49 protein-coding genes, 3 tRNA genes and 1 pseudogene (1 of these 53 cut by a window edge) are annotated in these 55,539 nt (G+C 70.8%); 25 read left to right on the forward strand and 28 right to left on the reverse strand.

The genetic code is table 11. The annotated features are described in order from the left end of the window. Nucleotides 1-1,073 carry the 5' portion of an MFS transporter gene (locus G6038_RS07915; protein ID WP_165037154.1) on the reverse strand. 259 nt of this gene lie to the left of the window's left edge, so the window shows 1,073 of its 1,332 coding nt (coding positions 1-1,073); the start codon lies at nt 1,071-1,073; its stop codon lies off the left edge, out of view. A gap of 166 nt (nt 1,074-1,239) precedes the next feature. Here G6038_RS07915 and G6038_RS07920 point away from each other — a divergent pair, with 166 nt between their 5' ends. Genes G6038_RS07920 through cmrA form a run of 3 tightly spaced genes read left to right on the forward strand, consistent with a single transcriptional unit; the run spans nt 1,240 to nt 4,639 of the window. Continuing rightward, complete coding sequence (locus G6038_RS07920; protein ID WP_165037155.1) at nt 1,240-1,785, forward strand: PadR family transcriptional regulator; 546 nt, start codon at nt 1,240-1,242, stop codon at nt 1,783-1,785. Continuing rightward, nucleotides 1,782-3,809: an NADPH-dependent 2,4-dienoyl-CoA reductase gene (locus G6038_RS07925; RefSeq protein ID WP_165037156.1), complete on the forward strand. Its 2,028-nt coding sequence runs from the start codon at nt 1,782-1,784 to the stop codon at nt 3,807-3,809. Before G6038_RS07920 ends, G6038_RS07925 begins: the two co-directional genes overlap by 4 nt. A 26-nt stretch (nt 3,810-3,835) precedes the next feature. Continuing rightward, nucleotides 3,836-4,639: a mycolate reductase gene (cmrA, locus tag G6038_RS07930; protein ID WP_165037157.1), complete on the forward strand. Its 804-nt coding sequence runs from the start codon at nt 3,836-3,838 to the stop codon at nt 4,637-4,639. 6 nt (nt 4,640-4,645) lie between these two features. On the opposite strand, the gene G6038_RS07935 is transcribed toward cmrA, so the two are convergent. Then, nucleotides 4,646-6,385, reverse strand: a complete 1,740-nt coding sequence (locus G6038_RS07935) for a helicase HerA-like domain-containing protein (protein WP_165037158.1) — start codon at nt 6,383-6,385, stop codon at nt 4,646-4,648. Nucleotides 6,386-6,468: 83 nt separating this feature from the next. Here G6038_RS07935 and orn point away from each other — a divergent pair, with 83 nt between their 5' ends. Together orn and G6038_RS07945 are read left to right on the forward strand one after the other, a co-directional pair. Then, a complete protein-coding gene (orn, locus tag G6038_RS07940; protein WP_165037159.1) occupies nt 6,469-7,068 on the forward strand; it encodes an oligoribonuclease in 600 nt (199 codons plus the stop codon). 83 nt (nt 7,069-7,151) lie between these two features. Beyond that, nucleotides 7,152-7,229, forward strand: a tRNA-His gene (locus G6038_RS07945). Between the two features lie 156 nt (nt 7,230-7,385). On the opposite strand, the gene G6038_RS07950 is transcribed toward G6038_RS07945, so the two are convergent. Both G6038_RS07950 and G6038_RS07955 read right to left on the reverse strand, forming a co-directional pair. Then, nucleotides 7,386-8,816 (reverse strand): selenium-binding protein SBP56-related protein, encoded by a 1,431-nt coding sequence (locus G6038_RS07950; protein WP_165037160.1) that lies wholly within the window; start codon nt 8,814-8,816, stop codon nt 7,386-7,388. Between the two features lie 270 nt (nt 8,817-9,086). After that, nucleotides 9,087-10,229, reverse strand: coding sequence for an Ig-like domain-containing protein (locus G6038_RS07955; RefSeq protein ID WP_206024429.1), 1,143 nt, complete (start codon nt 10,227-10,229; stop codon nt 9,087-9,089). 350 nt (nt 10,230-10,579) lie between these two features. Here G6038_RS07955 and G6038_RS07960 point away from each other — a divergent pair. Next, nucleotides 10,580-10,652, forward strand: a tRNA-Lys gene (locus G6038_RS07960). A gap of 70 nt (nt 10,653-10,722) precedes the next feature. On the opposite strand, the gene G6038_RS07965 is transcribed toward G6038_RS07960, so the two are convergent. The 3 genes from G6038_RS07965 to G6038_RS07975 are packed head-to-tail and all read right to left on the reverse strand — an operon-like array spanning nt 10,723 to nt 12,623. After that, nucleotides 10,723-11,253, reverse strand: a complete 531-nt coding sequence (locus G6038_RS07965) for an SRPBCC family protein (RefSeq protein WP_165037162.1) — start codon at nt 11,251-11,253, stop codon at nt 10,723-10,725. Next, nucleotides 11,253-11,960, reverse strand: a complete 708-nt coding sequence (locus tag G6038_RS07970) for a hemerythrin domain-containing protein (RefSeq protein ID WP_165037163.1) — start codon at nt 11,958-11,960, stop codon at nt 11,253-11,255. The genes G6038_RS07965 and G6038_RS07970 overlap by 1 nt, the downstream gene beginning before the upstream one ends. A 6-nt stretch (nt 11,961-11,966) precedes the next feature. Next, nucleotides 11,967-12,623, reverse strand: a complete 657-nt coding sequence (locus G6038_RS07975; protein ID WP_206024430.1) for a TetR/AcrR family transcriptional regulator — start codon at nt 12,621-12,623, stop codon at nt 11,967-11,969. 248 nt (nt 12,624-12,871) lie between these two features. Between G6038_RS07975 and G6038_RS07980 the strand changes: the two genes are divergently transcribed. After that, entirely contained in the window at nt 12,872-13,708 is an 837-nt protein-coding gene (locus G6038_RS07980; RefSeq protein WP_165037164.1) for a mycofactocin-coupled SDR family oxidoreductase, read from the forward strand. Here G6038_RS07980 and G6038_RS07985 read toward each other — a convergent pair. From G6038_RS07985 to G6038_RS07995, 3 genes are all read right to left on the reverse strand, one after another. Continuing rightward, the gene (locus G6038_RS07985; protein WP_346772773.1) at nt 13,701-14,435 is read right to left on the reverse strand and encodes a dienelactone hydrolase family protein; all 735 of its coding nucleotides are present in this window, start codon (nt 14,433-14,435) and stop codon (nt 13,701-13,703) included. The two genes, G6038_RS07980 and G6038_RS07985, sit on opposite strands and share 8 nt — an antisense overlap. Nucleotides 14,436-14,463: 28 nt before the next feature. After that, a complete protein-coding gene (locus tag G6038_RS07990; RefSeq protein ID WP_165037166.1) occupies nt 14,464-15,231 on the reverse strand; it encodes a L,D-transpeptidase in 768 nt (255 codons plus the stop codon). Between the two features lie 173 nt (nt 15,232-15,404). Continuing rightward, nucleotides 15,405-15,626: a DUF3618 domain-containing protein gene (locus G6038_RS07995; RefSeq protein WP_165037167.1), complete on the reverse strand. Its 222-nt coding sequence runs from the start codon at nt 15,624-15,626 to the stop codon at nt 15,405-15,407. Nucleotides 15,627-15,700: 74 nt separating this feature from the next. Between G6038_RS07995 and bcp the strand changes: the two genes are divergently transcribed. Beyond that, nucleotides 15,701-16,177 carry a thioredoxin-dependent thiol peroxidase gene (gene bcp, locus G6038_RS08000; RefSeq protein WP_165037168.1) on the forward strand — a complete coding sequence of 159 codons (477 nt, stop codon included), beginning with the start codon at nt 15,701-15,703 and terminating at the stop codon, nt 16,175-16,177. Nucleotides 16,178-16,185: 8 nt separating this feature from the next. On the opposite strand, the gene G6038_RS08005 is transcribed toward bcp, so the two are convergent. After that, on the reverse strand, nt 16,186-17,520 hold the full coding sequence (locus tag G6038_RS08005) for a dipeptidase (protein WP_165037196.1): 1,335 nt from the start codon (nt 17,518-17,520) through the stop codon (nt 16,186-16,188). 184 nt (nt 17,521-17,704) lie between these two features. On the opposite strand from G6038_RS08005, the gene G6038_RS08010 reads away from it, so the two are divergent. Together G6038_RS08010 and G6038_RS08015 are read left to right on the forward strand one after the other, a co-directional pair. After that, nucleotides 17,705-18,580: a cyclopropane mycolic acid synthase family methyltransferase gene (locus G6038_RS08010; protein ID WP_165037169.1), complete on the forward strand. Its 876-nt coding sequence runs from the start codon at nt 17,705-17,707 to the stop codon at nt 18,578-18,580. 97 nt (nt 18,581-18,677) lie between these two features. Beyond that, nucleotides 18,678-19,490 (forward strand): TetR family transcriptional regulator, encoded by an 813-nt coding sequence (locus G6038_RS08015; RefSeq protein ID WP_165037170.1) that lies wholly within the window; start codon nt 18,678-18,680, stop codon nt 19,488-19,490. Between the two features lie 22 nt (nt 19,491-19,512). On the opposite strand, the gene G6038_RS08020 is transcribed toward G6038_RS08015, so the two are convergent. Further along, entirely contained in the window at nt 19,513-19,914 is a 402-nt protein-coding gene (locus G6038_RS08020; protein ID WP_006937559.1) for a holo-ACP synthase, read from the reverse strand. Nucleotides 19,915-19,954: 40 nt separating this feature from the next. Further along, nucleotides 19,955-29,209, reverse strand: coding sequence for a type I polyketide synthase (locus tag G6038_RS08025; RefSeq protein WP_165037171.1), 9,255 nt, complete (start codon nt 29,207-29,209; stop codon nt 19,955-19,957). 406 nt (nt 29,210-29,615) lie between these two features. On the opposite strand from G6038_RS08025, the gene G6038_RS31215 reads away from it, so the two are divergent. The 4 genes from G6038_RS31215 to G6038_RS08040 all read left to right on the forward strand — a co-directional run bounded on the left by G6038_RS31215 (nt 29,616) and on the right by G6038_RS08040 (nt 31,093). Further along, complete coding sequence (locus tag G6038_RS31215) at nt 29,616-30,101, forward strand: HNH endonuclease (protein ID WP_240918355.1); 486 nt, start codon at nt 29,616-29,618, stop codon at nt 30,099-30,101. A gap of 34 nt (nt 30,102-30,135) precedes the next feature. Then, nucleotides 30,136-30,222 (forward strand) — tRNA-Leu (locus G6038_RS08030). Nucleotides 30,223-30,290: 68 nt separating this feature from the next. After that, nucleotides 30,291-30,710, forward strand: coding sequence for a transcriptional regulator (locus G6038_RS08035; protein WP_165037172.1), 420 nt, complete (start codon nt 30,291-30,293; stop codon nt 30,708-30,710). A gap of 80 nt (nt 30,711-30,790) precedes the next feature. Beyond that, nucleotides 30,791-31,093 carry a DUF3817 domain-containing protein gene (locus G6038_RS08040; protein WP_238586420.1) on the forward strand — a complete coding sequence of 101 codons (303 nt, stop codon included), beginning with the start codon at nt 30,791-30,793 and terminating at the stop codon, nt 31,091-31,093. Between the two features lie 105 nt (nt 31,094-31,198). On the opposite strand, the gene rdgB is transcribed toward G6038_RS08040, so the two are convergent. The 4 genes from rdgB to G6038_RS08060 all read right to left on the reverse strand — a co-directional run bounded on the left by rdgB (nt 31,199) and on the right by G6038_RS08060 (nt 34,132). Beyond that, on the reverse strand, nt 31,199-31,807 hold the full coding sequence (rdgB, locus tag G6038_RS08045) for an RdgB/HAM1 family non-canonical purine NTP pyrophosphatase (protein WP_165037197.1): 609 nt from the start codon (nt 31,805-31,807) through the stop codon (nt 31,199-31,201). Nucleotides 31,808-31,817: 10 nt separating this feature from the next. Beyond that, entirely contained in the window at nt 31,818-32,606 is a 789-nt protein-coding gene (gene rph, locus G6038_RS08050; protein ID WP_006937538.1) for a ribonuclease PH, read from the reverse strand. A 13-nt stretch (nt 32,607-32,619) separates the two neighbouring features. After that, nucleotides 32,620-33,381 (reverse strand): cyclic nucleotide-degrading phosphodiesterase, encoded by a 762-nt coding sequence (locus tag G6038_RS08055; protein ID WP_165037198.1) that lies wholly within the window; start codon nt 33,379-33,381, stop codon nt 32,620-32,622. A gap of 124 nt (nt 33,382-33,505) precedes the next feature. After that, nucleotides 33,506-34,132, reverse strand: coding sequence for a rhomboid family intramembrane serine protease (locus G6038_RS08060; RefSeq protein WP_165037173.1), 627 nt, complete (start codon nt 34,130-34,132; stop codon nt 33,506-33,508). Nucleotides 34,133-34,299: 167 nt separating this feature from the next. Here G6038_RS08060 and G6038_RS08065 point away from each other — a divergent pair, with 167 nt between their 5' ends. Then, on the forward strand, nt 34,300-34,452 hold the full coding sequence (locus G6038_RS08065) for a hypothetical protein (protein WP_165037174.1): 153 nt from the start codon (nt 34,300-34,302) through the stop codon (nt 34,450-34,452). A 45-nt stretch (nt 34,453-34,497) separates the two neighbouring features. On the opposite strand, the gene G6038_RS08070 is transcribed toward G6038_RS08065, so the two are convergent. Genes G6038_RS08070 through clpS form a run of 3 tightly spaced genes read right to left on the reverse strand, consistent with a single transcriptional unit; the run spans nt 34,498 to nt 36,528 of the window. Further along, nucleotides 34,498-35,604 carry a P1 family peptidase gene (locus tag G6038_RS08070; RefSeq protein ID WP_165037175.1) on the reverse strand — a complete coding sequence of 369 codons (1,107 nt, stop codon included), beginning with the start codon at nt 35,602-35,604 and terminating at the stop codon, nt 34,498-34,500. After that, complete coding sequence (locus G6038_RS08075; protein WP_165037176.1) at nt 35,601-36,179, reverse strand: DUF2017 domain-containing protein; 579 nt, start codon at nt 36,177-36,179, stop codon at nt 35,601-35,603. Before G6038_RS08075 ends, G6038_RS08070 begins: the two co-directional genes overlap by 4 nt. 55 nt (nt 36,180-36,234) lie before the next feature. Continuing rightward, a complete protein-coding gene (clpS, locus tag G6038_RS08080) occupies nt 36,235-36,528 on the reverse strand; it encodes an ATP-dependent Clp protease adapter ClpS (protein ID WP_050036334.1) in 294 nt (97 codons plus the stop codon). A 158-nt stretch (nt 36,529-36,686) separates the two neighbouring features. Here clpS and G6038_RS08085 point away from each other — a divergent pair, with 158 nt between their 5' ends. The 4 genes from G6038_RS08085 (at nt 36,687) to G6038_RS08100 (ending at nt 40,984) form a co-directional block, all read left to right on the forward strand. Then, the gene (locus tag G6038_RS08085) at nt 36,687-38,012 is read left to right on the forward strand and encodes a nicotinate phosphoribosyltransferase (protein ID WP_165037178.1); all 1,326 of its coding nucleotides are present in this window, start codon (nt 36,687-36,689) and stop codon (nt 38,010-38,012) included. 5 nt (nt 38,013-38,017) lie between these two features. Then, on the forward strand, nt 38,018-38,596 hold the full coding sequence (locus G6038_RS08090; RefSeq protein WP_165037199.1) for an isochorismatase family protein: 579 nt from the start codon (nt 38,018-38,020) through the stop codon (nt 38,594-38,596). 25 nt (nt 38,597-38,621) lie between these two features. Next, nucleotides 38,622-40,652, forward strand: coding sequence for an ATP-dependent DNA helicase (locus tag G6038_RS08095; protein ID WP_165037179.1), 2,031 nt, complete (start codon nt 38,622-38,624; stop codon nt 40,650-40,652). Between the two features lie 128 nt (nt 40,653-40,780). Continuing rightward, nucleotides 40,781-40,984 carry a cold-shock protein gene (locus tag G6038_RS08100; RefSeq protein ID WP_165037180.1) on the forward strand — a complete coding sequence of 68 codons (204 nt, stop codon included), beginning with the start codon at nt 40,781-40,783 and terminating at the stop codon, nt 40,982-40,984. A gap of 19 nt (nt 40,985-41,003) precedes the next feature. On the opposite strand, the gene G6038_RS08105 is transcribed toward G6038_RS08100, so the two are convergent. Further along, complete coding sequence (locus G6038_RS08105; protein WP_165037200.1) at nt 41,004-41,705, reverse strand: GAF and ANTAR domain-containing protein; 702 nt, start codon at nt 41,703-41,705, stop codon at nt 41,004-41,006. A 278-nt stretch (nt 41,706-41,983) separates the two neighbouring features. Here G6038_RS08105 and G6038_RS31220 point away from each other — a divergent pair, with 278 nt between their 5' ends. Further along, a complete protein-coding gene (locus G6038_RS31220) occupies nt 41,984-42,178 on the forward strand; it encodes a hypothetical protein (protein ID WP_240918353.1) in 195 nt (64 codons plus the stop codon). Between the two features lie 55 nt (nt 42,179-42,233). Continuing rightward, complete coding sequence (locus G6038_RS08115; protein WP_165037182.1) at nt 42,234-42,431, forward strand: AMP-binding protein; 198 nt, start codon at nt 42,234-42,236, stop codon at nt 42,429-42,431. 104 nt (nt 42,432-42,535) lie between these two features. Here G6038_RS08115 and G6038_RS08120 read toward each other — a convergent pair whose 3' ends face one another. From G6038_RS08120 to G6038_RS08130, 3 genes are all read right to left on the reverse strand, one after another. Beyond that, nucleotides 42,536-43,000: an ATP-binding protein gene (locus G6038_RS08120; RefSeq protein WP_165037183.1), complete on the reverse strand. Its 465-nt coding sequence runs from the start codon at nt 42,998-43,000 to the stop codon at nt 42,536-42,538. 117 nt (nt 43,001-43,117) lie between these two features. Further along, nucleotides 43,118-43,624 (reverse strand): HPP family protein, encoded by a 507-nt coding sequence (locus tag G6038_RS08125; protein WP_165037184.1) that lies wholly within the window; start codon nt 43,622-43,624, stop codon nt 43,118-43,120. Nucleotides 43,625-43,644: 20 nt separating this feature from the next. Then, on the reverse strand, nt 43,645-44,529 hold the full coding sequence (locus G6038_RS08130) for an alpha/beta hydrolase (protein WP_165037185.1): 885 nt from the start codon (nt 44,527-44,529) through the stop codon (nt 43,645-43,647). Nucleotides 44,530-44,622: 93 nt separating this feature from the next. Here G6038_RS08130 and G6038_RS08135 point away from each other — a divergent pair, with 93 nt between their 5' ends. Then, a complete protein-coding gene (locus G6038_RS08135) occupies nt 44,623-45,198 on the forward strand; it encodes a TetR/AcrR family transcriptional regulator (protein WP_165037186.1) in 576 nt (191 codons plus the stop codon). On the opposite strand, the gene glgP is transcribed toward G6038_RS08135, so the two are convergent. Then, a complete protein-coding gene (gene glgP, locus G6038_RS08140; RefSeq protein WP_165037187.1) occupies nt 45,199-47,778 on the reverse strand; it encodes an alpha-glucan family phosphorylase in 2,580 nt (859 codons plus the stop codon). Between the two features lie 349 nt (nt 47,779-48,127). Here glgP and G6038_RS08145 point away from each other — a divergent pair, with 349 nt between their 5' ends. Genes G6038_RS08145 through G6038_RS08155 form a run of 3 tightly spaced genes read left to right on the forward strand, consistent with a single transcriptional unit; the run spans nt 48,128 to nt 53,836 of the window. Continuing rightward, the gene (locus tag G6038_RS08145; protein ID WP_165037188.1) at nt 48,128-50,170 is read left to right on the forward strand and encodes an alpha-1,4-glucan--maltose-1-phosphate maltosyltransferase; all 2,043 of its coding nucleotides are present in this window, start codon (nt 48,128-48,130) and stop codon (nt 50,168-50,170) included. Then, the gene (gene glgB / locus G6038_RS08150; protein ID WP_165037189.1) at nt 50,167-52,365 is read left to right on the forward strand and encodes a 1,4-alpha-glucan branching protein GlgB; all 2,199 of its coding nucleotides are present in this window, start codon (nt 50,167-50,169) and stop codon (nt 52,363-52,365) included. Before G6038_RS08145 ends, glgB begins: the two co-directional genes overlap by 4 nt. 31 nt (nt 52,366-52,396) lie before the next feature. After that, entirely contained in the window at nt 52,397-53,836 is a 1,440-nt protein-coding gene (locus tag G6038_RS08155) for a metallopeptidase (protein WP_346772774.1), read from the forward strand. A gap of 55 nt (nt 53,837-53,891) precedes the next feature. On the opposite strand, the gene G6038_RS08160 is transcribed toward G6038_RS08155, so the two are convergent. The 3 genes and pseudogenes from G6038_RS08160 to G6038_RS08170 form a co-directional block, all read right to left on the reverse strand. Beyond that, nucleotides 53,892-54,782, reverse strand: a complete 891-nt coding sequence (locus tag G6038_RS08160) for a tetratricopeptide repeat protein (protein WP_165037202.1) — start codon at nt 54,780-54,782, stop codon at nt 53,892-53,894. A 96-nt stretch (nt 54,783-54,878) separates the two neighbouring features. After that, nucleotides 54,879-55,250 (reverse strand): DUF3817 domain-containing protein, encoded by a 372-nt coding sequence (locus G6038_RS08165; RefSeq protein WP_165037190.1) that lies wholly within the window; start codon nt 55,248-55,250, stop codon nt 54,879-54,881. A 95-nt stretch (nt 55,251-55,345) separates the two neighbouring features. Beyond that, nucleotides 55,346-55,539: pseudogene (locus G6038_RS08170) on the reverse strand (acetyl-CoA C-acyltransferase); the annotation flags it as partial.

Consider the following 55,539-nt stretch of genomic DNA (forward strand, 5'->3'; position numbering starts at 1 on the left):
CACAGCAGCAGACCGAAGATCCAGAACATCAGCGGCCCCGACACCACGAGCAGCACGACCCCGACGGCCATCATCGCGGCGAGCGAGGCGACGATCACCGCCTTGGGGCCGACCCGGTCGTCGAAGCGGCCCGCGACCAGCGCACCGAGGGCCGAGACCACGTTCGCGGCCACGCCGAACAGCAGCACGTCGGCGGCATCGATGCCGTACACGTTCACCGCGAGCACCGCGCCGAACGTGAACACCCCGGCCAGGCCGTCGCGGAACAGGGCCGAGGCCCCGAGGTAGCCGACGGTGCGCCGGTCCATCGCCCACAGCTCGCGCAGGTCGCGCAGCAGCACGCGGTAGGACTGCACGATCCCGGCTCGCTCCGCGCCGGGATCGGCACCGGTGGGCGGAACCTCCGGCACCGCCAGCAGCACCGGGACGGCAAAGACCGCGAACCACACCGCCGCGGCCACCACGACCAGGCGGATGTTGAGGCCCCCCTCGGTGCTCACGCCGAGGAAGCCGCGGGTGTCGCCGTCGCCGGCGATGAAACCGAAGTACCCGAGCAGCAACAACAGCAGCCCACCGACATACCCCATGGCCCAACCCAAACCGGAGACCCGGCCCATGTTCTCCTCGGTGGAGACCTGACGCAGCATCGCGTTGTAGGGCACCTGCGCGAGTTCGACGACGACCGACGAGACACCCAGCAGCACGAGGCCGAGCCACAGGTAGCGGTAGTCGTCGCGCACGAACACCATCGCCGCCATCAGCGCGACACCGGTGTAGGACAGCACCGCGAGGGACCGCTTGCGCCGTCCGGCCGCGTCGTAGCGCTGGCCCGAAACGGGGGCGGTGACCGCGATGAAGAACCCCGATATGCCCAGCGCCCACCCGAGCCACGTGCTCGCCGACATCGACCCCGGCAGGTCGTCGCCGACGGCGTCGGTGAGATACACGGAGAAGACGAAGGTCAGCACCACCGCGTGGTAGGCCGACGACCCGAAGTCCCACATTCCCCAGGCGAAGACCTGCCGTCGCGAGGTGGCCTCCCCGATCCCGGCGCCGTCCGTGTGCGCGCTCATGCCCGCAGCCTAGGAGATCGTCGCGTCGAGAACCGGCCTCTGGTAGTCCGCGCGAACTTTCCGGTCAGCTGCGAACGCAATCGCGTTCGCGGCTGACCGGGAAGTTCGCGGCCGTCACCCTCGGTGTGCACTTGATTGCATATGCACCTCGGTGCATACTCTCGGCATGGCCCTGGAACACGCGCTGCTCGCCGCACTCGACGAGCGGTCCGGCTCCGGCTACGAACTCGCCCGCCGGTTCGACAAGTCGATCGGCTTCTTCCACAGTGCGACGCACCAGCAGATCTACCGCGTGCTGCGGCGCATGGAGGACCACGGCTGGATCACCGGCCGCACCGTGCCGCAGGACGGGCGACCCGACAAGAAGGTCTACCGCGTCAGTGCCGCCGGACGCACCGAGCTGGACCGCTGGATCGCCCACCCCTCCGACCCCGAGCAGCTGCGCAGCGACCTGGCCGTGAAGATCCGCGCCGCCGGGCCCGGCACCCTGCCCGCCCTCCTCGCGGAGCTCACCCGCCACCGCGACGCCCACGCCGCCCGCCTCGAGGTGTACCGCACCATCGAAAAACGCGACTTCCCCGCACCCCACCGGCTCACCGGGCCCTCACTGCACCAGTACCTCGTCCTGCGCGGCGGCATCCGCGTCGAACAGGGCTTCACCGACTGGTGCCAGGAAGTGCTCGACGCCCTCACCACCGAGGACCACTCGTGACGAACCCCTACCCCCACCTGCTCTCTCCGCTCGACCTCGGACCGTTCACGGTGCCCAACCGCGTCGTCATGGGCTCGATGCACACCGGACTGGAGGACCGCGCCAAGAACACCGGCCGCCTCGCCGCGTACTTCGCCGAGCGTGCCCGCGGCGGGGTCGGCCTCATCGTCACCGGCGGCTACGCGCCCAACCGGACCGGGTGGCTGCTGCCGTTCGGAGCCAAGCTCACCAACCGGCTCGAGGCCCGCCGGCACCGGACGATCACCGATGCCGTCCACGCCGAGGGCGGTCGCATCCTGCTGCAGATCCTGCACGCCGGGCGCTACAGCTACTGGCCGCTGAGCGTGTCCGCCTCGTCGATCAAGGCGCCGATCAACCCGTTCCGGCCGCGCAGGCTCACCTCCTGGGGCGTGCGCCGGCAGATCCGCGCCTACGTCCGCTGTGCCCGGCTCGCCCAGCGGGCCGGCTACGACGGCGTCGAAATCATGGGCGGCGAGGGCTACTTCATCAACCAGTTCCTCGCCGAGCGCACCAACCGGCGCACCGACGAGTGGGGCGGCAGCCCCGAGAACCGGCGCCGGCTGCCCGTCGAGATCGTCCGCCGCACCCGCGAGGCCGTCGGCCCGGACTTCGCGATCTGCTTCCGGCTGTCCATGGCCGACCTCGTCGAAGGCGGCCAGCGCTGGGACGAGATCGTCGCCCTCGCCCAGGAGGTCGAGCGGGCGGGCGCAACGCTGCTCAACACCGACATCGGCTGGCACGAGTCGCGGGTGCCCACCATCGTCACGTCCGTCCCGCGCGCCGCGTTCGCGGACGTCACGGCCGAACTGGCGAAGCACGTCGCAATCCCCGTCGCCGCATCCAACCGGATCAACATGCCCGAGACCGCCGAGGAGATCCTGGCCCGCGGCGACACCCAGCTGATCTCGATGGCCCGGCCGATGCTGGCCGACCCGGAGTGGGTCCGCAAGGCCACCGCCGACGCCGCCGACGAGATCAACACCTGCATCGCCTGCAATCAGGCCTGCCTCGACCACGCCTTCGTCAACAAGCACGTCTCGTGCCTGCTCAACCCCCGCGCCGGGCGGGAGACCGAGCTGCTGCTCGCCCCCACCCGCCGCCGCAAGGCGGTCGCGGTCGTCGGCGCCGGGCCCGCCGGGCTCGCCGCGGCGGTGAACCTGGCCCGTCGCGGGCACGCCGTCACCCTGTTCGAAGCCGACGACGAGATCGGCGGCCAGTTCGGCATCGCCCGCCGCATCCCCGGCAAGGAGGAGTTCGCCGAGACCCTGCGGTACTACCGCCGCCAGCTGGAGCTGACGAAGGTGCAGGTCGAGCTCGGCACCCGGGCGACGGCCGACGACCTCATCGGCGCCTACGACGAGGTGATCGTCGCGACCGGCGTCATCCCCCGCGTGCCCGCGATCCCCGGCATCGACCACCCGAGTGTGCTGTCGTACCCGCAGGTCGTCCGCGAGGGGGCGCCCGTCGGCGCTCGAGTCGCCGTGATCGGGGCGGGCGGCATCGGCGTCGACGTCTCCGAGTTCCTCACCCACGACCACTCCCCCACCCTCGACCTGGCCGAATGGAAGCGCGAGTGGGGCGTCACCGACCCGAAGGCCGCCCCGGGAGCGCTCACCGAGCCCCGTCCGTCGCCGTCGCCGCGCGAGGTGTTCCTGCTGCAGCGCAAGCCCGGCCGGATCGGCGCGCGGCTCGGCAAGACGAGCGGATGGGTGCACCGGGCGTCGCTGCAGCACAAGAAGGTGCACGAGATCTCGGGCGTGAACTACGAGCGGATCGACGACGCCGGCCTGCACATCAGCTTCGGCGAGGACCGCCGCGACCCGAAGGTGCTCGACGTCGACAACGTGGTGATCTGCGCCGGGCAGGAACCGGTCCGTGACCTCGTCGAGCGGCTCACCGCCGCGGGCGTGACCACGCACGTCATCGGCGGAGCCGACGTCGCCGCGGAACTCGACGCCAAGCGCGCGATCGAGCAGGGCACGCGCCTCGCGGACCGCATCTGAACCGGCCGCCGCTACGCTGACCGACCATGACCCTGCCGAATCCCACCCCCGAGGCCCGCGCCGTCGTGACCGGCGCCTCCTCCGGCATCGGCGAGGCCCTCGCCGCCGAGCTCGCCGCGCGCGGGCACTCGCTGATCCTGGTCGCCCGGCGCGGCGACGTGATGGAGGAGCTCGCCGCGACGCTGCGTGCGAAGCACGGCGTCGCCGTCGAGGTCCGCGCCTGTGACCTGTCCGACCGCGACGCGCGGGCGAAGCTTGTCGACGAACTCGGCGAGCGCCCGATCAGCATCCTGTGCAACAACGCCGGCATCGCGACCTTCGGCCCGGTGGCCCAGCTGGATCCGGGCTACGAACGGGCCCAGGTCGAGCTGAACGCCGTCGCGGTGCACGACCTGACCCTCGCGGTGCTGCCGCAGATGGTCGAGCGCCGCTCCGGGGCGATCCTGATGGTCGGTTCCGCGGCGGGCAACATGCCGATCCCCCACAACGCGACCTATGCGGCGACGAAGGCGTTCGTCAACACCTTCTCCGAGTCGCTGCGCGGGGAGCTGAAGGACAGCGGCGTGCACGTGACGCTGTTGGCGCCGGGCCCGGTGCGCACGGAGACCCCGGATCCGGCGGAGGCGTCGATCGTCGACAAGCTCGTGCCGGACTTCCTGTGGATCTCGAGCGAGCACACCGCGAAGGTGTCGCTCGACGCGCTCGCCGAGAACAAGATGCGCATCGTGCCGGGTCTGATCAGCAAGGCGATGTCCGTCGCCGGCAACTACACCCCGCGCGGCGTCGTCGCGCCCATCGTCGGCGCCTTCTACCGGAAGCTGGGCGCGTAGCCTCCGTCAGCGCCTGCGGCGGCGGCCGGTGCCGAAGATGCTCCGGCTGATCTCGCGCCCCGCGGCCGATGCCGCGGACCGCAGGAAACCCTTGACGGCCGCGTTGCCGAGGACCTGCTCGACCATGCTCTGCCCCGCGTCCCGGGGCGGCGGCGTGTCGGGCAGGTCCGGCACCGGCGGGACCCCCGACCGCGGGTCCACGTCGGGGGCGCCGGCCACCTTCGCGGTGAGCCTCTCGTAGGCGGACTCGCGGTCGACCGTCTGCCCGTACTTGCCGTAGAGCTCACTCGCGCGTGCCGCGGACCGGATCGCCTCCTCACCGACGGTGTCCAGCAACGAGCGCGGCGGACGGATCCGCGTCCACGCGACAGGCGTCGGCGCGCCCTTCTCGGACAGCACGGTGACGACGGCCTCGCCGATCCCGAGGGTGGTCAGCGCCTCCTCGAGGTCGTAGAACTCCGTCTCCGGATACGTGCGGACGGTCTTGGCCAGCGCCTTCTGATCGTCCGGCGTGAACGCGCGCAGCGCGTGCTGCACCCGCGCGCCGAGCTGGGACAGCACCGCATTGGGCACGTCCGTGGGCAGCTGGGTGCAGAAGAACACTCCCACGCCTTTCGAACGGATGAGCTTGACCGTCTGCTCGATCTGCTGCAGGAACGCCTTCGAGGCGTCGGCGAAGAGCAGGTGTGCCTCGTCGAAGACGAAAACGAGCTTCGGCTTGTCGAGGTCACCTTCCTCCGGCAGCGTCTGGAACAGATCCGCGAGCACCCACATCAGGAACGTCGAGAACAGCACCGGCCGCGCCGCGTGGGCGCCGAGCTCGAACAGGCTGATCACGCCGTTGCCGCCGACGACGCGCAGCAGGTCCTCGGTCTCGAACTCCGGTTCCCCGAAGAAGGTGTCCCCGCCGCTTGCCTCGAGGTTGAGGAGCGCCCGCAGGATCACGCCGGCGGTCGCCGGGGAGACCCCGCCGATACCCTTCAGCTCTGCCTTTCCCTCGTCGCTGGTCAGGTGCGCGACGACCTGGCGCAAGTCCTTCAGGTCGAGCAGCGGCAGTCCCTGGCGATCGGCCCAGTGGAAGATCAGCCCCAACGTCGATTCCTGGGTGGGGTTGAGACCGAGGACCTTGCTCAGCAGGATCGGACCGAACGCGGTGACCGTCGCGCGGACGGGCACGCCCGGGCCTTCGGTGCCGAGCGAGAAGAACTGCACCGGGTAGGCAGTCGGTCCCCATCCGGAATCCCCGGTCTCCGCGGCGCGGGTCCGGAGCCTGTCGTTGTCCTCGCCGGGCGCCGACAGTCCCGACAGGTCGCCCTTCATGTCGGCCATCACGACCGGGACTCCGGCGGCCGAAAGTTGCTCGGCGATGCCCTGCACGGTCTTGGTCTTGCCGGTGCCGGTGGCACCGGCGACCAGCCCGTGCCGGTTCATCGTGGCAAGCGGGATCCGTACCCGGGCCGACGAATCGACCACCCCGTCGTGGACGACCGCGCCGAGTTCGAGCGCGACCCCGCCGGCGGCGTATCCGGCGGCGATCTGCCGGGCCGGCCCGGCGGCGGCGATCTGCCGGGCCGGCCCGGCGGGTGCGCCGTCCGCCGCCTCGGCGGCCCGCGCGGCCGCCTCCGCCTCGCGTTGTGCCTGCTCGGCCGCCTTCAGGGCCGCCGCGGCGACGCGTGCCGCTTCCTCCGCGGCCGCGCGGGCCGCCGCCGCCTTCTCGGCCGGCGACGGTGTCGGATCGACCGTCATGCGGTGTCCTCCTCGCCCAGGTGCGGCCGCGGAATGGTCACCGTGACCTTATCGCCACGACCGGCCTGACTACTCTGTGTTTCGTGCAGGACAAACTTGTGTGGATCGATTGCGAAATGACCGGATTGCGAATCGACAGCGACAAGCTGATCGAGATCGCCGCCCTCGTCACCGACAGTGATCTCAATGTGCTCGGCGACGGGGTGGACATCGTCATCCACGCCGACGACGACGCGCTCGCCGGGATGCCGGACGTCGTCACCCAGATGCACGAGCGCTCCGGGCTCACCGAGGAGGTGCGCCGGTCCACGGTGAGCGTCGCCGAGGCGGAGAAGACGGTGCTCGACTACATCCGGGCCCACGTCCCGGAGGCCGGCACCGCGCCGCTGGCCGGCAACTCGATCGCGACGGATCGCGGATTCATCGCCCGCGACATGCCCGAGCTCGACGCCTACCTCCACTACCGCATGGTGGACGTCAGCTCCGTCAAGGAGCTGTGCCGGCGCTGGTACCCGCGGATCTACTTCGGGCAGCCGGCGAAGGGCCTGTCGCATCGGGCGCTCGCCGACATAAAGGAGTCGATCCGGGAGCTGCGGTACTACCGGCGGACCGCGTTCGTCGCCCCGCCGGGTCCGCCGTCGGCCGAGATCGCCGCTGTCACGAAGGAGTTGGGTCCGGCCTGACCTGCGGATTCGCCGTTTTCGGCAAAGTCAGGCTAGTATCTGTACCGCAGGCGCAACCGGCCCAGGCCGATCGCGAATGCGATGGTGAGTGTAGTTCAGTTGGTAGAGCACCAGGTTGTGATCCTGGCTGTCGCGGGTTCGAGTCCCGTCACTCACCCCCACAGGGCGAGTCCCTGACCGGCAGAAATGCCGGTCAGGGACTCGCCTGTTTCGGCGCCGTGCAGCGGGCTCTGCACCAGCGCCCCGTCCCGGGAAGCGACGCTTGCCGCTCCCCACCGCACGCCCCGGACCCGCAACCCGCAAGAGCGACGGGCCGATCATCCGGTGAAGCAGTACGAGTCGCTGGACGCATCCCCGCCCTGCAGACGCGTCTGGTGCACCCTGCGTCCGCGGAAGTCGTCGCCGTGCGGGAAGAACCCGCGGTCGAGGACCAGACCGCCGTCGGAGACATCGGCATCGAACTTCGCCATCCACGCCCCCACACCGTCCGGGTAGAAGACCTCGTCCCAGGCCGCATAGAGCGAGTTGGTGGCGTAGACCCGGCGCCCGTCGCGACTGATCTCCACCATCTGCGGCGCTCCCGCGATCCGGAGGTCCGGAACCGCCGGGTGCGGCTCGCGCCGCACGATCCCGCCGAGGCGTACCGAGGCCGTCTCCCGCGGGTGGAACGGGTCACCGACGTCGTACTGCTTGAGTTCTCCTGTGCCCCAACATGAGACGTACAGCCAGCGGTCGTCGACCGACAGGTCGATGTCGGAGACGAGCGGCGGTACCGCGCCGAAGGGTTTCAGCGCCAGCGGCAGATCGTCGGCGTCGGCCGGCTCCGCCGGAATGGTGATAACCTTCTCGACCGCCCACCGGTCGTCGGTCTTGTGCCACATCCACACGGAGGCCGACAAATCCTCCACGCTGATGACGACGCCCACGAACCCGAACGCCTCGGAGGGATTGTGAGCCGGGCGGAGTTCGAGAACCATCTGGTGCTCGTCGCCGAGATCGACGCGCTGGGTCAGCCTGCGCTCGGACATGCTCCAGAAGTCCAGGTGGTGCCCGAACCTGCGGCCGAGGAGGTCCTCGGCATTCAGTCCGTTCTCGATCATCGACGGCGTGGCCCACTCAGAGGTGATCACCGTGTCGTGTTTCAGGTGCCACCACACGTCGTACGCCATGAACTGCTCGCCGTGCTCCGCCTCCCACGGTCCGACGACCTCGAACGTGTCGTGGTCGAGCAGCGCGACGCCGCCCGGACCCTCGGCGCCGTCCGCGCCTCCCAGGGCGGACATGAAGATTCCGCCCGGTCCGCAATGCACCGTGTGGGGCCGGGAGTATCCGGCCTTCGTGGCGAGCTCGGCGGCCTCGATCGTGCGGGTCACCACCGGGTGCCGAGCATCGGGTTTGGTGTCGAGGATGTACGTTCTCGACGAGCGGATACCCGGCACCACCAGATATCGTCGCTCGAGCGGCTGCCCGTGATGCCCGGCGTGGTGATCGCCGTGCCCCTCATGGCACAGCGCGCTCGAGCAGGCGTTCCACCCGAAGTGGTGCAACTCGTTGCCCGCCGTCGGCAACTCGGTCCAGCCGACCACACCACCGTATGTCGGCGAACCCGGCTCGCAATCGACCACTGCGATCGCGTCCTTCGCCCGGCCTGCCGGATCGAAGGCAGCCACATAGGCGAGTTGCTCGGGCGCGGCCGCTACGGCGTCACCCGGGCTGCGGTAGAACGTGGGATCTGTCATTGCAGGCATGACTCCTCCTCGACTCGGACCTGTCCGCCGGGCCACCATCGATGGTCCACGGTCGGTCGATGTCACAGGTAGGCATGCCTTTCCCTGATTCTCCGCCGTGCAGGACCGCATGTCGACCTTCTACGGGGCACGATGTCCGGAAGGCGGCGTCCGACATGGGAAGACCCCCGGGATCGTCGATCCCGGGGGTCTCGTGCCAACCCCTACCAAAGGAGGCGGATCCAGCCTGCCACACGCCGGGCCGCCGCAGCGGGTCGGCCCGGCGGCGGATCAGGTGCGCGCGTTTCCGGCCTTCCACGTCGACCACGGGATGTTCCAGTCCCCGAGTCCCTCGGTGCCTTCGAGGATGCCGCCGACGGTGTTCTTCACGAGCACGATGTCGCCGCGCTTGGTGTTGTCGAAGATCCACCTGGCGTTGGCCGGGCTCAGGTTGAGGCAGCCGTGGCTGACGTTGCGGGAACCCTGATCGCCGAGCGACCACGGCGCGGAGTGGAAGAAGATGCCGCTGTACGACATCCGCGTCGCCCAGTCCACCGGGGTCCGGTAGCCCTGCGGGGAGTCGACGGCGACGCCGTAGGTCGACGAGTCCATCACCAGATGCTCGAACCGGTCGCCGATCGTGTACACGCCGTTCGGGGTGGGCGTGCTGTCCTTGCCCATGGACGTGGGCATCGTCATCACGTCGACCCCGTTGCGGTTGACGGTGACCTGCTTGGTGTTGTCGTCGGCGGTGATGATCACCGCGTCGCCGATGGTGAAGCTCGAATGCACGTCCGACTGCCCGAACAGACCGTCGCCGAGATCGCGGCCGTAGACCTTCACGTCCACCGTGACCGTCGTGCCCGGCGCCCAGTAGTTCTCGGGCCGCCACCGCACCTCGCGGTTGCTGAGCCAGTAGAACGCGCCCTCCACGGGCGGGTCGGTGACGACGGTGATGGCCTGCTCGGCGGCGAGGCGATCGGGGATGTTCTCGTCGAACTGGATCGCGACGGGCTGGCCGACGCCGACGACCGAGCCCTCGCCCGGCATCACGTAGGGCTGGGTGAGGTTGCCGGGGGCGCTGGTGGTGAAGGAGGCGACGGTCGTGGTCGCGCCGCCGAGCCCGTACGCGACGGCCTCGAGCCGGTACTGCCGGCTGTAGCCGAGGGGCTCGGTGTTGGCCCAGGTGGCTCCGTCCGGACCGAGCGCCCCGGCGACGGGTTCCCCGTCCGGGTTGAGCAACGTGACCGACTCGAGCTTGCCGTTGACCACCGAGACCGTCACGGGCTCGATGGGCGAGAAGCCGACTCCCCCGTCGACGACGCTCGCCGACACCGTGGGCTTGATGAGCGCGGCGAGCGGATTCGAATCGATCGGCACCTCCTCGGCCCCGCCGGCGCCGGTCGCACCGGAGCAGGCCGTGACGAAGGTCATGACACCGACCAACACGGTCCCGAGCACCACCGCGACGGCACGCCGATTCCGCCGTCGGCGCGGCGCCGCACTGTTCCCAACCACTCTCCACCCTCCGATTCCGGGCCTCCCCCGGGCCGCAAAAGTGCACGTCGATGCGTGTGCGATCGATGATGCCAGCCCCGCTCGAGGCGAAGCCGTCGCGACGTCGACGACGCGAATAACGTTCGAATACCAATCGCCGCCGGCCCCCTCGGCGTTACGTGTCACTCCCCCCGAAATGCGGCATGACCTGCCGATTTGGTGCCCTCCTGGAAGGTGTGTAATCTTTCCTTCGTCGCCGGGAGAACGGTCCGGAGACGCACCGCCAAGCGCCATTAGCTCAATTGGCAGAGCAGCTGACTCTTAATCAGCGGGTTCGGGGTTCGAGTCCCTGATGGCGCACAAGAAGGGCCAGACCTCCACACGAGGTCTGGCCTTTTTCTTTACGGCGACGTACCGGACCGCGGCCGAGTCAAACTTCGGACACGGTCTTTCCCTCGCGATGCGGGCGCACGGCCGGCGTGTGTGACTCGGCTTCGACCGCCGCCAGGTCGGCGAGTCGTCGGAGGTCGCCTTCCAGTGCCGCGCGCCGGTCTCGGTGCGCCTTGACCAACCGCCAGTAGACCCGGTCCAGACCCGGTGCCACGTGGAGCACACGGTAGGTCTGGACGATCTTGGTGCCCCCGGGGACGGGTTCGAGGTCGATGCGCCATTCGGTGCTGTCCGCCCGGCCCAGGAGACCCGTTGTCCGCCACGCCAGCGTCCGAGGCGGCTCCACCACGGTGAATACACACGACCGGCTCCACCGGAGACCGCCGGAGCGGTTCCTGCCCCGGAACCGGATTCCCGGGGCTGCCGCTCGGGCGTTTCCGAGCAAGCGCGCTTCCCGGCATTCGTGACTCCACTCACCGACCCGGGCCACGTCGGTGACGATCTGCCACACCGCCTCCGCCGGGGCGCGGCTCACCGTCTCGGTCCTGCCGTACCGCGCCAAGGTGCCCATCAGGATCGCCCCTCGAGCAGTGCAAGGTTGAGCGACGGCAGCGCGGCTGCGGGCCCGTGGCCCCACAGCACGCTGGACTTGCGACGGTAGGTGTGGGCGAAGCCGTGCAGCAGGATGAAGCGCGGCACGGCCGGGACCACGTGCACGATCACCTCCCGGTCGTCCTCGCCGAGCCCGTCGATGACCCAGTGTGCCTCCGCGCCGAGCTCCAGGAAGCTCTTCGGCCTGACGAAATACTCCTGTTCCACGTCGTGGTACTCGGCGGTGGTGAGCGTCGCGGCCACGACCGGCATCATCTCCAGCTCCTCCCGCCGTAGATGGGGAAGGAGCACGTCGGTGAGTCCGACCAGCGCTTCGAGCAGCGGTTGCCGAGCGTTCGCGTCGTCGCGGTAGGCCCGCGCTGCGTCCTCCAGGGTGGTGATCGCCGGTGCGATCCGCTGGTGGTCGGCGTCCATCTGGTCCAGCAGGGCGCCGGCTTCCGGGTTCTTCACCCGGATCAAGGGCCACAGCCCGACATCCTCGCCGGTGTGGTGGATGTGCAGGAAGCGCATCATCCACAACACGTGCTCCGTCAGTCCGCGTCGACGCCGAGGGTCCGGGTACGGCTCGGTGGTGAGCACGATCCGGGTGCGTTCCAGGTCACGGCGAAGTGCGCTGTGCACTATTCCCATGCTGCGTGTGTCTGCGGGTCCATGGTCGGTAGTCATGGCCCATCACCTTCCACTCTCCAGGCCCAGGAGCCGGATGATGGCTCCGGTGAGCCAGTTCTCGTACTGCTCGGGGCTCCAGCCGGTGCTGCAGGTCAACAGCTCGTACACCTCCATGCTGAGCACGGCCCACAGCCCCTCGGCCTCGACTGGGCTCAGTTCGCGGCCGGCCATCATCGCACCGCCGACCCGCACGTTCAGGCGCTGACGTCCCCGTGCCTGTTCCAGCCATGTCGCGAGGTCCGGCTCCACGACGGCTGCCGCGCGCAGGGTGCGCTGTAGGCCGACGGTTCGCCGGTTGATGGCCGTCACCAGGGCGGCTGCCGCGGCGGCCCGATCCCGAGGGGCGCCCTGCGACAGGGCGGCGAACTCCGGCCGGTCCATCAGCGCCACCCGTTCGTCGTCCCCGACAACGGCGACGTCCAGCACCTGCATGAGGAGTCCTGCCTTGGAACCGAAGTGGGCATACACCGTTTCGACCGATGTGCCCGCCGAGCGCGCGACGTCTCGGACCGCGACCGACCACCCACCCTCGGAGAACAGGGTGGTGGCGGCGTCGAGGACGGCCCGCCGGTTCTGCTCGGCCTGGCGCCGGCGAAGGGTCGAGTCGTACCGCCGCGGCTTCTCCTCCACCGAGCCCACTTCGCGCGCTTCTGCGCTCATACTCCCACGGTAGAACCGTTCCGTTTTCAATACAAGTAGCTTCAGGTCAAATTTTTCGTGCACGCTGCCCGCGCCGACCCGATACCCCTCCCGCGCCGGGACACTCGGCGTCCGGTGCCGTCAGGGATGTTCTCCACGACCGGACCGGACGCCGAGTATGCCGATCCGCCTTGCGATTTCGGTCCGCTCCCCAGCGAAACTCTCTAGCCTCGGATGCGGATCACATCGACCGTCGAAGGAGTACCGCCATGGGTCAGCTCGAGGGCAAGGTCGCGTTCATCACCGGTGCCGCACGCGGACAGGGCCGCAGTCACGCGGTCCGGCTGGCCGAGGAGGGCGCCGACATCATCGCCGTCGACCTCTGCGCCCAGGTCGACTCGGTGGGCTATCCCCTGGCCACGCCGGACGACCTGGCGGAGACCGTCCGGCAGGTCGAGGCACTGGACCGGCGGATCATCGCCGGCCAGGCCGACGTCCGCGACAGCGCCGCCCTGAAATCGGCGGTCGACGAGGGCGTCGCCCAGCTCGGCCGGCTCGACATCGTCCTCGCGAACGCCGGCATCGCCAGCTTCGCGCCCGTCGAGGACCTGACGGACGAGATGTGGGACGACATGATCGACATCAATCTCACGGGGGTGTTCAAGACAGTGCGGGCAGCCGTGCCGCACCTGAAGGCCAACGACGACGGCGGCGCGATCGTGCTCACCAGTTCCACCGCCGGCATCAAGGGCCTGGCGAACCTTGCGCACTACGTCGCCGCCAAGCACGGCGTGGTGGGGTTGACGAAGACCCTCGCCAACGAGCTCGCCCCCCACATGATCCGCGTGAACTCGGTGCATCCGACCTCGGTGAACACCGACATGATCCACAACGAGCAGACCTACTCGGCCTTCCTGCCGGACAAGAAGCCGTCGGAGATCACCCGCGAGGAAGCGGGCGAGTCGTTCAAGACCATGAACGCCCTGCCGATCGAATGGGTCGAGCCGGTCGACATCAGCAACGCGATCCTGTTCCTGGTCAGCGACGCGGGTCGCTACGTCACCGGCGTGCAGTTGCCGATCGACGCAGGCGCGGTGATCAAGTAGCCGGCCCGGGCCCGTCGCTCGCACGCGCGGGGTCGCCGAGGTGCCTGCGGAAGAAGGCGACGATGCGGGCGCGGGCGTCGCGGGTGGCCGGCTCGTCGTAGCGGGCGGCCACGACCTTGGCGATGGTCCTGTCCACGATCGACAGGTCGCCGGGGTCGTGGTCGTTCATGAAGCCGTGCCCCACGTTCGGGTATCGCTCGATGTCGTGGTCGATGTCCGCGGCGGTCAGTATCGGTTCGAGCCGGTCGGGCACCTGGCGCACGCCGGGCCATCGGTCCTTCGTCCCGAAACTGCCGACGATCGGACACGCCCGCGGCAGGGCGCGCTCGACTTCCTTCGTGAGGCCGCCGTAGTTGACGCTCGCCGCGGCGAAGTCGTGGTCGGACGCGACGGCGAGGGCGAATCCGCCGCCCATGCAGAACCCGATCACGCCGATCCGGCCCGTACAGTCCCGCCGGTCCGCGAGCCAGTTCCGCGCGGCGTCCAGGTCGCCGCGCGGCACCCAGCCCCGGAAGAGGGAGAACAGGCAGGTGGACCGCCTGGACCCGTGGAACAGGTCCGGCGCGACGGCGAGAAAGCCCTCGCTTGCGAGCCAGTCGGCCTGCGCGCGGATGTCGCGGCTCATACCCAGCGCGTCGTGGATCACGACGATCCCGGGCCACGGACCGGAGCCTGCGGGTGTGGCGAGGTGGGCGGGCATCGGCCCGCGCTCCGTGGGGATGGTCACGTCCGTCACGGTGTATCCCTCCTGCCGATCAGCCCTCCACGATCACGGGGTCGCCGATCTTCACCCGGTCGAAGTACCACTGCGCGTTCTCGGTGCTCAGGTTGATGCAGCCGTGGCTCACGTTCGCGTTGCCCTGCGAGTCCACCGACCACGGCGCCGCGTGCACGAAGATGCCACCCCACGTGAGCCGGACGGCGTACTCGGTGTCGAGGCGGTAGCCCTCCGGGGAGTCGATCGGGACGCCGTAGGTGGACGAGTCCATGACGAGGTCGCGGAACTTCTCGAGCACGGAAAACGTGCCGACCGGGGTCTCGTAGCCGGGCTTGCCCATCGACGCCGGCATCGTCCGCACCACCTCGCCGTTGAGGATGACGGTGAACTGGTGCGTCGACCGGTTCGCGACGGCGACGAACTCGTCGCCGACCTGGAACTCGGTGCGCGCCCCGGCCACGGCGACGGTCACGGTGGTGTGCCCCGGCCAGTGGCGGTCGGGAACCCACTGCACCCGGCGGTCGTCGAGCCACGCGAAGCGGCCGCTCACGGGCTTCGACGTGGTGATCTCGACGGCACGTTCGGCGGCGGCGCGGTCGCCGACGGGTGCGCCGAACCGGACGGTCACGGGGTGTCCCACCCCCACCACCGCGCCGTTCGCCGGTTCGAGCGCGGACGCGGGCAGCCTGGTCGGCGGGGCGCCGCCGAGGGTTCCCGCCGCGGCCGCGGCCCCCGAGCCGAGGAGGGCCATGGCGGCCAGCATCGAGACGAGAAGAAGTCGTGCAACCCGCTGTGCGTTCGGCATGGCCGTCAGCCCCCTCGAAGATGGCGCGGTTGGCTCACTACCAGTCAACCACGCCAAGATCGAACTCGGAACGGGTCCTTGGTCACTCCCCGGCCGGCGCGACCACGGCACGGGAGACGACGAAGGGCACCGCGGTCCGGCGAGCCGGACGACGGTGCCCTTCGGGTCGGCCGTCAGCGCAGCAGCTTGCGCAGCACCAGGGCGCCGAGGACGACACCGACCGCCGCGAACGCGTACTTGACGTTGGGCTGGTTCACCTTCTCCATCACGGTCTGCTTGGTCTGGGCCATCACGTTCTTCGGGCTGGCGCGCACACTCAATTCGTCGAGGGTGCTCGCAAGCTGGTTGCGGGCGTTCTCGATGTCCCGTTCGATGGCCTCGGTGTCCCTACCCACGTGATCCTCCAGTTGGTCGCTGCACTGTGCTGCGACCACGGTAGTGGACGCACGGGTCCGTTACCCTCTCGGAGGTGACGGAAAACAGCAGCAGGCTCGCTCCCGGCGATACGGCTCCCGAGTTCACCCTTCCCGACGCGGACGGCAACGAGGTGTCGCTGTCGGACTACCGCGGACGCAAGGTGATCGTGTACTTCTACCCCGCCGCGAGCACCCCCGGATGCACCAAGCAGGCCTGCGACTTCCGGGACAGCCTCGCCGACCTGGACGGCGCCGGTCTCGCCGTCGTGGGCATCTCCCCCGACAAGCCGGCCAAGCTCGCGAAGTTCCGGGACGCCGAGCAGCTGACGTTTCCGCTGCTGTCGGATCCGGACAAGACCACGCTCACGGCGTGGGGGGCGTTCGGCGAGAAGAAGATGTACGGCAAGACCGTCACCGGAGTGATCCGTTCGACGTTCGTCGTCGACGAGGACGGCCGGATCGAGGTTGCGCAGTACAACGTGCGCGCCACCGGGCACGTCGCGAAGCTGCGCCGCGACCTGTCGGTCTGAGCGCCGGCTCACCGCGTGAGAGAGGCGAGCACCAGCGCCTCCGCGACGGCCATGTGCTCGAGCTCGGACGGGTCGACGCTCTCGTCGGGCCCGTGGATCCGGGCGCTCGGCTCCTCCACGCCGAGCAGCGCGATCTCCGCGTCCGGCAGCACCTGCTGCAGCACCGTGCACAGCGGGATCGACCCGCCCTGCCCGACCGTGCCGGCCTCGCGTCCGTAGACGGCGCCGAGCGCACGGCGCAGCGCGGCGTATCCCGGTCCGTCGGTCGCGGCCCGGAACGGTTCGCTCACGCCTTCCCGGTCGACCCGCACCCGCACGTTCCACGGGGCGTGGGCGTGCAGGTGGGCGACGAGGGCGTCCTGAGCGGTGGCCGGATCCATCCCCGGCGGGACGCGGAGGTTCAGCCGGGCCGACGCGCGGGGCACGATCGCCGCCGCCGACCCCACCACCGGTGGGGCGTCGATGCCGAGGATCGTCAGCGCGGGACGCGCCCACACGGCGTCGGCCACGGACCCGGCCGATAGCAGTGAGACCCCGTCGAGCACACCGGCGTCGGCGCGGAACACCTCCTCGGGATAGGGTTCGCCGCTCCAGATTCCGGTGGTGTCGAGCCCGTCGATCACGGTGTCGCCGACCTCGTCCCGCAGGCTCGACAGCAAGCGCACCAGCGCGGCGAGCGCGTCGGGGGCCGCGCCGCCGAACTGGCCCGAATGGATCTCCCCGGCCAGGGCATCGACGTGGACGACGACGTTCGCCAGGCCGCGCAGCGACGTCGTGAGGGTCGGCCGTCCCGCCTCGGCGTTGCCGCAGTCCGCGACGAGCACCAGGTCGGCGGCGAACAGATCGGGCCGTGCGCGCGCCAGGTTCTCGAGCCCGCCGCCCCCGGTTTCCTCCGAGCCGTCGCCGACGATCCGGATCCCGACGGGTAGCGGTCCCCGCTCCCGCAGCGCGCGCAGCGCGAGCAGGTGCATCACGAGATTGCCCTTGCAGTCCGCGGCGCCGCGCCCGTACCAGCGGCCGTCACGTTCGGTGAGCGTGAACGGCGGAGTGTGCCAGAGCGATTCGTCGCCCGGGGGCTGCACGTCGTAGTGGCTGTAGAGCAGCACGGTCGGCGCTCCCGCCGGGGCCGGCGTGTGCCCGAACACCGCGAGCGAGCCGTCCGACGTCTCGATCAGCTCGGTGTTGCCGACGCCGGCCGCGGCGAACGCGACGCGCACCCACCGGGCGGCGGCGACGCACTCCTCGGCCGGGAACAGCCGCGGATCGGCCACCGACCGGAACGCCACCAGTTCCGCGAGGTCCCTGCGCGCCCCCGGCATCAGCCGGCGCACCCGCTCCCGCATGTCCGCGACCTCCACCGCGCCTCCCCGATCCTCGTGTCTCGTTTTCGCTACGGGTACAGCCCGTCGAGATCGAAGCATGCTCGGTGCGGCCGCGTCCGGCGTAGATTCCGCGATATCGGGGTTGCCCTCGGGCGGAACGGTCCAGGAATCGGGGCCGGACGGCCCTCGAACGGAAGGCACAGCGATGCCACCCAGCCCGCAGAGCGCGCTCACGCCGTTCTATCGGCAGGTCCAGTCCCACTACGACCTCTCGGACGAGTTCTTCACGCTGTTCCTCGACCCGTCGATGACCTACAGCTGCGCGTACTTCGAGCGGGACGACATGACGCTCGAGCAGGCCCAGGCCGCGAAGGTCGATCTGTCGCTCGGCAAATGCGACCTGCACCCGGGCATGACCCTGCTCGACGTCGGATGCGGCTGGGGCTCGACGATGCTGCGCGCCGCCACGCACTACGACGTGAACACGATCGGGCTCACGCTCAGCCGCAACCAGTACGAGCACGTCCGCGACCTCGCCGCGCGGCTGCCCGGCCCCCGCACCGTGGACGTGCGGCTGCAGGGCTGGGAGGAGTTCGACGGGCGCGTGGACCGCATCGTGAGCATCGGCGCGTTCGAGCACTTCCGGAGCGAACGCTACGACCGGTTCTTCACCAAGTGCCACGACATGCTGCCCCCGGACGGCCGGATGCTGCTGCACACCATCGTGGGGCACCGCCTCGCGACGCTGCGCGAACGGGGAATCCCGGTGACCCGGGAGAACGCGCTGTTCCACATCTTCATCAAGCGGGAGATCTTCCCCGGCGGGCAGTTGCCGCAGCCGGAGACGGTGGTCGACGGCGCGGAGCGGGCGGGGTTCCGGGTCGAACGCATCCAGGCCCTGGCGCCGCACTACGTCCGCACTCTCGAGCACTGGGCCGCGGCACTGTCGGCCCGCCGGGACGAGGCGGTCGCGCTGTCGTCGGAGGAGATGTACGAGCGCTTCATGAAGTACCTGAACGGTTCCGCCGAGCACTTCCGCACGGGCCACATCGACGTCATGCAGTTCACTCTCGTCAAGTGAGCCGCCGGCGACCTCGGCGCCACCGGCGGCGTTAGCTGAGACTCGCCCTCACAGCTAAAAGTTCGGAATTCGGACAACCTCCGGTTAGCCTGGGCGCGTGGAGTCTGCAACGAAGCGCGGCCGCACCCCACGCCGTATCGATCCGGCGCTGGAGGTCCAGGCGGCGCCCCAGGAACTCGTGCCGCGCCGTCGCCCGACGCAGGAGCGCAGCCGGCGCAAGTTCGACGCGCTGCTCGCCGCGTCCCGCGAACTGCTCACCGAGGTCGGCTTCGAGTCGTTCACCTGCGAAGAGGTGGCTGCCCGTGCCGACGTCCCCATCGGAACCCTCTACCAGTTCTTCGCCAACAAGTACGTCATCGTGTGTGAACTGAACCGGCAGGACCTGGTGGGGGTGCAGGAGGAGCTCGCCGAGTTCGACGGCGTCATCCCCTCCGTGGACTGGCTGCGGTTCCTCAATTCCTTCGTCGACCATCTCGCCGGGCTGTGGATGTCGGACCCGTCGCGGCGGGAGGTGTGGCTCGCGATGCAGTCCACCCCGTCGACCCGGGCGACCGGCGCGATCCACGAGAAGGAGTTCGCCGAGCAGATCGCGCGGATGCTGGCTCCGCTCATGCCCGACACCCCGCGCGAGCGTCGCACGCTGATGGCCGAGGTGCTCGTGCACGTCGTCTACTCGATGCTGAACTTCTCCGTGCAGGACGACCAGAGCCACGCCGACGCGGTCGTCGAGCTCAAGCGGCTGATGGGTGCGTACCTGATGGTGGCGGAGAAGGAGTCGCGCACCAGCGCCAAGCGGCGCAGGCGCCGTGAGGCCGCCGCCCGGGCGGAGGAGACCGAGCGGCCGGTCCCGGAGAGCGACGGCCAGGTGGAAACGCGTCAGGCGGAGGAGACGCACGCCTCCCCCGCCTGAAGCGGAATTCTCCCGCAGACTCCTACGCCTGCGGATCGTCCTCGAGCACGACGAACGCGCCGGCCATGTCTCCGTCGTGGGTGAGCGAGACGTGGATCCGCACCCCGGTCAGGTGTTCGGCGACGTCGCCGTGCAGCCGGATCCCGGGTCGGCCCCACGCGTCGGAGACCACCTCGATCTGCCGGTGCACGGTCTCCGGCAGCACCGGCGGGCTGCCGAACAGCGAGGCCGACCACGCCTTGATCAGCGCCTCCTTCGCCGCCCACCGGGCGGCGAAGTGCCGGCCCGGACGGGAGCTGCGGGTGTTCGCGTCGCGACGCTCGCCCGGGGTGAAGTTCGAGAGCATCGCCGTGCCTGCCCGGCCCAGCTGCTCCTCGAACTCCGACACCGTGACCAGGTCGAACCCGATCCCCGCAACTCCCATCCGTCCTGTGACTCGCTTTCCGTGAACGGGCCGGCGGCTACTACTTGCAGCCGGGCAGACCCGAACGGTACACGTCGCCGTCGCCCAGTCGTGCCTCCGGCGAGAGCAGCACGTCGGCCTCGAGCTGGCGCGCAGCCTTGGCCGGCACCGAGTCCCCGCCGAAGCGACGGTCGGCGGGCCGCTGGTACAGGGCCGCACCCCCGGTCATCGCCTCCGCAAGGCGGCGCTTGCCGGCGACGGCGCGGGCCTGAGCCTGCTCCACGTAGGCCTCCCGGCGCTCCGCCGGGATCGCCTCGACGAACGCCTGCGGGTGGACCACCGCGATCAGCCCCGACACGTGGCCGAACCCGAGGCTGGTCAGCAGACCGGCCTTGAGCGCGTACCGCTCGCCGAAGCGGAGCGGCGTGCGCGCCCACACCAGGTGCTCGAACTCGGCCATCTTGTCGTCGACGCAGTCCAGGCTGCGGTTCGGCGGGATGACGCCCTGGCTGAGGACCTGGCACAGGCCGATCAGCTGGAACGCCGCCGCGCCGCCCTTGGCGTGACCGGTCAGCGACTTCTGCGACACCACGAACATCGGCGCGCCCTCGCTGCGGCCCAGCGACCCGGCCAGACGCTCGTGCAGCTCCGCCTCGTTCGGGTCGTTGGCCGCCGTGGAGGTGTCGTGCTTGGAGATCACCGCGATGTCGTCCGCGGTGACACCGAGCTTGCGCAGCTCCCGCGCCAGGCCCGACTCGAGCCCGCCGCGACCCGCACCGAGGGCACCGATGCCCGGAGCCGGGATCGAGGTGTGCACGCCGTCGGCGAAGGAGCCGGCCCACGCGACCACACCGAGGACGGGCAGGCCCATCTCCAGCGCCAGGTCGCCGCGGGCGAGCAGGACCGTGCCGCCGCCGGCGGACTCGACGAACCCGCCGCGCCGGCGATCGTTGGCCCGGGAGAACCGGCGATCGCTGATGCCCTTGGCCGTCATGTCGTCCGACTTCGCGGTGGCCGACATGTCACCGAACCCGACGATGCCCTCGATGCCGAGGTCGTCGAAGCCGCCGGCGACGACCAGCTGCGCCTTGCCCAGCTTGATCTTGTCGACACCCTCCTCGACCGACACCGCGGCCGTCGCGCACGCCGCCACCGGATGCACCATCGCGCCGTAGCCACCGACGTACGACTGCACCACGTGCGCGGCGATGACGTTCGGCAGGGCCTCCTGCAGGATGTCGTTCGCGCGGGACTCGCCGAGCAGCGTGTCGATGTACAGCGACCGCATCGAGGTCATGCCGCCCATGCCGGTGCCCTGGGTGTTCGCCACGTACGAGGGGTGCACCCAGCGCATCAGCTCCGACGGGGTGAAACCGCTGGAGAGGAACGCGTCGACCGTGGTCACGATGTTCCACAGGCCCACCCGGTCCACGGACTCGGCCATGTCGGCGGGGATGCCCCACTTGGTGACGTCGAACCCGGTCGGGATCTGACCACCGACCGTGCGGGTCAGGTTCATCTTGCGGGGCACCCGGATCTCGGTGCCGGCCTTGCGGGTGACGGTCCAGTCACCGCTGTCCGGAACCGAGTGCGCGACGGTGTTCTCCGGGTCGGCGTCGACGAACGCGCGGGCCTCGGCCTCGGAACCCACCACGAACGACAGGTCCTTGTCCAGGAACACCGAGGTCAGCAGCGGCGCCGCGTTGTCGACCATCGCACCGTCGTCGGCGTAGCGGCGGATGCCGCAGCGCTCGACCACCGCGTCGTGGTACCGGTCGGCGATCTCCGCCTCGGGCACCAGCTCGCCGGTCTCGGCGTCGTACCAGCCCGGCTTGGGATCGTTCTCCCACGCCACCAGGCCGGTGGCCCACGCCAGCTCGAGCACACCGGCGGCCGACAGCTCCTCGTCGACCTCCATCTCGAAGCGGGTACGGGCCGAGCCGTAGGGGCCGAGCTCGCCGGCGCCGACGATGACCACCAGGTCGGCGGGGTCGACGTCGAGCGTGTTCCACTCCGGTGCGGACAGCGTCGCGTCCAGGCGCGGCGGTGCGGGCAGCGCCGCGATCGTCGCGTGCTCGGGCTCCGCGGCGGCGTCCTTCGCGGCGTCGGCCTCCTCCTGCGCCTGCTTGGCCAGGGCCGGCAGGTCGATGTCGGCCTCCGACAGGCCCCCGGTCAGGTCCGCCACGAGCGGCTCGACCGCGGCGGACTCCTTGGAACCGGCGGTGACGAGCTTCAGCAGCTCGACGGCCATCTCGTCGGTCGACCAGGTCCGCACACCGGCGGCCTCGGCGGCCTCGACCAGCGGATCGTTGCCGCCCATCAGGCCGGTGCCGCGCACCCACCCGATCAGGGCGTGGGCGAGGGTGACCCGCTCGGCCCAGGTGCGCTCGGCGTGCCAGCGGTTGACGATCGCATCGAGCGCGGCCTTCGCCTCGCCGTACGCGCCGTCGCCGCCGAACTTGCCGCGGTTCGGCGAACCCGGCAGCACGACGTGCAGGTGGGTGTCCACGTCGCGGTCGGAGCCGATGTCGGCCAGGCCCGCGATCAGGCGCTCCACCGACCACAGCAGGACCCGCATCTCCATCTCGGCGCGGGCACCGGCGTCGGCCATCGAACCGGACACGCGCGGGGCGGCGAACGGGAACAGCAGCGTCGGGGTCAGGGCCTCCTTGATCAGCTTCTTGGCGCCGCCCGCGGTCTCCACGGTTTCGGTGCCGAGCCACTGCACCAGGGCGTCGACGTCGGAGTAGGACGCCATGTTGGCGGGGACCACCCACAGCGCCGCACCGGCTCGCGCGTTGCCTGCGTACAGCTCCTTGTAGAAGCCGAGGCGGCTGTCGTTCAGGCTCGAGGTGGTGACCACGACCGTCGCGCCGCCGGCGAGCAGCTTCGCCGCGACCGCGGCCGCGATCCCGCCCTTGCTGGCGCCGGTGACGACGGCGACCTCGCCGGCGTACTCGGCGTCGCCGGTCTGCCGGGCGGCCGTCGCGATCGCCCCGAAGGTCTGCGCGAGCTCCGTGCGGCCGGCCTCGGTGGCCTTACCCGACCAGAACGTCGCGTGCGCGGCCACGGTGGCTCCGGCGCCGGCGAAGCGCTCCGCGTCGATCTCGGCACCGAGCCAGACGCGGGCCAGGTCCTCGCGGGCCGTCGCCCACCGGTCGTCGATCAGCACGGCCTTGCGGGCGTCGAACGCCGGTGCGACCAGCCGCGGCCAGTCGGAGCCGAGCTCCGCCGAGACCAGGTCGACCAGCTCGGTGTCCGCCTTGTCCGCGAGGTCCGAGGCCGCGTCGGCCAGGCCCAGCTCGGACAGGATCAGGCGGGCGGTCTTGGCGAGCACACCGTTCGAGCCGGTGATGCCCTCGGCGAACTCGCCGAGCGCGGCGGCATCGACGGTTGCGCCGCCACCGCCACCGGCGGACGGCATCGACACCGCGACGCCGCGGCGGCCGGCGACCGACTGCACGGCCGCGTCGATCAGCTTGTCGACGGCGGCACCGTCGGACAGCGCGCCGTCGGAGAGGCCGCCGAGCGCACCGCCGCGGACGGACGAACCGTCCCGGCTGCCGAGCGCGACCTCCGCGGTCACGTGCGACGCCCAGCCCTCGCCGAGACCCCACACCTTGGTGACCCGGTCGGCGACGTAGGCGGGACGCTTGCCCGACGGGCCGAACACCTTGCGCAGGTGGTCGTTGATCGAGTCCGACAGCACCGGACCGAAGGGCCGGTAGGTGCGGGCCAGGCGATCGACCGTGCCGGCGAGCGCGCCCATGTCGGCGTCGGCCGCACCGTCGATGGCACCGAGCGACAGCTCCGAGCCGAGGTCGACGAGCAGCTGGTTACGCCGCGAGGACACGCCGTCGCACAGCGCCTCGATCGTGTCGGCGGGACCGATCTGATCCGGGCGCAGCTTCGTCCACAGGGCGATGAGCACCTTCGTGGCCTCGGCGGCCTTGAACGCGATGTCGTCCGGACGCGGGCCACCCGCGGGAGCGGCGGGCGCGGCGGCCGGAGCGGCGGCCGCGGCCGGAGCGGCCGAGGAAGCCTCGGCCGAGGCCGGCTCGTCGTCCTCCACGGGCGCCGGATCGACGTCCGTGGAGTACACGACCGAGGCCTCGCGCTCGATGTTGAGCACCTCGACCGGCTGCCCGAAGCGGCCCGGCAGCTTCAGCGTCTGCGACGCCAGGTTCGCCACCGTCGGGGCGGCACCGAGGCCGACCTCGACGAACCGCTCGACACCCAGGCCACCGTCGGCCTCGTCGGCGAACAGCAGATCCTGCGTCTCGATCCAGCGGACCGGGGACGCGAACTGCCACGCGAGGAGCTCGGCGAGCACCACGCGGCACAGCTTCGAGGGGTCGGCCGCCCAGGTGTCGAAGTCCGCGAGGACCTCGGCAAGCGGCTCGGACGGCACCAGGTCCGCGATCTCCTGGACGAACTCCCGGCCCAGGTTGAACGGCTTGGGCACCAGGTTCGGGACGTAGCGCCCGATGAGGATGTCGGGATCGATCTGCTCGGGCAGCAGGTTCAGCAGGCGCTCCCGGAAGTCGTCTACGCCGCCGCGCAGGACGGTCGAGTGGAACGGCACGTCGATGCCCGGGACCAGGATGAACGCACGCTTGCCCCCGAACTCGGCGACCTTGCGCTCGATCACGGACTCGAGGGCCTCGAGACCGGCGACCGTACCGGCGATCGCGTACTGCGAGCCGCGCAGGTTCAGGTTGACGATCTGCAGGAATTCGCCGGTCTCCTCGGAGACCCCGGCGACGAACGCCTCGAGATCGGCGTCGGCGACACCGAACTGCGACGGCCGGATCGCCGCCATGCGGTAGTTCGACCGGCCCTGCTCGTCGCGCGGCACGAGGGCGTGCATCGCCGACCCGCGGCTGAACACCACCTCGAGCACCGCCTCGAGCGGCAGCACCCCGGCGACCGCGGCAAGCGCGTTGTACTCGCCCACCGAGTGGCCGGCCAGCAGCGCACCCTCGACGAAGGCGCCGGCCTCACGCAGTTCCGCGATCTGGGCGACACCCAGGGTCGCCATCGCGGCCTGCGTGAACTGGGTCAGGTGCAGCACGCCGTCCGGATGCTTGTGGGTGACGCCGCGGGCCTTGAGCACGGTCGGGTTGTCGCGCACCACGGCGAGGATGGAGAAGCCCAGGGCCTTGCGGGTGTGCTTGTCGGCGCGATCCCAGATCTCCCGGGCGGCCTTCGAGCGGGCGCGGGCGTCCAGGCCCATGCCGGGCCGCTGGATGCCCTGGCCGGGGAACGCGTACACCGTGCGCGGGGCGGCGGTGCGGCCGGTGGCGACCATCACCAGGTCGCCGTCCACGCGGCAGCTCACCTCGACGATCTCGGCGCCACGGTCGGTCGCGATGCGATCGACGCGCACGTCGATCTGCGCACCGGGGCGCACCATGCCGAGGAACCGGGCGGTCCACGCCGTCAGTCGGCGGGCCGGCAGCTTGGCGTCGGCCTCGAGGGCGGTGACGACCTGCTGGGCGGCGGCGGACAGCCACATGCCGTGCACGATCGGGGTGCCCAGACCGGCCAGGAGCGCGGCGTTGTCCGAGGTGTGAATCGGGTTGTGGTCGCCCGACACCCGCGCGAAGGCGCTCATGTCGATCGGGGCGACGATCACGGCGTCGCGGCGGCGGCGGCGCGGGGTCTCCACCGCGTCCTCGCTCACGGCACCGCCGGCGCGGACCGGATCGGCCAGCTCGGCCTTGCCGGTGCGGCCGCGGATAGCGAACCGCTCGATCAGGGTGGCGACCGTGGCGTCACCCGAACCGTTGCCGTTGTCGGCGGTGATCTCGACGTGCACCTCGACGACCCGGCCGAGGTCGGTGTCGGCCACGTCCTGTGCCTCGGCCTTGACGCCCAGGATCGACGGCTCGGTCGGCAGACCGTCCTTCACGTCGACGGCGTGGTCGAGGTGGACCAGGTCGAGCATGCCCTCGATCACCGACAGGCTGTCGTCGGTCTGCGCGGCGCCGAGCGCGGCGAACACCGCCGGCCAGCACGCGCCGACCAGGACGTCGGGCACACCGTGGCCGCTCGGGGTCAGGTTCAGCGGCAGTCCCGAACCGGTGACACCGGCGTGATCGGCGACTTTCTCCGGCAGCCAGCCGAGGGTGATGCGGGCCGCGCCCTTCTTCACCGCGGGCAGCTCCTGCCCCGCGGCGACACCGAGCAGCGCCGACATGGACGCCGAGGCGTCGTCCGCGGTGACGACGGGGGCGCCACCGGTGTGCACGGCGGCGGGCACCGTGAGGCGGATCTCGACGGTCTTGTCGCCGGCGAGCGGCACCGTCAGGCCCACGTGCTCGGCGTCGAGAACGCTCAGCGTGGCGCCCGTCGCGCCGTGCACGGCGGCGGTGTCGGACTCGACGGACCACTCGTCCAGGTCACCGAGGCGGTGCACCGGGTTGACGGTCTGCCGGCCGGCCCAGTTGACGTCCGGAGCCGACAGCACGGCGTCGAGCAGACCGGCCGCGAGGTCCTGGTGGCGACGGGCCGCGATCTGCACCGGCTCGACGCCGGCCGCGATCAGCTCGTCGACGGCGGCCTTCTCGAAGCGGTCGAGCAGCTCACCGACGGGCTCGTCGGCGCGGGTGATGCCCGCGACCGCGACGGTGCCCGGGATGATGCAGACCTGATCGGCGCTGTAGCGCGGATCGTGGGCCTGCCACAGGGAGTCGGACCGCCACCAGCGACGCACGTCCTGGTCGACGACCGGCACGAAGTTCACCGGCTTGCCCGGGGTGCGGCACAGCGTGACGAAGAACGGAACGTCGGCCGGGTGCAGGACCACCGAGTCGGCGTCCGGGAACTGCTCGGCCAGCGCGGCCAGCGCCGCGTACGGCCGGTCGAGGGCCGCGTCGTCGGCGAACAGCGTCGGGATCGGGCCACGGTCGGCCGGGTGCAGACGGGACTCGGCACGCTGCAGCATCTCGTGGAAGCGCTCACGCCAGGTGACGTCGATCCACGGGTTCTCGGCCGCGTCGGCCACCTCCTGCGAGCCGACGGCCAGCTCCAGGTAGCGGGCGAGCCACTGCCCGTAGGTCATCTCGGCGACGTCGCCGAAGTACGGCTTCGCGGTGACGTCGAGCGCGGCGATGATCTCGTCGCGGCGCGCGGCCACGGCCTCGGCGTCGCCCGCGACCTCGTCGAGCAGGCGGCCCGTGCGGGACGCCGCGTTGTCGATCTCGTGGATGTCCGCGCCCAGCTGGCTACGGCCGGAGGCCATGCCGCCGGAGGCGGTGCCGGCGCCGACCCAGTCGGGGGTGCCGGGGGTCTCGACGAGCATCCGCTTGACCTCGGGCGACGTGGTCGCCTCGAGCGTCGCCATCGCCGCGGTGCCGACGAGGATGCCGTCGAGCGGCATCGCCGGGAAGCCGTGTGCGGTGGACCAGCGGCCGGTCAGGTAGTCGGCGGCCCGCTCGGGGGTGCCGATGCCACCGCCGACGCACAGCACCAGGTTGGAGCGGGTGCGCAGCTCGGCGTAGGTGGCGAGCAGCAGATCGTCGAGGTCCTCCCACGAGTGGTGGCCACCGGCGCGGCCGCCCTCGATGTGGACGATGACCGGGTAGTTCGGCACCTCGTTCGCGATGCGGATCACCGAGCGGATCTGCGCCACGGTGCCCGGCTTGAACGCGACGTAGCTGATGCCGGCCTCGGTCAGCTCCTCGATGATCGAGACGGCTTCCTCGAGCTCGGGGATGCCGGCGGTGACGACCACGCCGTCGAACGGCGCGCCCGCGGCGCGGGCCCGCGGCACCAGCCGCTTGCCACCAACGTGCAGCTTCCACAGGTACGGGTCGAGGAACATCGAGTTGAACTGCACGGCGCGGCCCGGCTCGAGCAGCCCCTTCAGCTCCTCGACGTGGTCGGCGAAGATCTGCTCGGTGACCTGGCCGCCGCCGGCGAGCTCGGCCCAGTGGCCGGCGTTGGCTGCCGCGGCGACGATCTTCGGATCGACGGTGGTCGGCGTCATGCCGGCCAGCAGGATCGGCGAGCGGCCGGTCAGGCGCGTGAACGCCGTCTCGACGCCCTGGCGGCCGTCGGGCAGGGTGACCGGCTTCGGCACGAACGCGGACCACGGCTGCGGCACCTCGGGCTCCGCGCCCGGGGTCAGCAGGTTGCGCTGACCGCCGCGGGTGGCGGCGGCGATGATGCCCACACCCTGGCCACGCAGGCCCGAGCTGGTCATACGGGTCAGCAGCTCACCGGGACCCATGTCCAGGATCCACGAGGCGCCGGTCGCGACGGCGTCATCGACGAGGGCGACCCAGTCGACCGGGTCGACGAGCACTTCCTGCGCCAGCGAGCGGGCGAGCTCCGCGTCCAGGCCGCAGCGGGCGGCCCAGTCGGCGACCTGCTCGACCGCGTCGGCGAGAGCGGGGTGGTGGAAACCGATCTCAGCGGAGACCGGCTCGAAGGTGGGGGCGAACACGGCACCGCCGCGCTTCTTCGCCTCACGCTCGCGGGTCTCCGCGGCGGAGATCTCCTCGCAGCGCTGCTGCACGCGGGCCAGGGCGGCCGGCGGGCCGGACAGCACGACGCGGCGGCGGGCGTTGCGGATGGCGACGACCGCGGAACGCTGCGGGTCCTGGTCGGCGAAGACCTCGGCGACGACGGCGCGCAGGCGCTCGGGGTCGACGTTCGCGACGGCGAGCATCGGGAAGCGCTCGGCACCGGCGATGATGCCGCGGCGACGGCCGACGAGGGTGGCGGCGGCACCGATGAGCTGGGCGATCGCGAGGATCTGCCCGTCCTTGGCGCCGCCGGCCTGGGTGGCCGCGACGGCCAGCACGCCCTGCGAGTGGCCGATCACGGCGGCCGGGGCCTGGGCGGTCACGTCGAGGCCCTGGTTCGCCAGCGCGCGCAGCGCGGCCGCCTGGGTCAGGAACACGCCGGGCAGCGACACCGCGGCGGAAGTCAGCGTGGTCTCGGAGGGGCCGGCGACGGGCGTCTCGTCCTCGTCGGCGACCTCCTGCTCGAGCATCCAGGCGATGGGGTCGAAGCCGCTCGGGCGCACGACGACGAGGTCGTGTGCGACGGGCGCGAGCAGCGCGGTGGCCTCGTTGACCAGCTCGGTCAGGACCGGCTCGAGCCCGTTGTCGCGGCTGAGTTCTTCGAGGGAGCTGAGCCAGGGAGCGCCCTGGCCACCGAAGGCGAGTGCGTAGGGCTCCCCGGCGAGGAGCTTGTCGACCAGCGCGCCCTTACGGGAAGCGGGGGCGTTGCCCCGGTCACTGGCGCGTCGTGATGCCTTCGAGTTCCGTCCGTTGTCGGCTGGTGTGGTCTCGTCGATCGTCACGCGTGTAGTTCCTCTCCTGAACACCGCAAGGGCGTGGTCTCGTGGCCGCCCGCGCCGCCGTTGGCGTTCTGATGGGCTCTGATCTGCTCGTTCGGGCTACCCAAGAGTGACACAAAATCATGAGGGGTTCCTCATGTTTTGTTCCACGCGAGTTACCGCCTTCGAGAGGGCGCGTGAGATGACTCACAGCAGGTCGGAGTAGTGACCCGTTGGTAGGCAGAGTCCGCGCAGGCTGCGCGGCTACATGGACGTCCATCAACCTGAGGAATCCCTCACGTTTATCGTTACACAATCGTTACCATCTTGACTGACCGCGAAACGCGTGCATGAGGGGGCTTTCGGCAATTTGTCGGCGCCGTCCGATACAGTCCCGCGCATCGAACATACATTCGATTCAGGGGGGATGATGGGACGGTCGACGAAGTACACGCGGGAGATTCTCGAGGAAGCGATCCGCAACTCGACGAGCGTGGCGGGGGTCATGCGCTACCTGGGTCTGATTCCGAGCGGCGGCTCGCACCATCACCTCAGCCGGCGGATCAAGCGGTTGGGGCTCGACACATCTCACTTCACTGGTCAAGCGCACATGGGTGGAGCACCGGCACGAAATCGCCTTCCGTGGCGCGAAGTACTTGTAGTGCAGCCCACGGGCACGCCGCGACGAATGGCGAAGCTGCTCCGCCGTGCCCTCCTCGAGTCCGGCCGCCCCCACAAGTGCGAAAGCTGCGGTATCGGACCGGAATGGTGTGATCTCCCACTGACACTGCATGTGGACCACATCGACGGGAATCCGAACGACTCCCGACCGGAAAACGTCCGCTTCCTCTGCCCCAACTGCCACAGCCAGACGGCGACGTGGGCGGCACGAAACCATCGACTACGGACGAGGTAATTCTCGGTCGGATGTCGTATGGTTCATGGGTCCAGCGCGAGTGGCGGAACAGGCAGACGCCCAGGTTTTAGGTACCTGTGTCCGAAAGGACGTGGGGGTTCGAGTCCCCCCTCGCGCACCACGTGACCTCGCCCACGGCCCCCGACCGCTCTTGGCAGGTCGAGGGGCCGCTCGGGTACTTTTGATGGCGTGTCCGAGAACCGTCCGCCGCGTCGCCTTGCCCTCGTCGTACTGGTGGCGGTCGCCGCGGCCGGCTGTCTCGGTCTGGGTTTCTGGCAGTGGACACGGTTCGAGGCCGTGGGCGGCACGTTCCAGAACCTCGGCTACGCCCTGCAGTGGCCCGCCTTCGCCTTCTTCTGCGTCTACGCCTACCGCCGGTTCGTGAAACTCGAGACCGAGGACGCCGAGAGCCAGGCCACAGGCGTGCCGCGCGCGTCGGAACCGAAGGAACCCACCGAGATCCCCGAGGATCTCCTCCCCCAGCGGCCCCGCACTCAGCTCGATCCGAACGCGGCCGTCGATCCGGACGACCCGGAGGCCCGGCAGATGCTGGAGTACAACGATTACCTCGCGCAGCTGGCGCGCAGGTCCGATAGGAGCGCTCAGTGAGCACGACCCCCGAGCAGGCACCCGACCAGACGAGCGGTTCGACCGCGCCGCAGTCCCGTCCGGAAGCCGACCGGAAGAAGATCGCCTCGGCCCTGACGCGGTATCGCGCGCTCGCCTGGATCACCGGCGTGTGGCTGCTCGTGCTCACCGGCGAGATGGTCGCGAAGTACATCCTGAAGGTCGAGAACGTCCCCGGCTGGATCGCCGTGGTTCACGGCTGGGTCTACGCGGTCTATCTCGTGCTCACGCTCGACCTGGCGATCAAAGTGCGCTGGCCCGCGGGCCGCACGATCGGCACCCTCCTCGCCGGCACGATCCCGTTCCTGTCGTTCTTCGTCGAGCACCAGCGCACGAAGCAGGTCAAGACCGACTTCGGCGTCTGACCCAGCCGGCCGATCGGCGCGCGAAACAGGAAGCCGCCCACGCAATTGCGTGGGCGGCTTCGTGTTTCGCGTGGGAGCGCAGGCTTCGCGCCGGGGCGGCGGGCGTCAGCGGGCGAGCGCTGCGAGATCGGGCACCAATCGTGCCAGTGCGCGCCCGCGGTGCGACGAGGCATCCTTTTCCTCAGCGCTGAGCTCGGCGGCGGTGCGCTCCTCCCCCTCGGGCCGGAACACTGGGTCGTAGCCGAAACCGTTGGCGCCGCGCGGGCTGTGGACGATGGCGCCGCGCCACTCACCGCGCACGACGTGCACCGCGATCTCGCCGTCGTCACCGGGGACGGCGAGGGCGCAGGCGGAGACGAATGCCGCGCCGCGGCGCTCGTCGGGAACGTCCTGCAGCTGCCCGAGCAGCAGTTCGGTGTTGGCGTGGTCGTCGCCGTGCCGCCCCGACCACCGGGCGGAGAGCACCCCGGGCATCGCATTGAGGGCATCGACTTCGAGACCGGAATCGTCTGCGACGCAAGCCATTCCGGTCGCCGCCGCGCCGTCGAGCGCCTTCGCGGCCGCGTTCTCCTCGAACGTCGCGCCGGTCTCGGGCGCCTCGTCGTAGGGCGGCACGGCGTCGAGTCCGACGAGGTCGATCCCCTCGATCCCGGCGGCGTCGAGAACGCGCTGCAGTTCGCGCAGCTTCTTCGCGTTCCGGCTCGCCACGAGCACCTGCACCCTGTCAGACACCGAACTTCTTCCTGGTTCGCTCGGGTGTCACGGGCTGCGGCAGCGTGCCGGGGTAGGGGGCGTCGAGTGCCTGCTTCTGGATCTCGCACAGTTCGGCGATGCCGGCGAGCGCGGAGTCGAGCATCTTGTCGAGGGTGGACCGGGCGAACGTCGCACCTTCGCCGGTGCCCTGGACCTCGACGAGGGTGCCGGTGTCGGTGGCGATGACGTTCATGTCGACCTCGGCGCGCACGTCCTCCTCGTAGGGCAGGTCGAGGCGGACGCGGCCGTCGACGACACCGACGCTTACGGCCGCGATGGCGCACGAGATCGGCTGCGGGTCGGTGAGGCGGCCCGCCGCGCTCAGCCACGCAACGGCGTCGACGAGGGCCACGTAGGCGCCGGTGATGGCGGCGGTGCGGGTGCCGCCGTCGGCCTGCAGGACGTCGCAGTCGATGGCGATGGTGTTCTCGCCGATGGCGGCGAGGTCGATGCAGGCGCGCAGGGCACGGCCGACGAGGCGGCTGATCTCCTGGGTCCGGCCGCCGAGCTTGCCCTTGACGGATTCGCGTCCGCTGCGGGTGTGGGTGGCGGCGGGGAGCATCGCGTATTCGGCGGTGAGCCAGCCGAGACCGGAGCCCTTGCGCCAGCGCGGCACGCCTTCTTCGACGCTGGCGGTGCACATGACGCGGGTCTGGCCGAATTCCACGAGCACCGAGCCCGCGGGGTGGTTGGTGAATCCTCGGGTGATCCGGATGGGGCGGAGTTCGTCGTCCGCTCTGCCGTCTTCTCGTGTGGTCACCCGGACGAGCCTATTAGATGGGGTAGACGTCCCCGGCGGACACCGCGTGGACGGGCCCGGAGTACTGCTCCTTGGCCTCGGCGATGACGTCCTCGCGCGAGGTCCACGGCGGGATGTGGGTGAGCAGCAACTCGCCCACCTCGGCGCGAGCGGCGAGCATGCCGGCCTCGGCCCCGGAGAGGTGGATGCCGTCGGGACGGTCGTCGGGTGCGTGGGTCCACGAGGCCTCGGACAGCAGGACGTCGGCGCCGCGCGCGAGCTCGACGACCTCGTCGCACATGCCGGTGTCGCCGGTGTAGACGACGGTGCGCCCGGAGTCGCTGGTGATCCGGAATCCGTAGGCCTCGGGCGGGTGGTTGACCCGGCCGGGGCGGATGGTGAGTGCACCGAAGCGGAAGGTTCCCCCGTCGGCGAGGGGGCGCACGTCGAGGGTGTCGCTGACGTCGTCCATCTCGCCGGCGATCTCGGCGGAGGCGGCGCCGATGCGGACGCTGGTGTCCGAGGGGCCGTAGACGAGGGTCCGTCCGGTGGGGCGGTTCGGGGAGTAGCGCCGCCAGACGAGCAGGCCGGGTATGTCGAGGCAGTGGTCGGCGTGCAGGTGCGAGAGCAACAGGGAGACCTCGCCGGGGTCGGCGTAGCGCTGGAGGGCGCCGAGGACGCCGGGACCGAAGTCGATCACCAGGGGCGGGGTGCCCGGGGCGGTGATCAGGTAGCCCGACGCGGCGGAATCCGGCCCGGCCACGCTGCCGGAACACCCCAGGACGGTCATGCGCATGGGGGTCATGCTGCCACGTCCCAGTGGCCGCGACGAAGCCAACGCAGGTTTTGATCGGGAGATGTCACAGTTGTGCCGGGGCTGTGAGCCTACCGATCGGTCAGTTGTTGCGCGGGGGTGCGTCTCACCCGAACGAGGAGGTGGGCACGGCCGGCGGGCGGCGTCGGCGACGCTCGTCGGCGGAGAGCAGCCAGGCGGCCAGGACGCCGCCCACGGCACCGAAGAGGTGCCCCTGCCAGGAGACGCGCGGATCGCTGGGCAGCACCCCCCACAGGATGCTGCCGTAGACGAACAGCACGATCACCCCGATGACGATCTGGCTCGACTGGCGGGTGAAGATGCCGCGTGTGATCAGGTAGGTGAGCCATCCGAAGACGAGGATCGACGCGCCGATGTGCACGAAGCCGGACCCGGCGGTGAGCCAGGTGCCGAGCCCGCCGACCACCCAGATGATCGCGGTGGCGGCCAGACCGCGGCCGATGCCGGAGACGAGCACGAGAAAGCCGAGCACGAGCAGCGGAATGGTGTTGGCGCTCAGGTGCGCCCAGTCGGCATGGAGCACGGGTGCGAGCGCCACGCCCCACAGCCCGTCGGCGGTTCTCGGTTCGATACCGGCGGAGTCGAGGTCGGCGGGCACGGCGGCGTCGACGGCCTCGACGCCGTAGAGCAGGGCGACGAATCCGGCGATCAGGAGCGCCGCGCGCTGCCAGACGGACCGGGGCCCGGGACGGGAACCGTCGGGTACGGTCATGCGCTCGCCCTTCGCGTGTGTCCTGCGGTGTGTCCTGGCCTTCGAGCCTACCGACGTGCGCACCGCTCGACACGTGCGCGGCGCCGGTCGCGCTTCGTCGTGAAAGCCCTGTCGACCGGCGGTCCGGTGGCTACTGTGGGAGGCACCGTCGGACCCTGGAGGCAGCCGTGCCGAGAAGCGTCGGAGATCGCTACGCCTGCGAGAAGTGCGGCGCGCAGATCGTCTACGAGAAGCCGTGCCCCTGCACCGAGGGGATGCCGCATTCGGAGATCTGCTGCGGCGACCAGATGAAGCGCGTGTCGGAGGGCACGCCGGGCTGAGTCCTCAGCGCAGCTCTCAGCACGACGTGGTTCTCAGCGCAGCCCTCAGCGCGACGTGGGAATCCCGGCCGTGAAGGCGGAGGGGAACACGTCGCGGTAGGCGGGGATGCCCGCGACCGCGGTGGCCTGCAGCACCGCGTCGACGACGGCGCGCTGGACGACCTCGGCGGCCGCCTCGCACACCGCGGCCAGCACGGGCAGTTCGGGCGCGAAGGCATCCGGGACCGGTCGGCTCGCGCCGGGGGGCGTCGCGGTGCCGGTGGCCAGGGCGAAGAGGGTGTCGCCGTCGAGGGGTGAGTGGGCGGGGCGTACGGCCCGGGCGAGGCCGTCGTGCCCGGCGACGGCGACACGGCGGCAGGCGGCGGCGGTCAGGTCGGCGTCGGTGGCGACGACCCCGATGGTGGTGTTGAGGGCGGTGCCCTTGGGCGCGAGGGCGTTGGCGGCGGCGAGGTCGGATGCGGCGGGGGCGACGAGCCCGAGCCGGGCGGCCCGGGCGGGGCCGAGGCCCCAGGGCAGGCCGGTCTCGGGATCGAACACGGCTCCGACGGGGTTCGCGACGACGAGGGCGGCGACGGTGACGCCGGCGGCGGGGCCCTCGGTCAGGAGCAGGCTCGCGGTGCCGATGCCGCCCTTGAGGGTGCCGGCGCGTGCGCCGACTCCGGCGCCGACGGTGCCGCGGGCGACGGTCGTGCCGGCTGCCGCGGCGGCCCGGTATCCGCTGTCGGCGGTGGGCCGGGCGGTCCACTCCCCGACGGGCAGGTCGAAGACGACCGCCCCCGGCACGATGGGCACCACGGCCCCCGGCGGCCCCATCGGAATGCCGCGGCCCTGTTCCTCGAGCCACCGCATCACGCCGTCGGCGGCGGCGAGACCGTAGGCGCTGCCTCCGGTGAGGAGCACCGCGTCGACGCGCTGGACGGAGTGGCTGGGGTCGAGCAGGTCGGTTTCGCGGGTGCCGGGCCCGCCGCCGCGGACGTCGACGGTGGCGGTGACGGCACGGTCGGGAACGACGACGGTGCATCCGGTGGCCCGCCCGGTACCGAAGGCGCGGTCGGAGCCGAGGGTGACGTCGGCGTCGAGGGCCTGCCAGTGCCCCACGCGCAGGCCGGCGACGTCGGTGAGCGAGTCGGTGGGTCCGGGTGTGGCCGTCACGGCAGCAGGGCCTGGACGAGGGAGTCCTGCATCCAGGTCAGCCAGTGATAGACGTCGAGGTGCGGTGCCCGCGGGTCGTCTTCGTCGAGCGCCTCGGGGGTGTCGTCGTCGATGCCGAGGGTGGTGCCGAGGGCCAGCCGGAGGTCGTTGAGCCCGTACAGCCAGGCATCGGCCTGTTCGGGGCTGAGCACTACCTTGCCGCCGGATTCGGGGACGGTGCGCAGGATGACGGCTCCGGCGGCGAGCTTGGCGTCGATGATGTCGGGTTCGTGCAGGCTGCGCAGGGCACCGTTGAGGTCGGCGGATTCGTCGTCGGGATGGATGGTGGCGTCGGCGTCGGGCCGGTGGAAGTCGGGCAGCAGCCGTTGCAGGGCGGGGACGTCCGGGGGGGTGCAGTTGCCGGTGCGCAGGCCGGTGAGGGCGGCGAGGTCGTCCTGCGGGGCGCCGGCGGCGCGTTCCTCGAGCATGCCGAGTACGGATGCGACGAGCGAGCGCAGCACCGACGCCTCGTGTGCGTCCATCTCGGATCGCAGCTTCACGCCTCCGAGCGAGTTCTTCCTGCTCCACTGCCGCACGTCGGTCGGCTCCTCCTGGCTTCGCGGTCGGGATGGTCGGCGAGCGGGCGGCCGGTCACTCGGCCCGCTGCATCGTCGCCCACAGCCCGGCGGCGTGCAGGCGTTGCACGTCGTGTTCCATCTTGTCACGCGAGCCGCTCGAGACGACCGCCTTGCCTTCGTTGTGCACCTTGAGCATCAGCTCGGTGGCCTTGGCCTTGCTGTACCCGAACAGCTTCTGGAAGATGTACGCGACGTAGTGCATGAGGTTGACCGGGTCGTCCCACACGACGGTGACCCAGGGCCGGTCGACTGCTTCGATCTCCTCGACGGTTTCGGCTTCCGCCGGCATTGCCTGCCCTGCCGCCATGGTGACGGCGGGAAACGAGGCCACGGTGACTGCGTCGGACGGCTCCGTGGGGGCGGTGCCGAACGGGCTTGTCGGGGAACACGTCGCCATGTCTCCAGGGTACGGCGTCGGCGCCCGGCAATACAGCCGCATCCCGGCCCGCGCTCTACAGTGATCGGGTGCCCGATTCCCTTCTGCCGCGCACCGCGACGGCGAGCACCGCCCTGTTCACGGACGTCTACGAGCTGACGATGCTCGAGGCCGCGCTCGCGGACGGCACCGGTTCCCGCCCTTGCACGTTCGAGGTGTTCGCGCGGCGGCTGCCGCCCGGGCGCCGGTACGGCGTGGTCGGTGGGACCGGCCGGCTGATCGATGCGCTGGAGACGTTCCATTTCGGCGAGGAGGAACTGGCCGTCGCGGGACGGTTCCTCGACGCCTCGACCGTGGAGTGGCTGCGCGGCTACCGCTTCTCCGGCGCCATCGAGGGCTACCGGGAGGGTGATTTCTACTTCCCCGGTTCGCCGGCGCTGGCGGTGCGCGGCACGTTCGCCGAGTGCGTCCTGCTCGAGACCCTGATCCTGTCGATCCTCAACCACGACAGCGCGGTGGCGTCGGCGGCGGCGCGGATGGTCAGCGCCGCGGACGGCCGCACGCTGATCGAGATGGGGTCGCGCCGCACCCACGAGGAGGCGGCGGTCGCGTGTGCGCGGGCGGCGTATCTCTCGGGCTTCGACGCGACGTCGAATCTCGAGGCGGTGCGCCGGTACGGGGTGCCGGGCACGGGTACCGCGGCGCACGCGTTCACGCTCGTGCACACCACCGGGGCGGGCCGCGACGAGGCGGCGGCGTTCCGGAGCCAGGTCGAGACGCTCGGGGTGGGGACCACGCTGCTGGTGGACACGTACGACATCACCAACGGGGTGCGCACGGCCGTGGAGGTGGCCGGCACCGGACTCGGGGCCGTGCGGATCGACTCGGGCGATCTCGGCGTGCTGGCCCGGCAGGTGCGGGAGCAGCTCGACGGCCTGGGTGCGACGAACACGAAGATCGTGTTGTCGGGTGACCTGGACGAGTACTCGATCGCAGGTCTGCGCGCCGAGCCGGTCGACGTGTACGGCGTCGGGACGTCGCTGGTCACCGGCTCGGGCGCGCCCACGGCCGGGATGGTCTACAAGCTGGTCGAGGTCGACGGCATCCCGGTGGAGAAGCGCAGCGCGCACAAGGAGTCCCGGGGCGGCGCCAAGCGGGCGGTGCGGTTCGCCCGCCCGACCGGCACGCTGGTGGAAGAGGTGATCTACCCGGCGGACGCGCCCCTACCGGAGGGCGACGGCGAGGTGGTGCACGAGCTGATGGTTCCGCTGGTCAGCGACGGCGAGCGGGTCGACGACGGGCCTACGCTGGAGGAGAGCCGGGCGTTGCTTGCGCACGGGCTGGTCAGTCTCCCGTGGGAGGCCCTGACCCTGTCGGCGGGCGACGCCGCGGTGCCGACCCGATTCGTGAGGTGAGGACGTTGTCGCGGGCGCTGATCATCGTCGACGTGCAGAACGACTTCTGTGAGGGCGGGTCGCTGGCCGTGGCCGGCGGCGCCGCGGTCGCCGCGGACATCAGCCGGTACCTGGCCGCACACGCGCAGGACTACGCGCACGTGGTCGCCACCCGGGATCACCATGTCGATCCGGGTGCGCACTTCGCCGACGAGCCGGACTTCGTGGACTCGTGGCCGCCGCACTGCCGGGCGGGAACCGAGGGTGCCGAGTTCCATCCGGCCCTCGACACCACCCGCGTGGAGGCGGTCTTCTCCAAGGGGGCGTTCGAGGCCGCGTACTCGGGCTTCGAGGGCAGCCACGACACGGGCAGGTCCCTCGACGAGTGGCTGCGCGGGCACGGGGTCACCGCGGTCGACATCGTCGGTATCGCCACCGATCACTGCGTGCGGGCGACCGCGCTCGATGCCACCGCCGCCGGGTTCGACACCCGGGTGCTGCTGCCGTACACGGCCGGGGTGAGCGAGGCGACCGTCGAGTCGGCGCTCTCGGCGCTCCGGGACGCGGGTGTGGACCTGGTCGGACAGGTCGGGCCGCGAACCTGACGGTGGTGCCCAGTACCCTGACGCGGTGCCCGAACTCCCTAATGTGCCGGAACTGCTGCGCACCGCGGTGCACGCGCTGGGCGGCAAGGAACGGCGCAACCAGCTGACCATGGCCTCGGCCGTGGCGCATTCGCTGGACACCGGCGAGCACCTCGCGGTCCAGGCCGGCACCGGCACCGGCAAGTCGCTGGCCTATCTCGTGCCGGCCGTGCGGTACGCGGTGCAGACGGGCCGGACCGTGGTGGTCTCCACCGCGACGATCGCGCTGCAGCGTCAGCTGGTGGACCGGGACCTGCCGCGGCTGGCCGGCGCGTTGGAGTCGGCGCTGGGCCGGCGCCCCCGCTTCGCGATCCTCAAGGGCCGCGGGAACTATCTGTGCCTGAACAAGATCCACACCGGCCTGGCCGAGGAGCCGCCCGCGGACGACCAGCTGTTCGACGCGTTCGCGCTGTCGCGGATCGGCCGGGAGGTGCGGCGGATCACGGAGTGGTCGTCGACCACCGACACCGGCGACCGCGACGACCTCGTCCCCGGCGTGTCGGATCAGGCATGGCGCCAGGTGAGTGTCAGCGCCCGCGAGTGCCTGGGCAAGTCGCGGTGCCCGGTCGGCGAGGACTGTTTCGCGGAGATCGCCCGGGCCGAGGCCGGGCAGGTCGACGTGGTCGTCACCAACCACGCACTGCTGGCGATCGACGCGATCAGCGGGATCTCGATCCTGCCCGAGCACGACGTGGTCGTGGTCGACGAAGCGCACGAACTCGTGGACCGCGTCACCGGGGTGGCGACGGCGGAGCTGTCCGGCGGCACCGTCTCGGCCGCGGCACGGCGCTGCGTGAAGCTGATCGAGGACGAGGACGTCGACCGGCTCGAGGGCGCCGCCGAGAACTGGGAGGCGCTGCTCGAGGAGCTGCCGCCGGGGCGGTGGGACGAGTTGCCCGAGGGCGCGGGCGCGGCGTTGGCCGCGATCCGCGACGCGGCGTGGGCCGTGCGCACGGCGATCGGACCACCCAAGGCGGGGCTCGACGCCGAGGCCGCCGCGGCGCGTAACCAGGCGCTGGCGGACGTCGACGAGGTGCACGACTGCGCGGTGCGCGTGCTCACCGCCTTCGAGGAGACGGATCCCGCCGCCCGCCGGGACGTCGTCTGGCACGCCGCCGACGAGTTCCGCGGCAACACTCGCCACACGGTGCGGATGGCGCCGCTGTCCGTCGGCGGACTGCTGCGGTCCCGGCTGTTCGGCGCGTCGACGGTCGTCCTGACCTCGGCGACGTTGACGGTGGGCGGCTCGTTCGACGCGCTCGCCGTCAACTGGGGGCTGCCGCCGGAGTCGCCGGCACGCAGCGACACCGGCGCGGCGTCGGGGACGGAACCCCCGTCGGACGACGGGGACCTGCGGTGGAATTCCCTGGACGTGGGATCGCCGTTCGACCACGCCAGGTCCGGCATCCTGTACGTCGCCAAGCATCTGCCGGCCCCCGGTCGCGACGGGCTCTCCCCCGCGTACCTGGACGAGATCGCGGAGCTGGTCGAGGCCGCCGGCGGCCGCACGCTCGGGCTCTTCTCGTCGATGCGCGCCGCGAAGGCGGCGGCGGAGGCGATGCGGGAGCGCCTGGACACGCCGGTCCTGTGCCAGGGCGAGGACGCGACCGGCGCACTGGTGGAGAAGTTCGCGGCCGACGAACCGACGTCGTTGTTCGGGACCCTGTCGCTGTGGCAGGGCGTGGACGTGCCGGGACCGTCGCTGTCGCTGGTGATCCTGGACCGGATCCCGTTCCCGCGACCGGACGACCCACTGTTGGTGGCGCGGCAGCGGGCGGTGGAGGCGCGCGGGGGCAACGGCTTCCTGTCGGTGGCGGCCACCCACGCCGCGCTGCTGCTCGCGCAGGGCGTGGGCCGGTTGTTGCGCAGCACGGACGATCGGGGGGTCGTGGCGGTGCTCGATCCCCGCCTGGCGACCGCACGGTACGGCGGGTATCTGCGCGCGTCGCTGCCGCCGTTCTGGGAGACCGCCGATCCGCGGGTGGTGCGCAAGGCGCTCGTCCGACTGCGGGGCTGACCGAGCCGCGACGCGTCCGATCCCGAAACGTTCACGACTTTCCCGGAATTTCCGGCCGTTTCGCGGCAGCATCGAGGGAGGCGCAGCCGCCGGAGTCGAGGGTCGCAGGGACAGGGGGCTTTTCGGATATGCCACAGGGCGTTGTGAAGTGGTTCGACGAGGAGAAGGGGTTCGGGTTCATCGCGGAGGAGGGCGGCGGGCCCGACATCTACGTCCACTACTCGGAGATTGCCGGGACGGGCTTCCGCTCGCTGACAGAGGGTCAGCGCGTCGAGTTCGAGGTCGGACTGGGCGTGAAGGGACCTCAGGCGGAGAACGTCCGACCGGTGTGAGAACCGCGGCACCCGGTGATCAGACCCGTAGGCCCACCTCGACGATCGCCTTGGCAACCGATCGCACGGGGGCCTGGTTGCTGCGGGCGTGACCGCGGATCAGCCGGAACGCGTCGTCGGGGGTGGTGCTGCGGGCGTGGGCGATGATGCCTTTCGCCTGTTCGATGACGATGCGCGACTCGAGCGCCGTCTGCAGTTGCGTGTTCAGCTGCTCGTGCTGCCGCAGCTTGTTGGAGTTGACGATGTAGCCGGTGGCCATGTCTGCGAAGATCTGCGCCGCAGCAATCTCACGATCCGCCCATTCGCGGGGTTCGCACGCGTACAGGTCGAGGGCGCCGATCTTCTCGTCCGCGAGCTGCATCGGTATGCCGGCCACCGCAGCGATCCCGTGCTCGCGGGCTTTCTCGGCGAAGTCCGGCCACAGGTCCGATCGTGTCCGCACGTCGGCGACCGCGATGGGCTCACCGCTGTCGAACGCGTACTGGCACGGCCCCGCCCCGACCTCCTCCTGGCAGCGTTCCATCGTCCCGACCACCTCGGCGGCCGCGGTGACGAACTGCAGCCGACCCTCGCACTGCAAGCTCACGCCGCAACCGAGTAGGCCCAGAACAGCGGTCACGCCGTCGACGAGCTCGTCGAGCGCCGCACCGACCTCGTACGAGGTGGGCAGCAGGCGTGCGAACCGTGACAGCACCGCCATGAACTCGTCCTGGTCGAACACCGGGGCGCCCCCTCCGGTCGGCAACACCTCGATAGTGACACACATCACAGTCGATGGGTGGCGTCGCACATGTCACATCACATATCCTGGTACACAGAGCGTCCGCCCCAGATCCCGGCGACGCCCTGATCGGAGCCGCCCCGACCCCCGGTGCTCCTCTCTCACTCTCCACGAATCGTGTGGACAGGTTTTCGGGAGAACATACTGCTCGAGGCCCGGCTGCCCGTCGCTCCGAGCAGGTGTACCTCCCGGACACGATCCGCGAAGAAGGAACACCCATGGCTCACATCGCACATCCGTCGTCCCACCGCGACAGCTCGCCGCTGCTCTCGGTGCCGGCCATCGTCGTCGGTGCCGGCACCCTCTCCTGCGGGCTCGCCGTCGCGATCAGCCGATCCCTCGCCCTCGGCGTGCTGGCCGCCCTTCTCACGGTGGCGACGGTCGCGGTCGCAGCGGTGATGATCCGCGCCTGACCTCGCCGTCCACCGAATCCGACGGCCCTTTCGGGCCCACCCGAGCAAGGAACCGATGAACCACCCGAATCACATCGCCGACCGGAGCACCGTCCCGGGTTCGGCGATGAGCACGGCCGAGATCAAGGCTCGTATCGACGCGATGTTCGCGGACGACCACGGGAGCACCGTGGCCGGCGACGAGCGCAGGGCCATCGCGTCCTCGCCCCGGCGCCCGGGGTGGGCGTCGAGCCGGCGCGGCCGCAGGAGCTGACCACCGACGTTCTCCCGGCGTCGGTGGTCTCCGACCGGACCACCGGCGTCCGGACAGCGCCGCAGGGGGGCGCTTCCGGACGTCGGTGGTCCGTCACTGCCGGTTCACGACGCCGCGACGAGCGCGGGCGAGGTCGAGACGTCCCACTTCATCGAGACCGAGGTGCCGTCGGGGACGGTGACGACGTCCGTGCGCGACGTCAGGCTCCGGATCAACGCGAGCCCGTGGCCACGGCAGCTGTCACCGGACGGATCCGCCGGGGCCCGCCACCGGCCGTGATCGGTGACGATCACTTCGACGGAGGGTTCCCCCGGCCGATAGACGGCCTCCAGGTCGACCGCGCCGACACGATCTCCGTACCCGTCGGGGTACGCGTGCTCGACGACGTTGGCCAGGGCTTCGTAGCTGGCCAGCAGCACGTCCTGCCCGAGTTCGGCCTCGAGGTGGAGGCGGTCCAGCCACCGGTCCAGGGCCTGCCGGAGCATCGTCACCTGGCTCGGCTCGGCGCGGACCCCACGGTAGAACAACCCGGTCGATGTGAACGCCTGAGAGGCGTGTCGCGAGTGCATCCTCCTCCTCGAATTTCGATGCGTCCTCGGTCGAACGCATCGGATGTATACCCACCGCCACGCGGTCCTATACCTCGAAGCGGGGGCGCGCGCACAGCGACGGGCGACCGTCCCCGCTCAGCCCGCAGGGGCGACCCGCGCCGGATAGACGAATCCGGGCAGTACCCGCCCGGCGACGGTCGCGACGCCGAGGACGACGAGGAGCGCCGGCACCAGCGTGGTTCCCACGTAGCCGATCCCCGGGTCCGTGAGCCCGATCGCCCCGGCACACACGGCGGCGGGCACGTGCGGCGCCCGCAGCAGCGCCATGGCGACGACCGCGAGACCCGCCGCCACGGCGGCTCCTGCCTGCGACGGACCGGCGACGGCCGCGACGACGAGCGCCGCGGCCGCGGCCGCGGGGTAGGCCCGCACGATCGCTCCGGGCCGGGCGGCCGGGGTGCCGGGTGCGAGAGCGATGAGGGCTGCGGACGCGACGTACGGCAACCCGAACACCGCCCAGTGTGCGAGATTCTCGAGGGCGGCCAGCGCGCCGGCCGCGCCGAGCGCGACGGCTCCCGGCGCGAGGGCGGCCGCCAGGGCACGGCTGGACCCGTCCGGTGCATCACCGAGAAGCGGTGGCATCCGATTACTCTCCTTCGGTCTCAGAGTGTGCGGCCGGCCAGAGTGCGGCCCAGGAATCCGCGGATGAGGTTCGTGATCTCCGGCCCGTGGGTCTCGAGGGCGAAGTGGCCTGCGTCGAGCAGGTGGATCTCCGCGTCGGGGAGGTCGCGGGCGAATGCTTCCGCACCGGCGGGACCGAAGATCTCGTCGCCGCGACCCCACGTCACCAGGGTCGGCGGCCGCCAGGTGCGGAAGTACTCCTGGAACGCCGGGTACGCGTCGAGGTTGAACTGGTAGTCCCAGAACAACTGGAGCTGGATCTCCTTGTTGCCGGGCCGATCGAGGCCCATCTGGTCGAGCAGCCAGGCTTCCGGGGCGATCCGGTCGAGCCGGTCCTCGGGGACACCGTGGACGTACTGCCACCGGGTCGCCTCGGGCTCGAGGAGGGCACGGACGGCGGGTTCGTGTGCGGCGCGGTCCTGTGCGTGGGCGAAGAGGACCTCCCAGAACGGGGTGAACCCTTCGCGGTAGGCGTTGCCGCTCTGGGTGATCAGCGCGGTGATGCGCTCGGGGTTCTCGGCCGCGATCCGCAGGCCGATCGGGGCGCCGTAGTCGTGGAGGTAGAGGGCGAAGCGGGTCAACCCGATCCGGTCGAGCAGCGCGTCGGTGATCTGCGCGAGACGGTCGAAGCTGTAGTCGAACTCGTCGACGGCGGGCATCGCCGATCGCCCGAAGCCGATGTGGTCGGGGGCGACGAGGTGGTACTCGTCGGCGAGGTCGCCGAGCAGATTTCGGAACATGTGCGAGCTGGACGGGAAGCCGTGCAGCAGAACGAGAGCGGGCGCACCCGGGTCCCCGGCCTCGCGGTAGGAGACGTCGAGCCCGTCGATGGTCTCGGTGCGGTGGCGGACAGCGGAAGCGGACATGAGTCCTCCTGGGATCGGGCGGAGAACGATCGTTCTCCGATACAGGGTGTAGCGTAGAGAACGATGGTTCTCGATGCAAGAGGGAGGGGCTCGATGGACGCGGACACCGCGCAGACCCGGCTACTCGATGCCGCCGAGGAACTGTTCAACGAGCACGGCGTCCAAGCCGTCGGAATGGACACGATCCGGTCCCGCTCCGGGGTGTCGCTCAAGCGGCTCTATCAGCTCTACCCCGCCAAGGACCGGCTCGTGGCGGCCGTTCTGACCCGGCGCGACCACACCGTGCTGACGGATCTGCGCCGGTACGTCGACGCCCGCACCGATCCGCGCGAGCGGGTTCTCGCGGTGTTCGACTTTCTCGAGGAATGGTTCGCCTGCAGCGACTTCCGTGGCTGCACCTTCATCAACACGTTCGGCGAACTCGGCGGAATCTCCGGCGACGTCGCCGAGATCGCCCGTACGCACAAGGACGCGTTCCGGCGCTACCTGCGCGGACTCGTGACGGACGCGGGCAGACCCCCAGCACTGGGCGACCAGCTGGCGATCCTGGCCAACGGGGCCATGGCGACGGCGGCGATCTCCGGTTCTCCCGCCGTCGCCCGGCAGGCCCGCGACGCCGCGCGCGTCCTGCTCGACGCGAGCGACCGCGGGCCCGGAGCGGAGGGCTAGCTAGGCGAGCACGACCTTGCCGAGTTCGGCGTCCGACGCGAGCAGCTCGTGGTGCGGCAGCACCCGCACCGTGTAGCCGACCGACCCGGCCATCGGCAGCGCGACCTCGACCTCGAAGACCTCGCCCAGCGGGTCCGTGCCGGTGTGCCGCATCGGCACCGTCACCACGTCGGACAGGGTGTCGTCGGCGCCGACCCGGCCGACGACGGCCTGTACGACCACGTCGGTCACCCGGAGACCGCCGAGGTACACGTGGGCGGTCAGGGCCAGCTTGGAGCCGATCTCCGGGATGTCCGGCAGTCCGGCGCTGTCGACCTGGGCCACCCGCACGGCCGGCCAGGCCGCCTCGACGCGACGACGGTAGTGGGCGAGCTCCCGCGCCCCGGCGAACCCGTCGGCGACCGCCTCGCGCGCGGCCGCGGCGGCCGGCGCGTAGTACTGCACGGTGTAGTCCCGGACCATGCGGGAGGCGAGCACCTTCGGACCGAGGTTCTGGAGCGTGTGCCGCACCATCTCGATCCAGCGGGTGGGCACACCGCTGCCGTCCCGGTCGTAGAACCGCGGCAGGACCGATCGCTCGAGCAGCTCGTACAGGGCGCTGGCCTCGAGGTCGTCGCGGCGGTGTTCGTCGATCACGCCGTCGGCGGTGGGGATGGCCCAGCCGTTCTCGCCGTCGTACATCTCGTCCCACCAGCCGTCGCGGATGGAGAGGTTGAGCCCGCCGTTGAGGGCCGACTTCATCCCGGAGGTGCCGCACGCCTCGAGCGGGCGCAGCGGGTTGTTCAGCCACACGTCGCAGCCCCAGTAGAGGTACCGGGCCATGGACATGTCGTAGTCCGGTAGGAAAACGATGCGGTGCCGCACGTCGGCGGCATCGGCGAACCGCACCACCTGCTGGATCAGTGCCTTGCCGCCGTCGTCGGCCGGGTGGCTCTTACCGGCGACGACCAGCTGCACGGGGCGTTCCTCGTCGAGCAGCAGGGCCCGCAGTCGTTCCGGGTCGCGCAGCATCAGGGTGAGCCGCTTGTAGGTCGGCACCCGGCGGGCGAAGCCGACGGTGAGCACGTGCGGATCGAAGACCCCCTCCACCCAGCCGAGTTCGGCCTCGGTGGCGCCGCGCTGGAGCCAGGACCGGCGCAGCCGCCGACGGATCTCCTCCACCAGCTGCGCACGCAACGTGTTGCGGGTGGCCCACAGCTCGCGCGGTTCGACCGTCTGCAGCAGTTCCCAGCCCTTGGCTTCCTCGACCCGGTCCGGACCGGCGAGACGGTTGGCGAACTCGAGCCACTCGCGGGCGGCCCAGGTGTGGGCGTGCACGCCGTTGGTGACCGACCCGATCGGCACCTCGCCGGCGTCGAAGCCGGGCCACAGGCCCACGAACATCTCGCGGCTGACCCGGCCGTGCAGCTTCGACACGCCGTTGCTGCGCTGGCCGAGCCGCAGACCCAGATGGGCCATGTTGAACACACGGGGGTCCGATTCCCGGCCGAGGGAAAGGATGCGGTCCACCCCCAGGCCGGGCAGCAGCGCCGACTCGTTCTCGCCGTTCGGACCGGAGAAGTAGTGCCGGACGAGTTCCGCCGGGAACCGGTCGATGCCCGCGGGGACCGGGGTGTGGGTGGTGAAGACGGTGCCGGCGCGCACGGCGGCGAGCGCCTCGTCGAAGTCCAGGCCGGCGCCCGTGACCAGTTCGCGGATGCGCTCGGCGCCCAGGAACCCGGCGTGTCCCTCGTTCATGTGGAACACCTCGGGATCGCGAAGTCCCGCGATCCGGGTGTAGGCGCGGACGGCGCGTACCCCGCCGACCCCGGCCAGGATCTCCTGCTTGATGCGATGGTCCTGGTCGCCGCCGTAGAGGCGGTCGGTGACCCCGCGCAGTTCCTCGTCGTTCTCGGCGATGTCCGAGTCGAGCAGCAGCAACGGGACGCGGCCCACCTGGGCGATCCACACCCGGGCGGTGAGGGTGCGATTGCCGGGCACGGCGACCTCGATCAGCGCAGGGGTGCCGCCGGCCTCGGTCAACAGCCGCAGCGGCAGTCCCTGCGGGTCGTAGTTCGGGTAGTGCTCGCTCTGCCATCCGTCGGCGGTCAGGGACTGACGGAAGTAGCCGGAGCGGTAGAGCAGGCCGACACCGATGAGCGGCAGGCCGAGGTCCGAGGCCGCCTTGAGGTGGTCGCCGGCGAGGATGCCGAGTCCGCCGGAGTAGTTCGGCAGAACCTCGGAAACGCCGAACTCCATGGAGAAGTAGGCGATGCCGGACGGCAGCCCGGGGTCCTCCTGTTGCTGGTGCTGGTACCAGCGCGGCCTCGAGAGGTAGTCGTCGAGGTCGGCCGACTCGGCGTCGAGCCGCGCGAGGAACTCCTCGTCGGCGGCGAGCTCGTCGAGCCGGGCCGGCGGCACCTCACCGAGCATCCGCACCGGGTCGTGCTCGACGCGACGCCACAGCGCGGGGTCGATCGAGGCGAACAGATCCTGCGTGGGCGTGTGCCACGACCAGCGCAGGTTGACGGCGAGCGGGCCCAGTCCGGCCAGCCGCTGGGGAAGGTGGGCTCGTACGGTGAACCGACGCAAGGCTCTCACCCCGGGAAGACTACCGACATTCCGCCGGTCGGGAAGATCGGCAAATGCGGCAGCCGTCCGGCCGGGCCGCGTTCCCGGCGAGCAGGCCGATGCGTGTTCCTCGTCGAGCCTCCCCCGAGGAGGCGATCGACGTTGACGGCAGGAAACGTACCAGCGCGCGAATGTCCGCTTCGTTTGGTCGCGTCCGCCCCGGGTAACAGCTGTCGCGGGGCGGACGCGACATTGCGCGTCGCATGAGGGGACGGCGGTGCGTACCTCCACTACGGTTGGAGACGGGCCGCATCCGAAGGCTCGTCAGCAGACCGTGCGAGGGAAACGGAGCCGGCATGACAGACGGAACGGAGCGAGCGTGACAGGTCGAATCGGAGCCAGCGCGACAGGCCGCCTCGGCATCGACGATGTCCGTCCCGACATCTCGGGAGGGCGACATCCGGTCAAGGCCGTTGTCGGGGAGGTGGTTCCCGTGTCGGCAGTCGTGTGGCGCGAAGGCCACGACGCCGTCGCCGCCACCCTGGCCGTGCGCGGGCCGGGGTCGGATCCGGAGAGCGAAGGGAAGCTGATCCGGATCCCGATGGTTCCCGGCGAGGAGCCCGACACCTTCCACGCCGTGTTCACCCCCACCAGTCCGGGACTGTGGACGTACCGGGTGGAGGCCTGGAGCGATCCGGTGACCACGTGGCGGCACGCAGTGGACGCGAAGGTCGACGCCGGCCAGGGTCCGGAGGACCTGGCGAACGACATCGAGATCGGCGCACGCCTGTTCGAGAAGGCCGCGAAGACCGCGCCGCGCCCCAACCGCCCGGCCCTGCTCGCCGTGGCCGCGGCGCTGCGTTCGGAGCGGCCGCTCGCCGACCGGATCGCGCCTGCCTTCGCCGCCGACATCACCGAGATCCTGCGGGTCAATCCGCTGCGCGAGCTGATCACCCGCGGGAAGGCGTACACCGCCGTGGTCGATCGGGAACGGGCCCTGTTCGGTTCCTGGTACGAGTTCTTCCCCCGCTCGACGGGCGGGTGGAACGAGGACGGCACGCCACGACACGGCACCTTCGCCACCGCCGCGGAGGAACTGCCGCGGGTCGCCGCGATGGGCTTCGACGTGGTGTACCTGCCGCCCATCCACCCGATCGGCAAGGTCAACCGCAAGGGACCGAACAACACCCTCACCGCCGGCCCGGACGACGTGGGCTCCCCCTGGGCCATCGGCTCCGACGAGGGCGGCCACGACGCGATCCACCCGCAGCTCGGCACGGAGGACGACTTCCGCGCCTTCGTCGCCCGGGCGCGCGAACTCGACCTCGAAGTGGCCCTCGATCTGGCGCTGCAGTGCGCCCCGGACCACCCGTGGGCGAAGGAACATCCCGAGTGGTTCACGGTCCTGCCGGACGGCACGATCGCCTACGCCGAGAACCCGCCCAAGAAGTACCAGGACATCTATCCGGTCAACTTCGACAACGATCCGGACGGCATCTACGCCGAGGTGCTGCGCGTGGTGCGGCACTGGATCAGCCTCGGCGTCAAGATCTTCCGAGTCGACAACCCGCACACCAAGCCGCCGAACTTCTGGGAATGGCTGATCGGCGAGGTCAAGCGCACCGATCCCGACGTGCTGTTCCTGTCCGAGGCCTTCACCCGTCCCGCCCGCATGTACGGCCTCGGCCGACGCGGCTTCACGCAGTCCTACACGTACTTCACCTGGCGCGTGGCGAAGTGGGAGCTGACCGAATTCGGACAGGAGATCGCGGGGAAGGCGGACGAGGCACGCCCGAACCTGTTCGTCAACACGCCCGACATCCTGCACGAGACGCTGCAACACGGCGGGCCCGGAATGTTCGCTCTGCGCGCGGCCCTCGCGGCCACGCTCGCCCCGTCGTGGGGGGTGTACTCCGGTTACGAACTCTACGAACACGTTCCGCTGCGACCCGGCAGCGAGGAGTACCTCGACTCGGAGAAGTACCAGCTGCGTCCGCGACGGTTCGACGAGGCCCGCCGCCGTGGCGAATCCCTCGAGCCGTGGATCGCCACGCTCAACCGGATCCGGCGCGCCCACCCGGCCCTGCAGCAGCTGCGCAACATCCACTTCCACCACATCGACAACGACGCCCTGATCGCGTACTCGAAATTCGATCCCAGGACCGGGGATTCGGTCCTCACCGTGATCAACCTCAACCCGTTCGGCGCCGAGCAGGGCACCGTCTGGCTGGACATGCCGGCGCTCGGCCACGAATGGCACGACCAGCTCACGGTGTTCGACGAGGTGTCCGGCGCGCAGTACTCGTGGGGCCAGGCCAACTTCGTCCGGCTCGAACCCTGGCGCGCGGTGGCGCACATCCTGGCGTTGCCGCCGATCGGTGTACCGACGCGAACCACCCTCGCCTACAGGAGCAACTCGTGACAGTGCCCCCGACTCGACGCCACTCCCCCAACCCGCACGACCTCGCCCGGCTGGCGGCCGGCGAGCACCACGATCCGCACTCGATGCTCGGCGCGCATCCGCACCCGGAAGGCACGATCATCCGGGCCATGCGCCCCCACGCGGAGAAGGTGGCGGCGCGCATCGGCGGCATCGATCACCCACTCGAGCCTCTCGGCCACGACGTGTTCAGCGCGCTCGTCCCGGTGCACGACCTGTCGGACTATCGGCTCGTAGTGACCTACCCGTTCGAGCACACCGTCGTCGTCGCCGACCCGTACCGGTTCCTGCCCACGCTCGGGGAGCTGGACCTGCACCTGTTCGCCGAGGGCAGGCACGAGCGGCTGTGGGAGATCCTCGGGGCGCATCCGCGGTCGTACGAGACCCCCGACGGCACGGTCCGCGGCACGTCGTTCGCGGTGTGGGCGCCCGGCGCGCGCGGCGTCACGGTCGTCGGCGACTTCGACGGCTGGAGCGGCCGGCTCGCGCCGATGCGGGTCCTCGGCTCCAGCGGCGTGTGGGAACTGTTCCTGCCCGACGTGGAGCCGGGTGCGCTGTACAAGTTCCGGGTCCACGGCCGCGACGGTTCGGTCCTGGACAAGGCCGACCCGATGGCGTTCGCCACCGAGGTGCCGCCGGCGACGGCCTCGGTGGTGAACCACAGCAGCTACGAGTGGGGCGACGAGGCGTGGCTCGCCGCCCGGGCCGACTCGCGGCCGTGGCAGGAGCCGATGAGCGTCTACGAGGTGCACCTCGCCTCGTGGCGCCCCGGCCTCGGATACCGGGAGCTGGCCGACCAGCTCGCCGAGTACGTCGCGGAGGCCGGCTTCACCCACGTCGAGCTGCTGCCGGTGGCCGAGCACCCCTTCGGCGGATCGTGGGGTTACCAGGTCACCTCGTACTACGCCCCCACCGCCCGCTTCGGCACGCCCGACGAGTTCCGTGCGTTCGTCAACCGGCTGCACGCCGCCGGCATCGGCGTGATCGTGGACTGGGTGCCCGCCCACTTTCCGAAGGACGAGTGGGCCCTGGCCCGGTTCGACGGCAGCGCCCTCTACGAACACCCGGATCCCCGGCGTGGCGAGCAGCTGGACTGGGGCACCTACGTCTTCGACTTCGGCCGCCGGGAGGTGCGCAACTTCCTCGTCGCCAACGCGCTGTACTGGATCGACGAGTTCCACATCGACGGCCTGCGCGTCGACGCCGTCGCCTCGATGTTGTACCTCGACTACTCGCGACCCGAGGGCGGCTGGACACCCAACGTGTACGGCGGGCGGGAGAACCTCGAGGCGGTGGCCTTCCTGCAGGAGATGAACGCCACCGTGCACAAGCTCCACCCCGGCGTCGTCACCATCGCCGAGGAGTCCACGGCGTGGCCCGGCGTCACCCGGCCCACCCACGCCGGCGGACTCGGATTCTCCATGAAATGGAACATGGGATGGATGCACGACACCCTCGGGTACATCGGCCGGGACCCGGTGCACCGCACGTACCACCACCACGAGATCACCTTCTCGCTGGTGTACGCCTGGAGTGAGAACTTCGTCCTGCCCATCAGCCACGACGAGGTCGTGCACGGCAAGGGCACGCTCTGGACCCGGATGCCGGGCGGCGACCGGGAGCAGGCCGCCGGCCTGCGCGGCCTGCTCGCGTACATGTGGGCCCACCCCGGCAAGCAACTGCTGTTCATGGGGCAGGAGTTCGGCCAGACCGCGGAATGGTCCGAGGAGCGGGGCCTGGACTGGTGGCAGCTCGACGATCCGCACACCGGACCGCTGCACCAGGGCGTACACCGGCTCGTCGCCGACCTCAACCGGATCTACCGTGAGCACCCCGCCCTGTGGACGCTGGACACCTCGCCGAGCGGGTACTCGTGGATCGACGCCAACGACTCGGCAAACAACGTGCTGAGCTTTCTCCGTCACGGGAGCGACGGTTCGGTCGTGGCGTGCCTGTTCAACTTCTCCGGATCGACGCATTCGGACTATCGTGTCGGACTACCCGAAACAGGACAGTGGTCGGAGATCCTCAACACGGATTCGACGGCCTACCAGGGCAACGGCGTCGGCAACCTCGGCGCCGTGACGGCCACGGCACGCTCCTGGCACGGGCGCCCGGCGTCGGCGGAGGTGACGCTGCCTGCTTACGGTGCGATCTGGCTGACGTTGCAGCGGTGACCGCCGTCCCCGGACGACAGGAGAAGAACAGGTGACTCGGACGCGGCTGCCGTTCCGCCTCGCGGTACCGGCGCTGGCCGTGATGTTGCTCGCCGGATGTGCCGCTCGCATCGAGGGCACCGCCGTCTCCATCTACGACAACCCGTTCTCGGTGGCGGGCCTGCCGGTGTCCTCGGGCCCGAGCGGCCCGCGGCCCGCCGCCACGGACGCGCAGGTGACGATCGAGAACTCGGACGGCGGGGACGTCGACGTCCTCGCAGGCAACGCCGTCGCCGACATCGAGGCCTACTGGAACGAGGAGTTTCCGCGCATCGCTCGAGGCGCGTTCGAGCCCGTCGGCACGATCGCCTCGTGGGATCCCGACGAACGCGGCCCGAGATTCTGCGGCGAATCCACCTTCGAGTTCATCAACGCCGCGTACTGCAACCGCGACGACGTCATCGGCTGGGACCGCACCTACCTGATGCCGCAGCTCATCGAGACGTTCGGTCCCATGGCGGCGGTGACGGTGCTCGCCCACGAGTACGGGCACGCCGTCCAGTTCAAGGCCGGGACGGTCGCCGAGGACGATCCGGGCATCGTGTTCGAGCAGCAGGCGGACTGCTTCGCGGGCGCCTTCATGCGGCACGTCGCCGCCGGCAACTCGGAGCACTTCCGCTTGAACACCTCGGACGGGCTGAACTCGGTGCTGGCGTCGATGGTGTCCTTCCGTGACAGCGACCCCAACGACCCGGGCGCGATCCACGGATCGGCATTCGAACGCGTCACCGCGTTCCAGCTCGGTTTCACCGACGGTGCGGGATCGTGCACCCGCATCGACGCCACCGAGATCGAGTCCCGGCGCGCCGATCTGCCGCAGTTCTTCGACAGCTCCGACGACGGCGAACTCCCCGTGACCGAGGAGTCGGTGGAGGCGCTGATGGCCTCGTTCCGCCGGGTGTTCGATCTGCCGGAGCAACCGGAGCTCGACCTGTCCGGCGCCGACCTCGGCTGTCCGGACGCGAAGGCCACATCGCCGGTGTCGTACTGTCCCGCCACCAACACCATCGGCGTGGACGTCGACGAGCTGGCGGACCGCGGTACCCCGTTGCAGACGGGAGCCGGGGGGATCACGACCGACGTGCGTGGCGACTACGCCGCCTACGTGCTGCTCGCCTCCCGATACGCCCTCGCCGTGCAGAACGCGGCCGGCCAGTCGCTCGGCGACGCCCAGACCGCGCTGCGGGCTGCCTGCCTCGCCGGCGTGATCAGCGCGGAGCTGAGCCCCGACAGCACCGGCGCCCAGCCGGCCGAGGACATGGTGTGGTTGTCACCGGGCGATCTCGACGAGGCGGTCTCCGGTCTGCTGACCGACGGTCTCGCCGCCAGCGACGTCAACGGCAACACCGTGCCGAGCGGCTTCTCCCGGGTGGACGCGTTCCGCACCGGGGTTCTCGGCGGCGAGGCCGCCTGCTCGGGCCGCTACCACTGACGGACGCGCGGTGGCGGCCAGGACAGCCGGACCGCCACCGCGGGTCGGGAACCGATCAGTACAGAGCCAACGCCAGCTTACGGCGCGCCGCGACGACGAACGGCTCGGCGGGATCGAACAGCTCGAACAGCTCCAGCAGCCGCGTGCGGGCGGCATTCCGCTCGTCGCCGGCGCTGCGGGCGACGAACCCGATCAGCCGGGTGAAGGCGGCCTCGGGCTGCTGGGCGAACAGTTCGGCGTCGGCCGCAGCGAGCTGCGCCCCGAGGTCGGCCGGGGCGGCGTCGGCCGTGGCGATCGCGTCCTCGGGCACCGACTGGGCGCGGGCGAGGAACCGGACCTGCCGCAGCGCGGCCAGAGCATCGGCATTGGCGGGCTCGGAGTTGAGGATCAGCTCGTACGCCGCCTCGGCACCGGCCAGGTCCCCTGCCTCGAGCGCCTGCTCGGCGGCGACGAACCGCGGATCCTCCTGCTCCTCCACGGGCTCGGCGCCGGGCGGGCCGGACAACTTTCCGGCGACCGCGTCCTGGATGGCGGCGAGCCATTGCCGAAGCTGCGGTTCGGGCTGCACGCCCTGGAAGTCGGCGAGGGGCTGCCCGGCGGCGATCGCGACGACGGTCGGCACGGACTGCACACCGAACGCCTGCGCGATCCGCGGGTTGGCGTCCACGTCGACCTTCGCGAGGACCCAGCTGCCGCCGCCCTCGTGAGCCAGCTTCTCGAGGACCGGCGAGAGCTGCTTGCACGGGCCACACCAGGTGGCCCACAGGTCCACGATGACGGGGACCTGCATCGAGCGCTGCAGCACCTCGGCCTCGAAGGTGGCCTCGGTGACGTCGACGACGGGCGTGAAACCGGACTGGGGGCCGGTGCCGGAGCCGGGCTGCGACGGAGGTGGGGGCGCGGTAGACCGCTCCTTGAGGGGCGCGAGATCCACCGCGCCGGACATCGCCGCGGCGGTCGCGGCGGAACGTGCTGCAGGACGGGAACCTGGTCGAGTCACGTCGTCCAGTCTGTCACGTTCCGCGCGACAGGGTACAGCAGGTCAGGCGAGTGCGGGCGCGTCGGCCGGACGCGCTTGCGCGGACAGTTCCGCGAGCCGGCCGGTGCGCACGGCCCACCATTCGAAGACGATCGTGCCGAACGGCGGGACGGACGAGATCAGGGCCAGGCCGGTGGTGACCAGGTTCCACTTCAGCGCCCGCGCGGTGACGAGGGCGACGAGGACGAAGGCGACGAACACGCCGCCGTGCAGCGGGCCGAAGATCTTCACCCCGATCTCGTTGCCGTTCTCGGGCAGGTACTTGAACGCCATGCCGAGGAGCAGGCCGGCCCAGGTGAAGGCCTCGAGGACGGCGACGAAGCGGAACCGCTTTGCCGGGGTGCTGAGATCGAAGAAGTTCGCCATGCACACCATTGTGCCGATCGGCTACGACGAGCTGTCGTTGCTGTGAGGGACGTCACCGCCCCCGCGCGGTGCGCAGGGGCGGTGACGGGAGTAATGGACGCGCTCTACGCCTTGGGGACGCGGACGATGAGGGCGTCGCCCTGGCCGCCGCCGCCGCACAGCGCCGCGGCCCCGACGCCGCCGCCGCGGCGGGCCAGTTCGAGCGCCAGGTGCAGCACGATCCGGGCCCCGGACATCCCCAGCGGGTGGCCCAGCGCGATCGCGCCGCCGTTGACGTTGATCCGGGCCGGGTCGATCC

This window comes from Rhodococcus sp. 14C212, assembly GCF_011058195.1.
Taxonomy (GTDB): Bacteria; Actinomycetota; Actinomycetes; order Mycobacteriales; family Mycobacteriaceae; genus Rhodococcus; species Rhodococcus aetherivorans.

Coding starts and splice junctions, on each gene's coding strand:
- G6038_RS08060 (WP_165037173.1), bottom strand. CDS start 34,132: ATGACCGTACCCGACGGTTCCCGTCCCGGGCCCCGGTCCGTCTGGCAG.
- G6038_RS07990 (WP_165037166.1), bottom strand. CDS start 15,231: ATGCCGAACGCACAGCGGGTTGCACGACTTCTTCTCGTCTCGATGCTG.
- G6038_RS08160 (WP_165037202.1), bottom strand. CDS start 54,782: ATGTCCGGCGCGGTGGATCTCGCGCCCCTCAAGGAGCGGTCTACCGCG.
- G6038_RS08115 (WP_165037182.1), top strand. CDS start 42,234: ATGAACCACCCGAATCACATCGCCGACCGGAGCACCGTCCCGGGTTCG.
- G6038_RS07970 (WP_165037163.1), bottom strand. CDS start 11,960: ATGACTACCGACCATGGACCCGCAGACACACGCAGCATGGGAATAGTG.
- G6038_RS08165 (WP_165037190.1), bottom strand. CDS start 55,250: ATGGTGTGCATGGCGAACTTCTTCGATCTCAGCACCCCGGCAAAGCGG.
- G6038_RS08125 (WP_165037184.1), bottom strand. CDS start 43,624: ATGCCACCGCTTCTCGGTGATGCACCGGACGGGTCCAGCCGTGCCCTG.
- G6038_RS31220 (WP_240918353.1), top strand. CDS start 41,984: ATGGCTCACATCGCACATCCGTCGTCCCACCGCGACAGCTCGCCGCTG.
- G6038_RS07965 (WP_165037162.1), bottom strand. CDS start 11,253: ATGGGCACCTTGGCGCGGTACGGCAGGACCGAGACGGTGAGCCGCGCC.
- G6038_RS08130 (WP_165037185.1), bottom strand. CDS start 44,529: ATGTCCGCTTCCGCTGTCCGCCACCGCACCGAGACCATCGACGGGCTC.
- cmrA (WP_165037157.1), top strand. CDS start 3,836: ATGACCCTGCCGAATCCCACCCCCGAGGCCCGCGCCGTCGTGACCGGC.
- G6038_RS31215 (WP_240918355.1), top strand. CDS start 29,616: ATGGGACGGTCGACGAAGTACACGCGGGAGATTCTCGAGGAAGCGATC.
- G6038_RS07955 (WP_206024429.1), bottom strand. CDS start 10,229: ATGACCTTCGTCACGGCCTGCTCCGGTGCGACCGGCGCCGGCGGGGCC.
- G6038_RS07920 (WP_165037155.1), top strand. CDS start 1,240: ATGGCCCTGGAACACGCGCTGCTCGCCGCACTCGACGAGCGGTCCGGC.
- G6038_RS07950 (WP_165037160.1), bottom strand. CDS start 8,816: ATGCCTGCAATGACAGATCCCACGTTCTACCGCAGCCCGGGTGACGCC.
- G6038_RS08020 (WP_006937559.1), bottom strand. CDS start 19,914: ATGGGAGTTGCGGGGATCGGGTTCGACCTGGTCACGGTGTCGGAGTTC.
- G6038_RS07980 (WP_165037164.1), top strand. CDS start 12,872: ATGGGTCAGCTCGAGGGCAAGGTCGCGTTCATCACCGGTGCCGCACGC.
- G6038_RS08120 (WP_165037183.1), bottom strand. CDS start 43,000: ATGCACTCGCGACACGCCTCTCAGGCGTTCACATCGACCGGGTTGTTC.
- G6038_RS07975 (WP_206024430.1), bottom strand. CDS start 12,623: ATGAGCGCAGAAGCGCGCGAAGTGGGCTCGGTGGAGGAGAAGCCGCGG.
- G6038_RS08055 (WP_165037198.1), bottom strand. CDS start 33,381: ATGCGCATGACCGTCCTGGGGTGTTCCGGCAGCGTGGCCGGGCCGGAT.
- G6038_RS08010 (WP_165037169.1), top strand. CDS start 17,705: ATGCCACCCAGCCCGCAGAGCGCGCTCACGCCGTTCTATCGGCAGGTC.
- G6038_RS08100 (WP_165037180.1), top strand. CDS start 40,781: ATGCCACAGGGCGTTGTGAAGTGGTTCGACGAGGAGAAGGGGTTCGGG.
- G6038_RS07935 (WP_165037158.1), bottom strand. CDS start 6,385: ATGACGGTCGATCCGACACCGTCGCCGGCCGAGAAGGCGGCGGCGGCC.
- G6038_RS08005 (WP_165037196.1), bottom strand. CDS start 17,520: ATGCGGGAGCGGGTGCGCCGGCTGATGCCGGGGGCGCGCAGGGACCTC.
- clpS (WP_050036334.1), bottom strand. CDS start 36,528: ATGGCGGCAGGGCAGGCAATGCCGGCGGAAGCCGAAACCGTCGAGGAG.
- G6038_RS08135 (WP_165037186.1), top strand. CDS start 44,623: ATGGACGCGGACACCGCGCAGACCCGGCTACTCGATGCCGCCGAGGAA.